This window comes from Cupriavidus sp. FW305-F7, assembly GCF_058782875.1.
Genome location: NZ_JBYSYC010000032.1, coordinates 1 through 56137 on the forward strand (window position 1 = coordinate 1; position 56137 = coordinate 56137).

Annotated in this window: 51 protein-coding genes and 6 pseudogenes (1 of these 57 cut by a window edge); 25 read left to right on the forward strand and 32 right to left on the reverse strand. The window is 65.0% G+C overall.

Annotated elements, in window-relative coordinates; genetic code table 11:
- Positions 1-93: 93 nt before the first annotated feature.
- The 4 genes from AC3WL8_RS26060 to AC3WL8_RS26075 form a co-directional block, all read right to left on the reverse strand.
- Complete coding sequence (locus AC3WL8_RS26060; RefSeq protein ID WP_013956673.1) at positions 94-345, reverse strand: hypothetical protein; 252 nt, start codon at positions 343-345, stop codon at positions 94-96.
- Positions 346-368: 23 nt separating this feature from the next.
- Positions 369-827 (reverse strand): MarR family winged helix-turn-helix transcriptional regulator, encoded by a 459-nt coding sequence (locus AC3WL8_RS26065; RefSeq protein ID WP_492379083.1) that lies wholly within the window; start codon positions 825-827, stop codon positions 369-371.
- Positions 828-1003: 176 nt separating this feature from the next.
- On the reverse strand, positions 1004-1249 hold the full coding sequence (locus tag AC3WL8_RS26070) for a hypothetical protein (protein ID WP_234788249.1): 246 nt from the start codon (positions 1247-1249) through the stop codon (positions 1004-1006).
- A 78-nt stretch (positions 1250-1327) separates the two neighbouring features.
- Positions 1328-1780, reverse strand: a complete 453-nt coding sequence (locus tag AC3WL8_RS26075) for an Ohr family peroxiredoxin (RefSeq protein ID WP_153955767.1) — start codon at positions 1778-1780, stop codon at positions 1328-1330.
- 200 nt (positions 1781-1980) lie between these two features.
- On the opposite strand from AC3WL8_RS26075, the gene AC3WL8_RS26080 reads away from it, so the two are divergent.
- Positions 1981-2610 carry a TetR/AcrR family transcriptional regulator gene (locus AC3WL8_RS26080; RefSeq protein ID WP_492379084.1) on the forward strand — a complete coding sequence of 210 codons (630 nt, stop codon included), beginning with the start codon at positions 1981-1983 and terminating at the stop codon, positions 2608-2610.
- Between the two features lie 23 nt (positions 2611-2633).
- On the forward strand, positions 2634-3743 hold the full coding sequence (locus AC3WL8_RS26085; RefSeq protein WP_492379085.1) for an alkene reductase: 1110 nt from the start codon (positions 2634-2636) through the stop codon (positions 3741-3743).
- 107 nt (positions 3744-3850) lie between these two features.
- On the opposite strand, the gene AC3WL8_RS26090 is transcribed toward AC3WL8_RS26085, so the two are convergent.
- Entirely contained in the window at positions 3851-4234 is a 384-nt protein-coding gene (locus AC3WL8_RS26090; RefSeq protein WP_153955769.1) for a hypothetical protein, read from the reverse strand.
- A 361-nt stretch (positions 4235-4595) separates the two neighbouring features.
- Between AC3WL8_RS26090 and AC3WL8_RS26095 the strand changes: the two genes are divergently transcribed.
- Together AC3WL8_RS26095 and AC3WL8_RS26100 are read left to right on the forward strand one after the other, a co-directional pair.
- The gene (locus AC3WL8_RS26095) at positions 4596-5801 is read left to right on the forward strand and encodes a M48 family metalloprotease (RefSeq protein WP_492379086.1); all 1206 of its coding nucleotides are present in this window, start codon (positions 4596-4598) and stop codon (positions 5799-5801) included.
- Entirely contained in the window at positions 5798-11320 is a 5523-nt protein-coding gene (locus AC3WL8_RS26100; RefSeq protein ID WP_492379087.1) for an AAA domain-containing protein, read from the forward strand. The genes AC3WL8_RS26095 and AC3WL8_RS26100 overlap by 4 nt, the downstream gene beginning before the upstream one ends.
- Before the next feature lie 25 nt (positions 11321-11345).
- On the opposite strand, the gene tolA is transcribed toward AC3WL8_RS26100, so the two are convergent.
- From tolA to AC3WL8_RS26130, 6 genes and pseudogenes are all read right to left on the reverse strand, one after another.
- Positions 11346-12098, reverse strand: a complete 753-nt coding sequence (gene tolA / locus AC3WL8_RS26105; RefSeq protein WP_153955772.1) for a cell envelope integrity protein TolA — start codon at positions 12096-12098, stop codon at positions 11346-11348.
- Between the two features lie 41 nt (positions 12099-12139).
- On the reverse strand, positions 12140-12664 hold the full coding sequence (locus tag AC3WL8_RS26110) for a hypothetical protein (protein WP_211979734.1): 525 nt from the start codon (positions 12662-12664) through the stop codon (positions 12140-12142).
- Positions 12665-12832: 168 nt separating this feature from the next.
- Entirely contained in the window at positions 12833-13201 is a 369-nt protein-coding gene (locus AC3WL8_RS26115) for a VOC family protein (protein ID WP_211979735.1), read from the reverse strand.
- A gap of 180 nt (positions 13202-13381) precedes the next feature.
- Complete coding sequence (locus AC3WL8_RS26120; RefSeq protein ID WP_153955775.1) at positions 13382-13702, reverse strand: high-potential iron-sulfur protein; 321 nt, start codon at positions 13700-13702, stop codon at positions 13382-13384.
- Positions 13703-13800: 98 nt separating this feature from the next.
- A pseudogene (locus AC3WL8_RS26125) lies at positions 13801-14055 on the reverse strand (ATP-binding cassette domain-containing protein); the annotation flags it as partial.
- Positions 14056-14184 (reverse strand): annotated as a pseudogene (locus AC3WL8_RS26130) (ABC transporter permease); the annotation flags it as partial.
- Between AC3WL8_RS26130 and AC3WL8_RS26135 the strand changes: the two are divergent.
- Positions 14159-14752 (forward strand): SDR family NAD(P)-dependent oxidoreductase, encoded by a 594-nt coding sequence (locus tag AC3WL8_RS26135; protein WP_492379088.1) that lies wholly within the window; start codon positions 14159-14161, stop codon positions 14750-14752. The pseudogene AC3WL8_RS26130 and the gene AC3WL8_RS26135 sit on opposite strands and share 26 nt — an antisense overlap.
- A gap of 83 nt (positions 14753-14835) precedes the next feature.
- Here the strand turns inward: AC3WL8_RS26135 and AC3WL8_RS26140 are convergent.
- From AC3WL8_RS26140 to AC3WL8_RS26155, 4 genes and pseudogenes are all read right to left on the reverse strand, one after another.
- Positions 14836-14962: pseudogene (locus AC3WL8_RS26140) on the reverse strand (tyrosine-type recombinase/integrase); the annotation flags it as partial.
- A gap of 267 nt (positions 14963-15229) precedes the next feature.
- Positions 15230-16882: a pyridoxal-dependent aspartate 1-decarboxylase PanP gene (panP, locus tag AC3WL8_RS26145; RefSeq protein WP_153955776.1), complete on the reverse strand. Its 1653-nt coding sequence runs from the start codon at positions 16880-16882 to the stop codon at positions 15230-15232.
- A gap of 520 nt (positions 16883-17402) precedes the next feature.
- Positions 17403-17621, reverse strand: coding sequence for a hypothetical protein (locus AC3WL8_RS26150; RefSeq protein ID WP_153955777.1), 219 nt, complete (start codon positions 17619-17621; stop codon positions 17403-17405).
- A gap of 317 nt (positions 17622-17938) precedes the next feature.
- Positions 17939-19156: pseudogene (locus tag AC3WL8_RS26155) on the reverse strand (tyrosine-type recombinase/integrase).
- 126 nt (positions 19157-19282) lie between these two features.
- Between AC3WL8_RS26155 and AC3WL8_RS26160 the strand changes: the two are divergent.
- From AC3WL8_RS26160 to AC3WL8_RS26185, 6 genes and pseudogenes are all read left to right on the forward strand, one after another.
- Positions 19283-20482, forward strand: a pseudogene (locus AC3WL8_RS26160) (DNA-binding protein).
- Positions 20466-20741: an H-NS family nucleoid-associated regulatory protein gene (locus tag AC3WL8_RS26165; RefSeq protein ID WP_013956787.1), complete on the forward strand. Its 276-nt coding sequence runs from the start codon at positions 20466-20468 to the stop codon at positions 20739-20741. Before AC3WL8_RS26160 ends, AC3WL8_RS26165 begins: the two are co-directional and overlap by 17 nt.
- An 882-nt stretch (positions 20742-21623) precedes the next feature.
- Positions 21624-22079: a dethiobiotin synthetase gene (locus AC3WL8_RS26170; RefSeq protein WP_249221173.1), complete on the forward strand. Its 456-nt coding sequence runs from the start codon at positions 21624-21626 to the stop codon at positions 22077-22079.
- 167 nt (positions 22080-22246) lie between these two features.
- Complete coding sequence (locus AC3WL8_RS26175; RefSeq protein ID WP_013956789.1) at positions 22247-22858, forward strand: RNA polymerase sigma factor; 612 nt, start codon at positions 22247-22249, stop codon at positions 22856-22858.
- The gene (locus AC3WL8_RS26180) at positions 22851-23528 is read left to right on the forward strand and encodes an anti-sigma factor family protein (protein ID WP_013956790.1); all 678 of its coding nucleotides are present in this window, start codon (positions 22851-22853) and stop codon (positions 23526-23528) included. The genes AC3WL8_RS26175 and AC3WL8_RS26180 overlap by 8 nt, the downstream gene beginning before the upstream one ends.
- 158 nt (positions 23529-23686) lie before the next feature.
- Positions 23687-23914: a hypothetical protein gene (locus AC3WL8_RS26185; RefSeq protein ID WP_013956791.1), complete on the forward strand. Its 228-nt coding sequence runs from the start codon at positions 23687-23689 to the stop codon at positions 23912-23914.
- A 313-nt stretch (positions 23915-24227) separates the two neighbouring features.
- On the opposite strand, the gene AC3WL8_RS26190 is transcribed toward AC3WL8_RS26185, so the two are convergent.
- Entirely contained in the window at positions 24228-24632 is a 405-nt protein-coding gene (locus tag AC3WL8_RS26190) for a VOC family protein (protein ID WP_153955780.1), read from the reverse strand.
- A gap of 78 nt (positions 24633-24710) precedes the next feature.
- Positions 24711-26408, reverse strand: coding sequence for an adenylate/guanylate cyclase domain-containing protein (locus AC3WL8_RS26195; protein WP_492379089.1), 1698 nt, complete (start codon positions 26406-26408; stop codon positions 24711-24713).
- Between the two features lie 360 nt (positions 26409-26768).
- Between AC3WL8_RS26195 and AC3WL8_RS26200 the strand changes: the two genes are divergently transcribed.
- Entirely contained in the window at positions 26769-27713 is a 945-nt protein-coding gene (locus AC3WL8_RS26200; protein ID WP_153955782.1) for a metallophosphoesterase family protein, read from the forward strand.
- Between the two features lie 36 nt (positions 27714-27749).
- A complete protein-coding gene (locus AC3WL8_RS26205) occupies positions 27750-28097 on the forward strand; it encodes a cupredoxin domain-containing protein (protein ID WP_153955783.1) in 348 nt (115 codons plus the stop codon).
- 238 nt (positions 28098-28335) lie between these two features.
- On the opposite strand, the gene AC3WL8_RS26210 is transcribed toward AC3WL8_RS26205, so the two are convergent.
- From AC3WL8_RS26210 to AC3WL8_RS26245, 8 genes are all read right to left on the reverse strand, one after another.
- Positions 28336-29754 carry an adenylate/guanylate cyclase domain-containing protein gene (locus tag AC3WL8_RS26210; protein WP_211979739.1) on the reverse strand — a complete coding sequence of 473 codons (1419 nt, stop codon included), beginning with the start codon at positions 29752-29754 and terminating at the stop codon, positions 28336-28338.
- A 22-nt stretch (positions 29755-29776) separates the two neighbouring features.
- The gene (locus AC3WL8_RS26215; RefSeq protein ID WP_153955785.1) at positions 29777-30064 is read right to left on the reverse strand and encodes a BufA1 family periplasmic bufferin-type metallophore; all 288 of its coding nucleotides are present in this window, start codon (positions 30062-30064) and stop codon (positions 29777-29779) included.
- Positions 30065-30119: 55 nt separating this feature from the next.
- Positions 30120-31136: a YeeE/YedE thiosulfate transporter family protein gene (locus tag AC3WL8_RS26220; protein ID WP_153955786.1), complete on the reverse strand. Its 1017-nt coding sequence runs from the start codon at positions 31134-31136 to the stop codon at positions 30120-30122.
- 55 nt (positions 31137-31191) lie between these two features.
- Positions 31192-32253, reverse strand: coding sequence for a patatin-like phospholipase family protein (locus AC3WL8_RS26225; RefSeq protein WP_249221174.1), 1062 nt, complete (start codon positions 32251-32253; stop codon positions 31192-31194).
- A 10-nt stretch (positions 32254-32263) separates the two neighbouring features.
- Positions 32264-33046 carry a 3-hydroxybutyrate dehydrogenase gene (locus AC3WL8_RS26230; protein WP_305852182.1) on the reverse strand — a complete coding sequence of 261 codons (783 nt, stop codon included), beginning with the start codon at positions 33044-33046 and terminating at the stop codon, positions 32264-32266.
- A complete protein-coding gene (locus AC3WL8_RS26235; protein ID WP_153955788.1) occupies positions 33039-34463 on the reverse strand; it encodes an NAD(P)/FAD-dependent oxidoreductase in 1425 nt (474 codons plus the stop codon). The genes AC3WL8_RS26230 and AC3WL8_RS26235 overlap by 8 nt, the downstream gene beginning before the upstream one ends.
- A 42-nt stretch (positions 34464-34505) precedes the next feature.
- On the reverse strand, positions 34506-35015 hold the full coding sequence (locus AC3WL8_RS26240) for a DoxX family protein (protein WP_211979740.1): 510 nt from the start codon (positions 35013-35015) through the stop codon (positions 34506-34508).
- Between the two features lie 94 nt (positions 35016-35109).
- On the reverse strand, positions 35110-35673 hold the full coding sequence (locus AC3WL8_RS26245) for a BufA1 family periplasmic bufferin-type metallophore (protein ID WP_249221175.1): 564 nt from the start codon (positions 35671-35673) through the stop codon (positions 35110-35112).
- Positions 35674-35709: 36 nt separating this feature from the next.
- Here AC3WL8_RS26245 and AC3WL8_RS26250 point away from each other — a divergent pair, with 36 nt between their 5' ends.
- Both AC3WL8_RS26250 and AC3WL8_RS26255 read left to right on the forward strand, forming a co-directional pair.
- Positions 35710-36408, forward strand: a complete 699-nt coding sequence (locus AC3WL8_RS26250; protein WP_153955789.1) for a response regulator transcription factor — start codon at positions 35710-35712, stop codon at positions 36406-36408.
- Between the two features lie 34 nt (positions 36409-36442).
- Positions 36443-37495 carry a sensor histidine kinase gene (locus AC3WL8_RS26255; protein WP_153955790.1) on the forward strand — a complete coding sequence of 351 codons (1053 nt, stop codon included), beginning with the start codon at positions 36443-36445 and terminating at the stop codon, positions 37493-37495.
- Here the strand turns inward: AC3WL8_RS26255 and AC3WL8_RS26260 are convergent.
- Both AC3WL8_RS26260 and bufB read right to left on the reverse strand, forming a co-directional pair.
- The gene (locus tag AC3WL8_RS26260) at positions 37470-38276 is read right to left on the reverse strand and encodes an HvfC/BufC N-terminal domain-containing protein (RefSeq protein WP_153955791.1); all 807 of its coding nucleotides are present in this window, start codon (positions 38274-38276) and stop codon (positions 37470-37472) included. The genes AC3WL8_RS26255 and AC3WL8_RS26260 overlap by 26 nt on opposite strands.
- Positions 38260-39120: an MNIO family bufferin maturase gene (gene bufB / locus AC3WL8_RS26265; protein ID WP_153955792.1), complete on the reverse strand. Its 861-nt coding sequence runs from the start codon at positions 39118-39120 to the stop codon at positions 38260-38262. The genes AC3WL8_RS26260 and bufB overlap by 17 nt, the downstream gene beginning before the upstream one ends.
- A gap of 304 nt (positions 39121-39424) precedes the next feature.
- Between bufB and AC3WL8_RS26270 the strand changes: the two genes are divergently transcribed.
- From AC3WL8_RS26270 to AC3WL8_RS26300, 7 genes are all read left to right on the forward strand, one after another.
- The gene (locus AC3WL8_RS26270; protein ID WP_211979742.1) at positions 39425-40684 is read left to right on the forward strand and encodes a PAS domain-containing protein; all 1260 of its coding nucleotides are present in this window, start codon (positions 39425-39427) and stop codon (positions 40682-40684) included.
- Between the two features lie 292 nt (positions 40685-40976).
- Positions 40977-41204 (forward strand): hypothetical protein, encoded by a 228-nt coding sequence (locus AC3WL8_RS26275; RefSeq protein WP_371827370.1) that lies wholly within the window; start codon positions 40977-40979, stop codon positions 41202-41204.
- A gap of 908 nt (positions 41205-42112) precedes the next feature.
- Positions 42113-43705: an aspartate:alanine exchanger family transporter gene (locus AC3WL8_RS26280; RefSeq protein ID WP_153955795.1), complete on the forward strand. Its 1593-nt coding sequence runs from the start codon at positions 42113-42115 to the stop codon at positions 43703-43705.
- Positions 43706-43757: 52 nt separating this feature from the next.
- Positions 43758-44753: a 2-hydroxyacid dehydrogenase gene (locus AC3WL8_RS26285; protein WP_153955796.1), complete on the forward strand. Its 996-nt coding sequence runs from the start codon at positions 43758-43760 to the stop codon at positions 44751-44753.
- A 964-nt stretch (positions 44754-45717) separates the two neighbouring features.
- The gene (locus AC3WL8_RS26290; protein WP_035816476.1) at positions 45718-46698 is read left to right on the forward strand and encodes a quinone oxidoreductase family protein; all 981 of its coding nucleotides are present in this window, start codon (positions 45718-45720) and stop codon (positions 46696-46698) included.
- 9 nt (positions 46699-46707) lie between these two features.
- Positions 46708-47556 carry a TauD/TfdA dioxygenase family protein gene (locus AC3WL8_RS26295; protein ID WP_153955797.1) on the forward strand — a complete coding sequence of 283 codons (849 nt, stop codon included), beginning with the start codon at positions 46708-46710 and terminating at the stop codon, positions 47554-47556.
- Between the two features lie 20 nt (positions 47557-47576).
- Positions 47577-49223 carry a fatty acid--CoA ligase gene (locus AC3WL8_RS26300; protein ID WP_013956804.1) on the forward strand — a complete coding sequence of 549 codons (1647 nt, stop codon included), beginning with the start codon at positions 47577-47579 and terminating at the stop codon, positions 49221-49223.
- Positions 49224-49310: 87 nt separating this feature from the next.
- On the opposite strand, the pseudogene AC3WL8_RS26305 reads toward AC3WL8_RS26300, so the two are convergent.
- The 5 genes and pseudogenes from AC3WL8_RS26305 to AC3WL8_RS26325 all read right to left on the reverse strand — a co-directional run.
- A pseudogene (locus tag AC3WL8_RS26305) lies at positions 49311-49520 on the reverse strand (VOC family protein); the annotation flags it as partial.
- A 126-nt stretch (positions 49521-49646) separates the two neighbouring features.
- On the reverse strand, positions 49647-50633 hold the full coding sequence (locus tag AC3WL8_RS26310) for a Bug family tripartite tricarboxylate transporter substrate binding protein (RefSeq protein WP_013956805.1): 987 nt from the start codon (positions 50631-50633) through the stop codon (positions 49647-49649).
- A gap of 123 nt (positions 50634-50756) precedes the next feature.
- Positions 50757-51467, reverse strand: coding sequence for a DsbA family oxidoreductase (locus AC3WL8_RS26315; protein ID WP_013956806.1), 711 nt, complete (start codon positions 51465-51467; stop codon positions 50757-50759).
- Positions 51468-51528: 61 nt separating this feature from the next.
- Entirely contained in the window at positions 51529-51732 is a 204-nt protein-coding gene (locus AC3WL8_RS26320; RefSeq protein WP_013956807.1) for a DUF1289 domain-containing protein, read from the reverse strand.
- A gap of 70 nt (positions 51733-51802) precedes the next feature.
- Positions 51803-52858 carry a beta-keto acid cleavage family enzyme gene (locus AC3WL8_RS26325; protein ID WP_013956808.1) on the reverse strand — a complete coding sequence of 352 codons (1056 nt, stop codon included), beginning with the start codon at positions 52856-52858 and terminating at the stop codon, positions 51803-51805.
- Between the two features lie 173 nt (positions 52859-53031).
- On the opposite strand from AC3WL8_RS26325, the gene AC3WL8_RS26330 reads away from it, so the two are divergent.
- The 3 genes from AC3WL8_RS26330 to AC3WL8_RS26340 all read left to right on the forward strand — a co-directional run.
- Positions 53032-54078, forward strand: a complete 1047-nt coding sequence (locus AC3WL8_RS26330) for an AraC family transcriptional regulator (protein ID WP_153955798.1) — start codon at positions 53032-53034, stop codon at positions 54076-54078.
- A gap of 84 nt (positions 54079-54162) precedes the next feature.
- Positions 54163-55161, forward strand: a complete 999-nt coding sequence (locus AC3WL8_RS26335; protein ID WP_013956810.1) for an AraC family transcriptional regulator — start codon at positions 54163-54165, stop codon at positions 55159-55161.
- Between the two features lie 244 nt (positions 55162-55405).
- Positions 55406-56137: the start of an acyl-CoA dehydrogenase gene (locus AC3WL8_RS26340; protein ID WP_013956811.1), read on the forward strand. 1071 nt of this gene lie beyond the right edge of the window; only the first 732 of its 1803 coding nucleotides appear in the window; its start codon is at positions 55406-55408; its stop codon lies beyond the right edge, outside the window.

Here is a 56137-nt window from a genome sequence, read left to right on the forward strand (position 1 = left end):
AAAGTAGGTCATCGCCAGGCTCTTATTCCCAAAACCCCTCGACAGCGTGTGCTGCGAGGGGTTTTGTCTTTTCCGGCTCGGAATCTTGCGGGCTCAGTAGTCCGCCAGCTTCTCGCCGTCGACTTCCAGGAGCTGGTCCAGGCGCAGGGTCTCGCCAGTCTTGAGCGTCAGATACTCGGCGCCGCCCCGGCTGTACACGTCGGCAATGGTCGCGGTGCGCTGCTGGAGCAAGCCATCGGCGTCGCGGTAGTGGATCTGCGTGGGCCTGCGCACGGTGGCGAGGTCTTCCAGGCGGTCGTGGAACTCGCAGCTGATCGGGCTGTACTGGGCGGCTGTGCTGGTCATGGCCATGTATCCGGTGTGCTGGTTCATTCGTTGTCTTTCACCGACTGGATCAGGTTGTTGCGCAGCGACGCAACCGCCTTCTGGATCCGGGCGAATTCGTCCGGGGCCAGGCCGGTCGCTCCGGCGAGGTTGGATTCCAGGCGCCGCTCGCGCAGCTTGCGGCCGGCCTTGGTCAGGCGCACGCGTACCTGGCGCTCGTCTTCGGGGTCGCGCTGCCGCTCCACATAGCCCATCGCCTCCAGCTTCTTCAGGATCGGCGTCAGGGTGTTCGATTCGAGAAACAGCTTCTCCCCCAGGCTGCCGACGGTCTGGTCGTCCTGCTCCCATAGCGCAACGATGGTGATGTATTGCGTATAGGTCAGCCCCAGTTGCTCAAGGATCGGTTTGTAGGCCTTGCCGAAGGCGAGGTTCGCGGAATAGACCGCGAAGCACAGGAAGTCTGAGAGCGTCGGGGTTGTGGCGGGCTTGTCGGTGGGTTTCATTTGCTGCCTCGTTGGCCAAAGACGGATGGATCGCAAGCGTCAATTATAGGTCGTGTGCGATTTGATCGCAGGTGCTATAACTTTCCGCGGCGGCGGTTCCTGGAGCCCGAGGAAAGGGCGCCAGGAACCGGCGGAGAATCGTGCGCACGATCTGGCCGCCGCGGCGCTACGCGGTCTCAGGCCCGTGCGCCGTCGAGGTAAGGGTCGACCTTGCCGCGGGCGCCGTCGTAGTACGGGCTGCGCGTGCCGTGTACCGAGCGTGCGCCGTCGGTGTACGGATCGGCTGCGCTGGTGACCGAGCGGGCGCCCTCGGTGAAAGGGTCGCGCGCCGAACCGGCGGCTTGCGCGGCGGCGGCGGTCAACAGGGCGGCGGCGACAACGGTGTAGCGGGCGATGGAGGTGAGCGTGGTCATGGTATGCATCCTTGTATCATGTGATTTATAGTCGTATGCGAGTATATCGCATGCGACTAATGTGAAATAACGAAAAGGTCAAGGGAGTTACGACGTAAACACGTTCAGCGCCACCTCGATATTGCCGCGGGTTGCCTTCGAGTAGGGGCAGATCGCATCGGCGGCGTGAGCGAGTTGCGTAGCGACATCCTGCGGCAGGCCCGGCGCGCGCAGGTTCAGGCGTGCCTGCAGGAAATATTCCGCGCCGGTCTGGCCCAGGTCGACTTCGATGTCCACGGCCAGGTCGGACGGCAGTTCCAGCTTCATCTCCTTGGCCACCAGGCCGACTGCGGCGATGTAACACGCCGACCAGGCGCCCGCGAATAGTTGTTCCGCGGTCGGGTGGGGCTGGACGGTCGTGAACACGTGCGCCGGGTTGGTGCTGTTGCCGGGCGACAGCGCGATGTCCAGCGTGCCATTGTGGCCACGCGAGGTAACGCCGGCGCTGCTGTGCATGGTGTGGGTCTTGCCGGTGGCGAGGACTTTTTCGATCTTGCTCATGGAATGGATCTCTGGTGGTTGTCAGCTGCATATAAATCGCATCCGCGTAGATCGCATGCGATTTAATGCATACTGGAGCATGGGTCTTCCCTTGTCAAGGAAAAATATCGTGTGCCCGGAAGAGGGCCGGAAATGCGTGCTTGCCTACGCTTGCGCAGGTCCGTTTGACATCGTAAGACGACTGGTCATATTATTCCGCCATGGCACGCACTGCAGACAAGACCGACATCCCCAACCGTTTGACGAAGGCGGGGCGCGAACTGTTTACGCGCCACGGCTACAACGCCACCGGCATCCAGCAGATCACCGACCACGCCGGCGTGCCGAAGGGCTCGTTCTACAACCATTTTGAGAGCAAGGAAGCGTTTGCCGCGGTCATCGTCGCGCAGTATGCGGACTACCTGCAGCGGTCGTGGGAAGCCATGATGGAAGCCGCGCCGCCAGAGCCGATGGCGGCAATCCGTTACGTCTTTACCCAGATGATTGCCTACCACCTCTCCAGGACGGTGCAGGCGGGGTGCCTGATCGGTAACTTTGCGGCGGAAATCGCCTTGTCGAGCGACACCTGCCGGTCAGCCCTGCAGGCAGCCCAGATGGCCTGGCGCGAACGCCTGGCCGGCATGATCAGCCAGGCCCAGGCGCAGGGCGCAATCCGTACGGACATTGCGCCTGCCGAGCTATCAGGGCTGGCGTGGGATGCCTGGGAGGGCGCCTTGCTGCGCATGAAGCTCGAATGCTCTGTCGAGCCGCTGCGCCGCAGCGTCGACCTGATGTTTGACCACCTGTTCCAGCCGGCCGCTAACGGCGGTTCTGGCCGCAACAAGCCATAGACCAACCACGGAGTAAGTGATTCATGGGTGTACAGAACGAAGCCTTCCTCGCCGACGCGCTGTTCCAGCCGATCAAGCTGGGCAAGCTCGAACTTGCCAACCGCATGGCCATGGCGCCGCTCACGCGTAGCCGGGCCGACGACAACCTGGTGCCGACCGACATGGTGGTCGAGTACTACAGCCAGCGCGCCAGCGTGGGCCTGATCATCGCTGAAGCCACGCAGGTCTCGACCACTGCCCAGGGCTACACCAATACGCCGGGCATCTACACCGCCGAGCAGATCGCTGCCTGGAAGAGGGTGACCGACGCGGTCCACGCGAAGGGCGGCAGGATCTTCCTGCAGATCTGGCACACCGGCCGCATGTCGCACACGTACTTCCAGCCGGATAATCAGCCCCCGGTCGCCCCGTCGGCCATCGCCGCCAATGCCAAGACCTACATCAACGGCAAAGGCTACGTCGAATGCTCGGTCCCGCGTGAGCTTGAGGCTGCAGAGATCGCTGGCATCGTGGACGACTTCCGCATTGCTGCGGCCAACGCCGTTCAGGCTGGGTTCGACGGCGTCGAAGTCCATGGTGCGCACGGCTACCTGCTTGACGCTTTCCTGCGCGACGGCACCAACAAGCGCATCGACGCGTATGGCGGCAGCATCGAAAACCGCGCGCGCTTCCTGCTCGAAGTCATGGCTGCCGTGGTCAAAGAGATCGGTGCCGACCGGGTCGGCGTTCGCCTGGCACCGGTATCGCCCGTCAACGACGCGTTGGAGAGCAATCCGCAGCCGCTATTCGAACATGTCGTGCGTGAACTGGAGAAGCTGCACCCGGTGTATATCCACGTCGTGGAAGGCCACACCGGCGGTCCGCGCGACAACGCGCCTTTCGACTATGAAGCGCTGCACCGCCTGTACACCGGCGTATGGATGGTCAACAACGGCTACTCCAAGGAGACGGCCGAAGAGGCGATTCGTCGTGGCAGTGCCGACATGGTCTCGTTCGGCCGCAAGATGATTACCAACCCCGACCTGCCGCGCCGCTTCCGCGAAAACAAGCCGCTGAACCGTCCCTTTGAAGACGCTTCGCTGTACGGCGGCAATGGTGCACACGGCTACGTCGACTACCCGGAACTGGGCTGACGCCGGCAAAAAAGCGCCCTTTGGAGCCGGGAGAAATACGTTCCAAAGGGCGCACAAGCGCATTTGAAGATGGCTGCCTGCCTGAGGCAGGCCCGCTGTGCACGGGCTTATGCCAGGGCGCCGTCGGTATAGACGTCGAACTTGCGCGCGGGATCGGCTGAAGGACCGCTGCGGTCCATGCCTGCCAGGGCGCCGTCGGTGTAGACGTCGAATTTGCGGGCAGGATCGGCCGACACGCTACCGCGGTCCAGGCCAGAAACGGACTGCTCGCTGACGGATGGAGCCTCAACGCGGGTACCGTCGATGAAGACGTCGAAGCGGCTGGTCCGCGCACCGTCGCTATAGACGTCGCGCATGTCGACGCGGAAGGTGTAGCCGGACCTGTCACCGGCAGGAGCGCTGTCGCGGGCGGCGGCATGGGCAATGCCGGCAGTGCAGGCGGCTGCAATCGCGGCGCTGGCGAAGATCGTGTTGGCGAGCTGGCGGATCATGGCGGTACTCCGATTTGCGGTAAGAAGGGCAGAACGCTGCGGGCGTCCTCTCGCTTATACGCAGAAGCTGTGCCACCGGATGCGGACCGGCAAAAATGGAGCCGCAGCCCCGTCATCAGCGAATTCCGCCCGGTTGGCGCAGCAAATGTTGGGCAGAAACAAACTAGCGGCGTATCAGCCGCCCGCCCAAACCAACAGCTTCAGCCGTCAGCCGCTTCCCGCGCCGGCATCCCCGCCCCCGACTAGTCCCGACAGCATCAGGCTGGCCATGCCAATGCGGGCATTGCCCGCGCTGATGGACGGCGCCTGCGGCATGTTCCCCCTGTAGAATCGGCCTCCACGCAACCCTGGAACGTCCCGCATGGACTCTCACGCCCCGGATCGCGGCGCGCTGGTGCCGCTGGCCTATCACGCAACGGTGGTCGATTACCTGCGCCGCCATGAGCCCGAGGTCTGGCGCTGGGCCGGCGCCCGCGCGACCGGCGCCGATCAACGCGAGGCACTGCGCTCGATGCTGTTGCGCGACACCTACCGCATCGAGGCGGACGCGCATACCGACGTGCACGCGGCGCTGGCCGAGGCGATGGCGCGGCTCGGCATCGACGCGCCCGCGACGCTCTACCAGTCCCCGGGCCAGGACATGAACGCCTCGCTGGTCTACGTGCCCGGCGAGGTCCACATCGTCCTGCAGGGGCCGCTGCTGGAACGGCTGTCGCCGCCGGAACTGCTGGCGGTGTTCGGCCATGAGCTGGCCCACTACCTGCTGTGGTCGCGCGACGACGGCCAGTTCCTGGTGGCCGACCGTATCCTGAACGACGCGCTGGCCGCGCCCGGCGCCAGCGCCAGCCATCGCGAGACCTGGCGCCGCTACGCGCTGCACACCGAACTGTTCGCCGACCGCGGCGGGGCCGTGGCCGCGGGCGCGGTGGCGCCTGCCGTGTCGACGCTGGTCAAGGTGCAGACCGGCATCGGCAGCGTGGACGCGGCCGCCTACCTGCGCCAGGCGGCCGAGATCGAATCCCACGAGGCGGGCGCAAGCGCCGCCCACAGCCATCCCGAGACCTTTATCCGGGCGCGCGCGCTGGCGCTGTGGTGGGAAGGCGCTGCCGATCTCGATCCATGGATCGAAACCCGGCTGCACGGCCCGCTGGCGCTGGAGAAGCTGGACCTGCCGGGACAGGTCCGGCTGCAGGCGCTGACGCGCGGCTTCCTGGCGCACTTCCTCGCCGGCACGGTGCTGGCGAGCGAGGCGGTGCTCGCGCAGGTTCGCATGATGTTTCCCGACTGGCGCGACGACGAACCGGTGATCGGCCCAGACGGGTTGGGGCCGGACGTGGCCGACGACAGCGTACGCGGCTACCTCAACGCACTGATGATGGACCTGGCGCTCGCCGACCCCGACCAGCAGGACGCGGCGCTGCTGCGCGCCGGCCAGGTGGCGCAGGCGCTGGGCAGCCTGGAAGCGCTGCAAGGCAACCTGCGCCGCGACGCCGGCTTCGGCAAGCGCGAGCTGGACCGCTTCCAGCGCCAACTCCACCGCGAACTGGCCAGGGAGGGCCGGGCATGACTGACAGCACGACCCACGGCACCAACACCATTCCGGACATGACCGGCAGCAGCGAGCCGCGCACGCTGCGCGCCCTGGTCGACGCGCAGGCGGGCGCGGCGCTGCCCACCGACGACGTCCTGGTGCTGGTGCTGCCGCTGTTCGCGCAGGTCGCCGCGCTGCACGCGCAGGGCAGGGTGGCCGCGCTCGATCCCGACAGCATCCTGGTGGACGAGGACGGCGCGCTGCGCCTGCGCCGGCCCGATGGCGAAGCGCCCGTCATGGACATCGGCGCGGTGCATCGCGTGCAGCCGCATCCGGCCTCGGGCCTGAATATCGTCGGGGCGCTGCAGCTCGGCCACGCCGATGACGGACAGCGCGACCAGGCCGACCTGGCGCTGCAGCTTGACGCTACGGCGCCGGTTGAACGCCCGGTCTATCTACGCGGTCCGGCCAGCTGGGAACGCCTGCTTGGCCACCACGACGAGATCGGCGACGTGTTCCTGCTCGGCATGGTGCTCGCGAGCCTCGCCTGCGGCCTGGACTTTGCCGATGAGGACGACCTGCGCAGTTTCGTCGCGCAGCGCCGCAACCTGTTCCTGTTGCACGAGCGCCTGCATCCGATCGTCGCGGCGGTGATCGTCGAGATGACCGAGATCAACCGCCACGACCGCGCCACCGATGTCGCCGCGCTGGCGACCCGGCTGCGCACGTGGCGCGAGCAGCCGCTGGGACTGGACGTTGAACGCGCACTGGCCGGCACGACCGGCGCCACGCCGCGCCGCGCCGCCGTGCTCACGCACCTGCGCGACCGCCTGTTCGATCTCTCGCGGCGCAACCGCCTGCTGCACTTCCGTCCGACCGCGGCCACCGTCAACGTCACCGTGGCCAGCGTGCCGCTGATGCTGCAGATCGAAAGCGTGCGGCCCGAGCATATCTGCACCTGGGGCGGACCGTTCGCGGCCGACCTGGTGGCGGGCAAGCCGGTGTCGTTGCAGCAATGGCTGCGCTTCGACGACCAGCCCTACCTGCCGGCGTCGCTCGACCGCCTGATCGCCGAGACCCGCCGCGACCGCGCCGAATACGGCTTCAGCAACCTGCGCCTGGTGGTGGCGTTCCTGCGCTGGCACAACCTGAAGGAGGCGCCGGACGAGCGCATCGTGACGCCGCTGCTGTGGCTGCCGGTGGAGCTGGTCAAACGCAAGGGCGTACGCGACCAGTACGTGATCCAGTGCGCGGGCGGCGAGGCCGAGTTCAACCCGGTGCTGCGCCACTACCTGCACCAGCTGTACGACATCCGGCTGGACGAGACCGTGGATCTCGACAAGACCTCGATCGAGGAGATCCATGCCGGCATCCTCGCGCAGATTCGCCGCTCCGAGCCCTCGGTCGAGTTGCGCCTGGTCGACAAGGCCGCAGTGCGGCTGGTGCGGCAGAAGGCGCTGCAGCGGATGCAGCAGTTCCAGCGGCGCAGGCCGGGCACGGCCGCCGCGCGCAGCGGCGGCTGGCTGCCGCCGTACAGTTATGCGCAGGACGACTACCGGCCGCTGGGGCGCGCGCTGTTCGAGCATTGGGTGCGGCCGAGCGAACTGCCGCAGCGCTTCGAAGCGGGCGCCGCGCCGGGCGCCGGCCCGCGGCAGCCGCACATGGGCGGCTCCGCCGCCGCGCAAAGCGAAGAGCGCCAGGGCTACATGCTGGAGGAGTCCGAGGGCCACCGTTATGCCTGGGACCTGGACCTGACGCAGGTGACGCTTGCCAACTTCAACTATCGCAAGATGTCGCTGGTGCGCGACTACGCGCAGTTGCTGGACGAGCCCGGCGCCAATCCGGCGTTCGACCGGGTATTCTCGATCGATCCGCGCGACGTGGAGACCCAGGCGCCCGCACCGCTCGCACCGGCCGAGCAGTGGAACGTGGTGGCGGCCGACGCGACCCAGAACGCAGCGGTTGGCCTGGCGCGCAGCCAGCGCAGCTTTATCATCCAGGGCCCGCCGGGCACGGGCAAGTCGCAGACCATCACCAACCTGATCGCCGACTACGCCGGCCGCGGCAAGCGCGTGCTGTTCGTCTGCGAAAAGCGCGCCGCGCTCGACGTGGTGTTCCATCGGCTCAAGCAAAGCGGGCTGGACTCGCTGTGCTGCCTGATCCACGACTCGCAGACCGACAAGAAGGCCTTCATCGCCGACCTGCGCGGCTGCTACGAGCAGTGGATCGCGCAGCCGCATGACGGCGACGCGCTGGCGGCACGCCGCACGCAGGTGGCCAAGGCACTGGCCGCGCACCAGCAGCGTATCGACGCGTTCGAGGTCGCGATGGCGGCAGTGCCCGAGGCACTCGGCGACAGCGTGCGTGCGCTGCTGCGCCGCGTCACCGCGCTGCCGGCCGTGCCGGACGCGGGGCCTGCGCTGCGCGAGCGCCTGCCGGCGCTGGCCGCTTGGGACCGTCAGCGCGATCTCGCGCACCGCGTGCACCGCGCGATGCGCGAGCGCTTCGGTCTCGACAGCCTTGCCGCGCATCCGTTCGCGCGCCTGTCCCCGCAACTGCTGGCCGACGAGCGCGCCTATGGCCGCGCCGAGCAGCTGTGCCATGACGCCGAGGCGCTATTCGATGTGCTCGACCCGCTGCTGGACAGCACCGCAAGCCTGACCAGCCAGGACACTGCGCTGGAACAGGCACGCGCGATTGCCGCCGACAGCCAGTGGCTGCTCGACACCGGCCTCGCCGCCCACCTGGACCTGCTCGATCCGGCCTCGCCGGCGCAAGGCGCGCTGCGCGAGGTTCGCGCAGATTTGGAGCGGTGCGCGCAGGCACTCGCCGACGCGCAAGCCGCAACCTCGAACTGGCAAGACAAGCTGAGCCCCGGCGATACCGAATCGGCACTGGCACTCACGCGGCGGCTGGAGCCGTCATTCGCGCGCTGGCTGCAGCCCGCATGGTGGCGCCTGCGCGGCGAACTGAAGCGCCGCTATGACTTCGGCAAGCACGCCGTCCACCCGGGCTACGGCAAGGTGCTGGAAGCGCTGGCCGCCGAGCACGCCGCAAGCGCCGCGCTGGCAGCGGCCGATGCCGACAGCCGCCGCCGCTACGGCGTGAGCGAGATGCAGGCCTTCCTGCGCGCGCTCGGCGAACTCGAGCAGCGCCTGCAGTCAGGCGCAGGCCCGCGCGAGCTGGTCGCACACCTGCGCCAGGCCGTCGATCCGGTCGCCGCGGCGCGCGCCGAAGCCGGTGCGCGCGAGGCGCTGGCGAAGCTCGCGCAGCGTGTGCGCGACGGGCTGGCGCTGGCCGCCGACGCACGCCTTGGCGACATCGCCGAACTGCTGCGCGACCTGCGCGAGGCACTCGATGACCTGCCAGACCTGTTGCCGCTGTTGCGCGCGGTGCATGCGGGCGACCCCGCTTGCGCCGCCACGCTGCAGTGGCTCGATCATGCACCGGCACAGCTCGAGGCGCTGGTGGCCGACGAGGCGCTGCGCCGTCTCGCGCGTGAGAACCCGGTGCTGGCGCGCTTTGGCGGCGCGGCGCTGGCGCAGGCCGCGCGCGCCGTGGCGCAAGGGCAGCGCGAACTGCTCGCGCTGAACGCGCAAGTGGTGCGCGCCACGCGGCACAGGCAGTTCGCCGAGAACGTACGCGTGTCCTCGCTGTCGGCCACGATGCTGGACGCCGACAGCAAGGCGTTCAAGAAGCAATACGCAACGGGCCGCCGTGAACTGGAGCACGAGTTCGGCAAGAGCATGCGCCACCGTTCGATCCGCGATCTCTCCGACGACGAGACCGGCATCGTCATCAACGACCTGAAGCCGATCTGGCTGATGAGCCCGCTGTCGGTATCCGACACACTGCCGCTGTCGCCGGACCTGTTCGACGTGGTGATCTTCGACGAGGCCAGCCAGATCCCGACCGAAGAGGCCGTGCCCGCGCTGAGCCGCGCGCGCCAGGTGGTGGTGGTCGGCGACGAGATGCAGCTGCCGCCGACAAGCTTCTTCACGGCCGGCGGCGCCGAAGGCGATGACGAGATCGTGGTGGAAGAGGAGGGCGACCGCATCGCCATCAACCTCGATTCGGACAGCCTGCTGAACCAGGCCGCGCGCAACCTGCCTGCCACGCTGCTGGCGTGGCACTACCGCAGCCGTCACGAATCGCTGATCAGCTTTTCCAACGCGGCGTTTTACGACGGGCGCCTCGTCACCATTCCCGACCGTTTGCTGGAGCAGGCCGAGGACGAGGCGCCTGCGCTGCGCTCGGACCAGGAGGATGCCGGCATCGCGGGCGCCGACGCGCTGCTGGCGCGGCCGGTCAGCTTCCACCGGCTGGCAGACGGCGTCTACGCCGACCGCCGCAATGCGCCCGAGGCGGGCTACATCGCCCGGACCGTGCGCGAACTGTTGCGCCGCGAGACCGGGCTGAGCCTGGGCATCGTGGCGTTTTCCGAGGCGCAGCAGGGCGCCATCGAGTCCGCGCTCGAGACGCTGGCCGCCGAGGACGCGGACTTCGCGATGCGCCTCGAACGCGAGTACGTGCGCGAGGACGACGACCAGTTCAACGGGCTGTTCGTCAAGAACCTGGAGAATGTCCAGGGCGACGAGCGCGACGTCATCATCCTGAGCATCTGCTACGCGCCCGGGCCGGACGGCAAGATGCTGATGAACTTTGGCCCGATCAACCAGCGCGGCGGCGAGAAGCGCCTGAACGTGATCTTCAGCCGCGCGCGCCATCGGATGGCGGTGGTATCGACGGTCCAGGCCGAGGCGATCACCAATGTGCACAACGACGGCGCGGCCGCACTGCGCGCGTTCCTGCAGTTCGCACAGGCCAGCGCGCGCGGCCAGTTCGAGCGCGCCCAGTCGGTGCTGGGCGCATTGAACCCCGGCGCGCGCGACGCCTTTACGCGCGAACCCACGCCGGACAGCATCCGCGACGCACTGGCCGAGGCGCTGCGTGCGCGCGGCCACCAGGTGCACGCCAACGTCGGCCGCTCGCAGTTTCGCTGCGACCTGGCCATCGCCGATCCGTCGGGACAAGGCTACGCGCTGGCGATCCTGCTCGATACGCCGTCCGAGGCGGTGTCGGACACCGCCGAGCGCTATGTATTCCGCCCCGGCATCCTGCGCAGCTTTGGCTGGCGGGTGCTGGACATTCCGGGCAAGGACTGGCTCGACGATGCGGAAGCGGTGCTGGCCCGCATCGAGGCCATGCTGGCCGATGGCGAGGATCGCGCGCTGGACGTCGAGGTCGAGATCCCGGTGCCGTTGACGAAGCCTGCCGCGGTGCAGGATGCGGCGTCAACGGGCGAGGCCCGGACGGACGCGGCGACGGCATCGGCTGCGCAAGCGGAGCTGGTGCGGACGCTGCGCTTCGAGCAGGGCACGTCGCGCAAGTTCTGGCGTGCCAGCGTGCGCGGGGCGGAGCTCTCCGTCACCTATGGCCGCATCGGCAGCACAGGGCAGACCAGCGTAAAGGCGTTCGACAGCGCCGAGCGGGCGCGGCGCGAGGCGGACAAGCTGGTGGCGGAGAAACTGCGCAAGGGCTACGTGGAGGTGTAGCGCCTGGACAGGACGGCCGGAGGTACTAGCCGCCCTCGTCCCTGGGCCAGAAGGTAATGAGGATATTGGAGGGCGCGACGCCGTTCTCGTCGCGCGGCAGCGGGTCGGACCGCTGCACCGCGCGCAGCACGGCGTTGTCCCAGGCCGCATTGCCGCTTGACTTGGCGAGCCGCGCCGACAGCACTGAGCCATCCGGCGCCATGGCCACGGCTACCACCGCCGCCGGATTGCCGCTGACCTCATCATTGAAGATGATATTCGGCTTGACCCGCTGCCGGACCCGCTCGGCATAGCCGGACGAAGGCTTCGCGCCGGAGCCGGAACCGGCCCGCGTGCCCGTATTGCCCGCCTGGGCCCGCAACCGCGCCAGTTCGCCCTGGCGCTGGGCATTGTCAGACTGGCGCTGCGCTTCCATTGCCTTGCGCTGCGCCTCCTTGCGCGCGGCTTCGGCACGGGCTTGGTTCTCGCGCTGCCGCGCTTGTGCTTCGTCGCGCGCAGCCTGCTGGGCCTTGCGCTGCTTTTCCTGCAGCGAGATGTCGGCCTCTTCCTCTTCGACCGGCTTCGGGCTTGGCACCGGCGTGATTGCAGGCGCTGGCGTTGCGGCTTCCGGGATCGCGTCCCACAGTTCGGCCGCGACACCCTCCGGCGCCGCGCTGCGCCAGCGCACGCCGTAATAGAGCAGGACACCCAGCAGCAGGTGCATGAACAAGGCCAGCAGGAAGCACGCCAAGGTGCCCCGTTCAGGCGCTGGCTGATAGGGATAGGCGACGGTCTGCATGGATCACGCGCCCTGTCGCTGCTCGTTTTGCGCTTGCTCTCCTAGGTACCGCCGGTTCCGCCGGCGGACGCATCCGCGTGCCTCTCCAGTTTCAGGTACGAGTCAGCCGCGACCAGGCCGAACACGATGTGGGCAATGGCGGTCACCCAGCCGCGCGCTTCAGCAAACCATGGGAAGGCGGCAGTCATGCCGTGGAAATTGACCAGGTACAGGACCAGGCCGAACAGCGCCCCCACCACCGAGGCCATGCCGACGCTCGAATCAAAGCGGAACGGCGCCATGATCGTTGCCAGGATTACCGCAAACACGACAGAGAGTACGAAGTGGACCACCACGGCCGCTACCAGCACGCTCATCTGGAAGGTGGCAGCTTGCGCCAGCACATCCGGGCCCAGCATGATGGCCGCGATCATGGTCAGCGGCCTCCAGACGCTGGCCCCCATCAACATGGCCGCCAGCAAGTCGAGCACCAGGAATACGACCCCGGCGACTAGACCCGCCAGCGCCGCTGCACGCCAGTCCGGCCACCGGTGCGTGTAGCGATGCGATTGCATATGAAGTTCCATGACATCCTCCTTTGATGCGGCAGAAACCAGAGCCGCTTTCCAAGGCGCAACTTCATTCTATGGGGTGCAACCGCATCAACCAAGCGCAGTCAACGCTGCAAAATTTCGGGCGGGCGTGGCAGGGCGCCAGTGTCTCTTCAAAGGCTCACGGCAGCGGGCGCTTGCGTCCTAGCCCTTCGTGAAGATCTCCAGAAAGTGCTTGCTCGGATCCTCGAAGTAGATCCGGCGGCCGCCATCGTCCGTGTTGACCTCGCCGGGGCGGCGGCGGTACGGGTCCGCCCAGTAGGTCAGGTTGCGCGCGCGGACGCGGGCAAAGCCCTGATCGAATTCGGCGTCGCTGACCAGGAAAGCATAGTGCTGCATCGCAATATCACCTTCCGCGTCCATGAAGTCCAGGGTCACGTCATTGTCCAGCCGGACGCCGAGAAACGGCCCGAACGGCTCGGCCGGGGGGCGTCCGAGGATTTCGCAGAGGAAGTCGGCTGAGACCTTCTTGTCATGAGAAAAGACGATGGTGTGGTTGAGCTGGATGGCCATGTCGCAATCTCCGGGAAGGACAGGATATACGCAAGGAACGGCGAGCAGCCGGCCGGGAACGGCCAACCGGCCGTTACGCAGAAGCGACACGAGTCTGCTGCCGCAACGCCGGCGGATGAGCCAGGACGGGCAGGGTGAGATGACGGACTGGCTACGGGCGAAAGCGTGCAAGGCACGATGTCAGCCCTGCTCCCAAGCGCTGCACCATCCCTTCGCCGCGACATCTTTGCCGCCGAACAGCGCACAACCGCCGCCAGTGCTGCCCTCGTCACCCTGGTAAAGCTGGCAGTTGGCGCAGGTCTGGGATGGCTTGTGGCTAGGGTATTTCTGTGGGTCAACCGTGGAGGAATCGGCCTTGTAGCCGACCTTGAGCGCTTGCGGCTCCTGCTCGCCCAGCATGGCCGCGGCGCGGGCCGGCCGACTCCCAAGGACCACTGCGGCAACCATCCCGGTAGTCAGCGCGAGCGGAAGGTAGCCAAGGATCTGTCGTCTGCGCGGCATGGCGGGGATTTCTCCGTGGGCGGTGGGCGGCATGTGCCTGCCGCATGGGGCAGAGGTTACTGCGGATTGAGGGGGAGAAGCAATGTCGTCAAACCGCCGCGCCCGCGCAGCCGGCGCTGGTCGCCGGGCGAGAGGTGCAATACGTCGGTGGTGCCGACCCGGATGCTGCCGGCGATCTCGCAGCCGTGGCGTGCAAAGCCCATCAGCGCCAGCGCGGTGGTGGTCTTGCCCGAGCCGGACTCGCCGATCAGTGCCAGCACCTTGCCGGGCTCGATCTCGAAGTCCACACCATCGACCAACGTCGCCTGGCCTGCGGTGATGCGCAGATTGCTGACCTTTACGGACGTGCCCATTTATTTGACTCCGTTACGTGCCGAGCGACCCGGCAGATTGTCGATGACGAGGTTGACGGCGAGGGTCAGGCTGGCGATCGCCAGCGCCGGCGCCGCCACGGCCATGCTGCCTTCAGACAGCGCGCCAAGGATCACCGACGCATCGCGTCGCGAAGACAATGAACAGCTCGTAGCGCTTATCGAATCCCGCTTCGGGCGATTGGACTTCGCCTTCAACAACGCCGGTGGCCATGCCGATTTCAAGCCCATCGACCAGACTTCGGTAGATGAATCGGAGTGGGTGATTGACCTGAACTTCAAGGGCGCATATTACGGCGTCAAGTACCAGGTCGAAGCAATGCTACGCCACGGCGGCGGCACCATCGTCAACAACGCTTCGATTTTTGGGCTACGCGGAATGAACGGAATCGCCCATTACGTGGCGAGCAAGCACGCGGTTGTCGGTCTCACAAAGGCTGTCGCAAAGGAGTATGCCGGCCAGGGTATCCGCATCAACGCGGTGTGCCCGGGTGCGACGCAGACGCCAAACTACATGCGCTCGACCAATGGCGATGTGCATCTGCTTGACGACATGATTCCGATGCAGCGGCTCGGTCAGCCGGAGGAAGTTGCCGAAGCCATTTTGTGGCTGCTCTCGGACAAGGCAGCCTATGTCACGGGTGCAACATTGTCGGTGGATGGCGGCATGACTAGCTGAGCTTGTCGCGTGCCGGATGCTACGAGACTTATCCTTGATCTCTTGTTGATGGCATGACATGTCGACTAGCAATGGAACCGGCGCGCGCTGGTCGGTCATGTGCGAGCCGGCGGTGTGACGCAGCCAGTGCGCCGAGGCACTGGCCAACACATCGGCCTGCGCCTCCTACTCGGGCCCGCGCGCCCGCAGCCGCTCAACGGTTAAAGTGAAGGTGAGCGTGGTCATGATGGTCGTGTTAACGGTCATTGGTACGGCAACACTCAACGGGTTCAACCCAGAAAGCTATTTCTGTTGCGAATCGCCGCCCACCCATCAACCGGATCAACGAACTCCTGCCTTGGCCGGTCGCTACAGAACTGCAGCCGCCCATTGACACTGCATTCGTCTAACTACCGAAGAGGCCCACCGAATCTACGAGTCTCGGACCGTTACCAGCGACACACGGTCGACGACTGGCGCCCGCCAGTTGCAAATGCCTCACGCGGCGTCCGGCGCCCCCATCAGCGCCATTAACGGCGCCATGCATGGGCTGGCCGCCGCCAGTGCGCGCTGTTCGTCGAGGATGTCCTGCAGGATGGCATGCGTCGTATCCGGGTTGGCCAGGACCACGCGGAAAACGGCAATCGGGCGGCCACCCCACTGAGTCGACATCAACTGCGTGCGCGATACGAACGAGCGGCCGACATCGCGCTGCATTTCCTGAATGCTGATGGTCAGCGCATCCAGCGCGTCCAGGATCTTCTCGCGCCTGTCGGCCGAAGCCGTTGCCAGCGCGGCGCGCACGGTCTCGGGCACATGGCGATAGGTCAGAATGCAAAGCTGCGGGTGGCTATCGAGCTCGAAATCCGGCTGCTGCGCAATCAGGGATGCAAAGTATTGAGCGTTATCGATGCTTCGATCGATCAACTGCGCCAACCCCTTGCGACCGAGCAGATGAAGGTTCGCATAGAGCATGACTGCCGCCGCGCCGCGCGATCCTTCGAGCGTATGGCGCCCCAAGTCCACCGAGCCCTTGCGCACGATGTAGTTCGCATGCTGGATGATTTCCTGCGTCCACGCCGGGCTCCGGAACAGCACCATGCCGGCACCCATCGGCACGTAGAACTGTTTGTGCGCATCGATGACGACGGAATCGGCACGCTCGATGCCCGCGAAGCGCCAGCGCTCGCGCTCCGACAGCAGTGTTGCGCCGCCCCATGCGGCATCCACGTGGAAATGGCAGCCGGCCTCATGAGCAACATCCGCAATCGCGTCGAGTGGATCGACCGCGCCCGTCTCCGTCGTCCCCGCTATGCCGACGATCGCCATCGGCCGGATGTTGCGCTGCTGCAGGTCACGCATGGTGTCGCGCAGCAAGTCGATGCGCATGCGACCGTCTGCATCGACCCCGACCGGCACGAGATTGTCGCGCCCGATGCCAAGGACGTCGGCTGCCTTTCGCAACGAGTAGTGCCCGCGCTCCGAGACGACGATTGCAAGCCCGTCATGGCCGTAATGGCGTAGCGCAGCTACCAGTCCGGCGCGATGGATGCCGGCGAAGCCATCACGCGCGCCCAGCAAGTTGTTGCGGCTCGCCCATAGCGCGGTGAGGTTGGCGACAGTGCCGCCAGAACAGATCGCGCCGAGCGCGTGGTCGGCATCGTGCAGCCATCTCGCATAGAACGCGCTGTCCTGCCCAAACACCAGCTTGTGCAGCATGCCGATGACCTGGCGCTCGAGCCCTGTCAGCGCGCCCGAAGTCTCGAGCTTCACGACGTTCTGGTTGAGCGCTGCCACCACCTTGGCCAGCGAGGGCATGAACGACGGCAGCGACGACGTCATGTGTCCGACGAAAGTAGGCGATGCCACGGGCATCACGTGCCGAAACACGTCGTTGAGGAGATGATCGGCGTGCGCTTGCGGCGATGTCGGAGTCTCGGGCAGCTCAACCGACGCGAACACCGCCTCGCGTGTGGCGCACGCGCCAACCGGATCAAAACGCTCGCCCGCAAAGAAATCCGCCGGATGCTCGGCGATCAATCGCTCGAGCGATTCGAATGCACCCAGATCCGCGTCGAACCAGCGCAAGGGGCAGTCGTCGCCCCCGTCCGTGCTTTGTGAGGTCTCTTCGCGAGAGATGTCCGGCTTCATTTTCATTACCCAGTTCAATCCAGTAGCGCCATGGTGCGCCGGGCATTATGCCGGATCGGACGGATGCGGATTGGCCGAGGGCCCCGACCGGCACCTTTGACGACGTCGCCGCTGCCCGTTGATGACCATCAATCGCCTTCTCTATTGGGCGCCCTGCGGAGCGGTCAGCACCAGCACCAAATACCAGAGGGTCTCTGGAGATGATCGCATGCCTCAAGGGGGTGAATATCCATTGATGGATCCAGGGCGCGCCTCGCTGTCACTCCGATTGCTCCAGCAGCCGGGACCTAGCTGCGCCAAGCGCGCTCGAGCATCTGGCGTCACGCGCATAAAAGCCACGTTCTTTATTACTTCTGGGAATATGTATCATTTCGGGGGCTTTCTCCCGGCACGCCCCCGTATCGGGCGTCTGAAAGTTCTGGTTCCCGAAAAGTAAAAGCCCCACACTCTGGGGAAGTGTGGGGTTCAGGAGAGCGGAACCGGGTTGGGGGAGGGTGTCCCCGACCGGGATTTGCAGGCCTTAGAGGGGGGCGCGGTCGGACGCAATGTAGTACCTGGCGCCGTCCGTATAAGTGTCGAATTTGCCGCTTTTTGCGCCGTCAGTATAAACATCGTACTTCCCAGACCGCGCGCCGTCAGTGTAAGTATCGAATTTGCCACTCTTGGCAAACGCCGGCGCAGCCGCCAGGGTGGCGGCGAGTGCGGCGACAGCGACTAGGGCACGGCGATTGGTATTCATGGCTCACCTCTTCCTTCAAAACTGGTGAATGCCATTCCTTTTGGTTCAGTGTTGTTGCACTGCGGCATTCGATGAGCGCAATGTTAGGGATTTCCCTTGTGGCGGTAAACCCTTACGCTCACAATGATCGGTTTCAAAACCCACAATAATCTGCCCTGAACCGGAAAAATTCTGGCAGCCACGACCGGCATGGATCGATCAACAATACGGCGAATTGACCACGCCATTGCATGTCGTTGTCCATCGAGCGCGCCCGACCCGAAGGACGAAGCCGGCGCGCGGCACGCGCAGGCACCCGAGCCAGCACAGGTCCTAGGTCAGTAGTTGCTGCCCCACCCGATCCGATGCCGCTCCTGCGTCGCCCGGTGCCGCGCATCCTCCTCGCTTTGCAGGTAGCCGCTCGTCGTCGACAGCGAGCTGTGCCCAAAGTTGTCGCGCACAAAGCGCAGGTCGACCTGCTGGTCGGTCATGTGCGAGCCGGCGGTGTGGCGCAGCCAGTGCGCCGAGGCGCTGGCCAGGACATCGGCCTGCGCTTCCCACTCGGGCCCGCGCGCCTGCAGGCGCTAGGCCGCCATGCCGAACACCTCTTTCAGAATCAGGTGCAGAGCCCCGCGTGACAGGGCCTTCTCGCGACCCGTCTCACGGCCGATCACCGACAGCACCAACGGGCGCGTTTTCCCAGGCTGCGGGTTAGGCGAGTCCGTGGGCGCGGCGGTAGCGCGCCAGCTCGGCGATGAACTCGTCGGAGGCCGGTACCAGGCGCACCTTGTTTGCCCTTGCCGGTCACCTCCAGCCACCAGCGCTCGATGCCTTGGGCATCGCGCCGGCAGAAGAACGCACCCATGGTCGTGGCTGTCAATTCGGACGCCCGCAAGCCACCCAGATAGAGCACGGTCAGTATCCATCGGCAGCGCGCCGCATGCAGGCGCGCGCGCGGTGGCGGTCGGCATCGCCGCGACGGTGTCTTTCACGGTCGCCCACCAGTCATGGCTCAGGTAGCGCGTGATGCGCGGCCTGGTGGGCGCGCGCCGGCGGCGGGCGAGCGCGAGCGGGTTGCCAGCCAGGTAGCCGGCCTCGGTCAGCCAGGCGAAGAGGGCGTTCAGGATCACCATCGCCTAGCGCACGCTGCCGGCCGACAACGACCCGGCAAAGGGGCGCCAGTCCGAATGGCTGCGCGCGAGCTTCATGCTGCCGCTCAGGACCCAGCGCGCGGCCGGTTGCGGATCGGCCAGGAAGCGCTCGTAGGCGAGCAGGTCTTCGTGCGTGAGCGAGGACAGCGGCTTGCCCAGTTGCAGGACCGCCCACAGGATCAGCCGCTCGACCTCGCGCCGGTAGGTGGGGAGTGTCGCCGCGCTATCGGCATAGCGCGTGAGCCAGGCGGTGACGGCGGCCAGGTCGTCGGCCGCGGCGATCCGCGTGGCCGTGGCTGGGGCGCGATTACTGCCGGCGGCACCAGACAACGGCGGGGTGAGGCGCAGGCTTTCTACCGGTTGAATGGGGAGCAGTTCCATAAGCGAGTGACGGCAGGGGCACATCGTTTTGCATCAAAACACCAGAATGATAGACATAAGCACAGTTATGTCTAAAGTATTCGCCTAGAAATTAGTTTTTATACGTATTACGTAATAATATTTTTATGTCACTCCACTCATTTTGCCCTGATGCTCGCTGCCGACATGGATCTGAACGACGCCACCCTGCAGGCCGCGATGGCCAACGACATTGCCGAGCTGCGCAGCCGTTTCCCCGAAACCCGCGCGCTGTACCGCGAGGTCTGCGGCCTGCTGTTCTTCCGCTATGGCGTTACGCCCACCGCGAACAAGCTCTATAGCCTGGTACGCAAGGGCAGCATGGGCACGCCCGCTGAGGTGCTGCAGGCGTTCTGGCAGGAGCTGCGCGGGCGCACGCGCGTCACCATCGACCATCCCGACTTGCCGGATGCGTTGAAGGACATCGCCGCCGGGGCGGTCCAGACCATCTGGCAGGCGGCCAACGAGGCCGCCACCGGCGAGCTGGTTACGCTGCGCGCCGAGGCCCGCCATGCGGCCAGCGTCGCCGAGGCCGAGCGCGACGCGGCGCGGACCGAGACCGCGGCAGCCCGGGAGGAGGTGGCCGCCACCTCTGCGCAGCTGGCCGAGGCGCGCCAGGCGCACGACGCCGTGCACGCGGAGCTGGCCGCGGAGCGGCAGGCGCACGCGGCGACCCAGGCCCGGCTGGAGGCGGGGCGGGCGGAACTGGACGCTGCCGGGCGGCAGCTGGCGGAGCTGCGCACCCAATTCTCGACCGAGCTGGAGCGCGCCCGCGAGCAGGTGACCCTCGCGCAGGAACGGGCCGAGGCCAGCGAGCGGCGGAGCCTGCGCGAGCTGGACGCCGAGCGTACCGCGCGCCAGAAGAGCGAGCGCACGGCCGAAGAGCTGCGCGGCGAACTGGTGGCGGCGCGCAGCGAGGCCCGCGACGCGGCCGTGGCGCAGGCCGAAGTCCGCGCCCGGCTCGAGGCCCAGGCCGCGGCGCTCACTGAGCGGCTCACCGAGCGGCTCGCGGCCGCCGAAGCGGCGCAGCGCCAGGCAGGCGTCGACCGGGACGCGGCGCAGGCGAAGTTGGGCGCGGCGCAGCGCCGGGCCGAACGGGCCGAGGTCGAAGCGGCGCTGGCGCGCCAGTTGTTGGCAGAATTCCGGGTGGCGCCACCCGGGCGGGAGAGCGGGCGGCGGCGCAAGGCCGGCGGCCCGGCGCCGACCGACAAGCAGGCGCAAGGCGAAAAGCTGGACGAATAGCAAGAAGACAAGCAGGGCGCGCCGACGGCCGCCTCCAACCCGGATGACAGTAGCGACAGCAGTGACGACAGCAATGACAGCAAAAACTGAGCGGGCGGCGGCGATCCGCTGGATCCAGGCGGAGATGGCCGACTACGGGCTGACCATGGAGGAGTTGGCAGCGGCGGGGTGCTTCGATCCGCCGCCCCCTCCGCCACCGCCGCCACCCGCCCCAGCGCCACCGCCACCACCAGTGGTCTGCTACCGCAACGCCGCGGGGCAAAGTTGGGACGGGCAGGGCGAGATGCCCGACTGGCTGCGGCGGGCGGTCAATGCGGGGCAGAGCGTGGAGTTTTTTCGGGTCGGATAGAACTGATCGAAAGGTTGCAGCCTTGCAGCGGGCCGAATCCGAGGGGGCGTTCGAACGCCCAACTGCTGGCCGGGTGGGGATGCGATGCTTCAGGTGTACGCCCGTCCGACAGCGGAGAGTATCGCTGCGAAGTTGGGCTTGACTGGTCCCTGAGCAAATGGATTGGGCGCGGTTCTCGAAAGGGGCCGCGCCTTTTTGTTTGCTGGTGGCGGTAGTAAGGGGAGACCGCGCCAAAGCGGATTGCTCCCGCGATAACGCCATGGGTGCTATCGCGAGCACGGGCGAGCGGGCAAATGGGGGGCTACATTCGCTGTACCTGTTGCGCTAAGGCGCATACGGGGTCGCCGCAGAACTCGGGGAATATTGCATCAAGGCCGAGTTCGCTCGAATAGCTTCCCGTGAGTTGCAGTCATACAGGTGCCGGCACGCAGGGGCGGACGCCACGGGCCAGAATCTCCATGACTGGATGGCAACGCCGCAGCGGGTGCGTCGCGGCGCGGGAAGACTCGGCCCGCGTGGCGTTGTTCCGCCATCGCTCCTGCGTTGCTGCGTGCCGTAGATCGCGGCCACATAGGAGACCATCATGCCACTTGCAAGAACCACACTCGTGCTTTGCGTCATGTACCTCGCCCTCGCAACGGGCGGATGCGCGCCAGTGGACCCGGCCACAGCCACAACCACATCGTGCATCACGCTGGCGCAATGCGACCTCTATTCAGGCTGAATCGCAAGGGAGGCCCTCGACGTCACGTCCCGGTGCTGCGCTCGTGCATCCCGGCTGGCAGCTCTCTCCATGATTCCTGACGGAGACCCATTATGATTCCCGTTCTTCCGATGAAGCCCGCCCGGCGGCCACCCCCGCGCCTTGCAAGCAGCCTCCTCATGCTGGCGGCAGTTGCCCTGGCTGCTGGTTGCGCGAGCCCGGCATGGCAATCTGTGGCGCCCGGCGCCAGCGAGGCAGAGCTTCAGGCCCGGCTGGGTGCGCCGCGCGAGATCTATCAATTTCCAGATGGCTCCCGGCGCTGGCTCTATCCCGCGCCAGGCGAGACCAGATGGGCCGCCGACATCGGTCCCGACCGGCGGGTCGTCAGCGTCCGGCAGGTGCTGAGCGCGGAGGAGTTTGGCTGGGCCAGAATCGGCGAATGGACCACGCGCGATGTCCTGACTCGCTTCGGGAAGCCCGCTGAGATAAGTCGCTTTCCGCGCATGCTCCGCGAGGTCTGGGGCTACCGGTTCGCACAAGATGGCCTGGAGTACGCGACGATGAACTTCTACTTTGATCCTGCTGGCGTCCTGCGCCTCACCCAAGTGATTCCGGATTTCCTGACGGAGTCATAGGCAATGCCACGTGCGCCATGGGCTCGTCCTGGCGTTGTACCCTGCCGTTCCGTATATCGCCTGGCGTCGCGACTCTATTCCCGGAACGACCTCCGAAAAAAAACGCGGCGCCGGGAATAAATCGCGGTCTCAGGCGGTTTTACATGGGCCAGGGACAGGAGAACACCGTGATCGCAACCGACAAGTCCAGCCGCTTCTCGGAAGTGGCGTTACCGCATCTGGACGCGGCCTATAACCTGGCGCGCTGGCTGAGCGGCAGCGCAAGCGATGCGGACGATATCGTGCAGGATGCCTACCTGCGTGCATTTCGGTTCTTTGAAGGCTTTCACGGCGACAATGCGCGCGCGTGGCTGCTGGCCATCGTCAGGAACACGTGGTTCAGCGAATGGCGCAGGCGCTCCGATGCCGCCGATGGCACACCGTACGACGAAACGCTGCATGGCGACGAGCGCTTGCCGGGTTGGATCGACGATATCGGCAGCAATCCCGAAACGCTTGCAGTGCGCCACGGCGATGTGGAACTGGTCCACCGCGCGCTCGAACGTTTGCCGGTCATCTATCGCGAAGTGCTTGTCCTGCGTGAGCTCGAAGAAATGAGCTATCGCGATATCGCCCTGGTTGCCGACATTCCAATCGGCACCGTGATGTCGCGCCTGGCGCGCGCACGTCACCTGCTCTGCGCGGCAGTGCGCGCCGAGCAGGCGAGGGTGCGCGGCGGCATTGGCGGCATCGCGCTCCGCCCGGTGCGGGGTCATTCAACGGGAGCGAATCATGAATGATGATGCGATGGAAAACTCGCTGCACGGCATGCTGCACGACGGATCGCTCTATCACCGCGCGCCGGCGCATCTGCCTGCGCGTGTGCTGGCCCGACTGCCGCGCCAACCGCGTTCTCGCATGGCCCGCTTCACCTGGCCCACGCTTTCCTCCGGCGGCGCGCTGGCGTGGGCAGGCGGCGGTCTTGCCGGGGTAGCGGCCTCGGCGCTGGTGTTGGGCGCGCTCACCCTGGTGCGGCCGCCGCAGGCCGATGCACTGGGGCAGGCGATCGTATCGAGCCACGTGCGCGCGCTGTTGTCGCAGCACCCGATCGATGTGGTATCGACCGACCAGCACACAGTCAAACCGTGGTTCAACGGCCGGCTCGACTATGCGCCGCCGGTCACCGACCTCGCGGCGCAGGGCTTTCCGCTGGCAGGCGGCCGGGTGGACTATATCGACCGCCGCACCGTTGGCGTACTGATCTACCGTTACCAGCAGCATCCGATCGATCTCTACATCCTGCCGGCGACGAACGGCGCATCGGCACCGGCAAGCTATTCCACTGACGGATACGCGATTGCCCGCTGGCACCAGCACGGCATGAACTTCTGGGCCATCACCGATGCCGAGCCCGCGCACCTGCATGCCTTTGTACAAGCGCTCCGGGCCACGCAAAACGAGCAGGAATAAACCGCGCTCAGCCAGCGTCTTACTAGTGCACGGCGCACTGGTTTCCGCGGGATCCTGGATCGCCACGGAGACAGAGCGTCGTGCAGCACCAGGGCGCAGCCCACGTGGTGACACGCTCTGTGCCTCGCGCCCTGGACTTACCGCATCTGGAGATTGTCATGAAAATCCTGATTCCGCTGGCTGCTGCCGCGCTGGCATCCTTCGCAGCCCAATCCTATGCCTTTGCTGGTCGCACCGACAGTACCTGCGCCGACTGCAATACCCACGTTGCCGGGCCTCGTGATCCGTTCACCAACGGCGCGAAGACAGGCAAATTCGATGTCTTCACGGACGGTGAGAAGGTCACGGACCCGCGCGATCCGTTCACCGACGGCGCTCACGCCTGAAATGCTGCCTTTGTGCCGCCGCCGCACGGTAACTGCTGTCGTGGGTTCCTGTGCGGCGTGCCGAACGGTCAGTTCCTCCAAAACGGCGGCCTGTACCTGGGCGGCGGATCGCGCATGAAGCGTACTGTGGCGGAGCGACTGAAGTCATCGGGGACGAAGCTGTGCGTGCCGAGACGTGCCCAGATTGCGGCGACCCTGAGGAGGCATCGGCCTGCTCCGTACTTTCCACCTTCCGATTGCGCACTTACACCCTTCGGCGGCAACCAAGTGCACCGGGTCTGCCGTTGCAGCAACGCATTGCATCGCCCAACCCTCAGAGACCATCTTTCCAGGCCCCATGCTGAAGTACCACCCTGTAGCCGTCCGGATCCTCGAAAGTGAGCCCCTCCCGGTCCCAGTAAGGGTTGCGCGACGGCACGGCCTCGAAGCCCGGTTGCGGCATGCGCTCGACTGCCGCCTGCCACACCGCGTGGTCTTGAATATAAAACACGACAAGGTTGTCCTGCGTCGGCGCCCGCCCTGCGCCGTGCCCCCGGTGGTGTGTGAACTCAAAGTGATTGGTGCCCTGAGGGACCCCAAGCATGAGTCCGTCAAAGCCTTCGTGATCTTCGAACTCCCCGAGGACCTGCAGACCCAGGCCGTCGCGATAGAACGGCAAGAGCGCCTTGATGTCGTCTGTTGGCCTGGCGACCCGCAGCTTGGAGGTGGGTATAGTCATGTTGCTCCTAATTTAGCTGGCAGCGTCTGCCCGGTCACGGTCAGCGGCGCCACGGGCGGCCGTGCCGGAGAGGCGCAGTCAGGCCCGAGGCATCTGTGCCGACTTGGACAGCACGCGGACAGTTACCGGCTCTTCGCGGCCTCGCAGGCGTGCGGAAAGTTGCGGCAGGTCGGCGGCCAAAACGCCAGCATGCTGGAAGACCTGTTCTGAGACGATCGCCTCGCAAGCGAGCTCTTTTGTCAACTGCTCAAGTCTCGAGGCCACGTTCAACGGGTCACCAATCGCAGTGAACGCGACATGCTCGCGAAAACCAATCTGTCCCATTACCGCCCGGCCGCAGTGCAATCCAATGCCAAACCGGATCCTGGTCTGCAGTTGCTGCTCGAGTGCAACGTTGAGTTCGTCGATGCTGGATGCCACCAGCGGCACCGCGCTTAGCGCCTGACGACAGGCGGCGGACGGCTCGCCGCTTAAGCCAAAGATCGCGAGCACTGCGTCCCCCAGGAACTGGTTTGGCACGCCGCCTGCCTGGACTACTGCGGAGCAGACTGCACTCAAGAAGCGACTGACCACGAATAGGCTGTCGAACGGTAGTTGTGCCGCCGCAAGCTTCGTGGAATCCCGCATATCCACGAACATGAACGCCGCGAATTGCTCATGCGGCATGACGTCCCACTGGCGCCGTTGCAAGAAGGCCGTGGATGCAGCCGGTGGCACCAGTGGCCACACGGAGAGGTCGTGGGTCGGCCGCAACTGGCAGGCGAGGCGCACTGTCTGCGAATCCGCTCCCAGCCGCTCTAGAACACGCCGCTCTGCCTCGGCCGGCGGGGACAGCGGCACATCGCTGAGCACGCGTACCCGGCACAAGGTGCATCGGGCGCGGCCGCCGCAGGTGCTGGCAAGGGGAACGCCGGCCATGCGGCTGGCCTCGAGAACCGAAAATCCGAGCGGCGCGAATACCTTTCGTCCGTCCGGATACAGCACGCAGACGCGCCCAACCCGGCGCTCCCGCACCGTGCGCACCAGCCGCGCTGCGAGCACCAGCAGCAGAGCACCACCAGCGAAGAGCAAAAAATCGTTGCGCAGCTCGATGAGCCAGAGATTTTGCAGCTCTGTTCCGATGACCGTCGGCCGGGTCGCCGCCGCGCGCCAGACGGGATCCTGTGCAAGCGCCATCACTTCCCGTCCGCCCTGCAAGAAGCCTAGCAGCGCGAGCACCGGGAGCAGCACGGCGATGCTCAGCAGCACGCTCCGCCACGCACCAAACCATGGTTTCAACCGCAACCAGAACCAGATGCCGTAACACCCGTGCAGCCAGGCGACCACCAACAGCATCAGCTGCACACGACCGAAGAACGGTGAGGTGATCCAGAACGAATACAGCAACTGTGCGTAACCCTTGTTCAGGCCGAACGCGGCAAAGGCGACCCGCGTATTGACAACATGGTTGGCTAGCAGCGGCGGTATGCACAAGCCGAGGACGAGTTGCGCGACCTCACCTGGCGTCCAGTTCAGCGAGCGCCGTTCGTATAGAGCCCACAGACCCAGGAAGAAATGCATCACCAGCGCGCTGTACAGCACGGCCGTTCCGAGCCATCCCTGCCAGATGAACTTCTGCACAAGCAGATCACGCTCCAGCCATGCGAGCGAGATATTCCCCAGCGAGTGATTCAGGAGGTGCGTCCCTACGTAAGTGAACAACACCAATCCGGTGGCCAGCCGGACCGTTCTGACCCCCGCGGGCCGCAATCGTTGAAGATAGGGAAAGCGCGACATGCTCGACTCTCCAAGCTCTCGATGCGCCAGTCTTGATTACCCATCGCAACAAGCCGCACCCGATCAACATCCATGTGACCGAGCCACGATGCGTGCGCCGTGCTTCACCTATACGGGCAGCGAGTTGTCACCTCGGCCACCAGATTGCCGCAGGAATGAACTACAGGGCGATTACCAATGCCGGCCAAGCTGAACGCTTCATAACGGACCTGCGTGCGCATCCTGCTTCCGGGCCGACGCAGTGCGGTGCTTACGGTGGAATAAAACGGATGGCTTGACAGTCTAGCACTTGAACCCAATCGAGAGGGCCCGTCGGATAGTCCGGCGATCTACCTCTCTAACCTTAATCGTGAGGGCATTATGTCGTCAGATCTTCCATCCGATTCGTCGCGCCGCGCCGCGTTGAAGTGTCTCGCCTTCGGTGGTGCGGGGACCGTCTTTGTCTTGGCCGGCGGTGTTTTCGCGCCGGTGGAGTTGGCCATTGCCGCCTCAGGGAAGGACCCTTCAGTTGCCGCGGGGGTCCCCCTTTTCCTGCAGATCAGCGACACCCATATTGGCTTCAATAAGGAAGCCAATCCCGACGTAGCGGGCACGCTCAAGAAGACGATCGACTACGTCAACGCCATGCCGATCAAGCCGGCGCTGACGATTCACACCGGCGACATTACGCATCTTTCCAAGGCGGAAGAGTTCGACCACGCGGCCCAATTGATGTCGGGCCTGAATATCACCGAGTTGCATACCGTACCTGGCGAGCATGATGTGACCGATGGGCCCGGGACGGAATACTTCAACCGTTTTGGTCAAGCCTCTGGCAATAGGGGCTACTACAGCTTCGACCACAGGGGCGTGCACTTCATCGCCCTAGTCAACGTGATGCATTTCAAGCCGAACGGTTTGGGGGGCTTGGGCGACGACCAACTCGCATGGCTGAAAGCGGATCTGAAGGAGCGCTCAACCAGCACACCGATCGTCGTCTTCGCTCACATGCCAATGTGGACGATCTACCAACCGTGGGGTTGGGGCACCGGCGATGCCGGTGAGGCAATGAGCAATCTGAAGCGCTTCGGCTCGGTCACTGTCTTGAACGGCCATATCCACCAGATTGTGTCGAAGGTGGAGGGCAATATCACCTTCCATACGGCGCGCTCGACGGCCTATCCGCAACCGACGGCCGGCAATGGTCCCGGACCCATGCCGCTGACGGTACCGCGCGATCAGCTTTCCAAGATGCTTGGCGTGACCAGCATCAAGATCTTGCGCCACCCGCTCACAGCGACGCTTGCCGACACAACGCTCGCCTGAATTGCCACGTACTGCTCACCAGCCAGGACCCGCATCATGTTAACGACTATCTTTCGCCGCGCCTATGTCGTCCCCCTCGGGGCCGGTATGCTCATGGCGGCATTGGTTTTCCAGTTCTCCGTCGCGCAAGCTCAGCAGACTAATGTCGTCGTTGTGAAGAACTTCACGTTCTCGCCGATGTCGCTCACGATCAAAGCCGGCTCGACCGTGACCTGGAAAAATCTCGATGGCGAACCGCACACGGTTGTCGACGACGCCGGTCTGTTCCACTCCAGCGCGCTCGATCAGAACGACACGTACAAGTTCAGGTTCGATAAACCAGGTGTCTACAAGGTCTTCTGCGGGATACACCCGCATATGAAGGCGACAATCAGCGTCCAGTAGGTGCGCTCTACAGGCTTTGGCGCCGCACATGACTTCCCCTCCTGTTCAGATTGATGGACGCGATCGTTATCGCGGGACGGGGAAGTCGTTAATATTTGATGAGCTCGCGTATTGCAGGTCCGCGGCTGCCCCCTGATCGGGCCGTAGAAAAATCGGGTCTCACACTGAGTTAATAATTTGTCATCCTGTCAACGCGATTGAGGCGTTCCTCGCCGCGCTCGCCGCCACGCTGACCCAATCAGGCATCCGATCCCAGTGCCAGGTCCACCAGATGGATCGTGCCGCTAACTCCGTCGACAGGCTGCTCAGGAAGGACGTGTTTCTCGCCAAGATAGCCCTGCCTGCGAGCCTGTTGATAGCTGGCTCGCGTGGTAAGGCCTCGCGTGCCCTGAGTCTTGTTCTGCTTCTCAAGCTTGGCCGCCAGATTGACCGTGTCGCCGATCACCGTGTACTCAAGTCGACTGCCGTGCCCAAGTATGCCGAACAGCACCGGACCACTTGCCATCCCGGCGCCGACGTCAGGTGCCGGCTGGCTTTTGGACTGGCGCTGGACCCGCCACTGGTCGACCGCTACTAGGATGGCATCGATGGCGTGCAAGGCATTGGCCGCATGGCGATCGTCGGCAGTGACCGCGCCAAAGCTGGCAAGGATGCCGTCACCCATGAACTTGTCTATGCTGCCGCCGTGCGCTTTGACAATCGGCACAACCAGGCTCTGGTATTCACCCAGCAACTGGATCAGTGCCGATGGCTGTAGCATGGCAGCCGCCTGAGTGAAGCCGCGCATATCGAGGAACACAATCGACGCGTCGCGCAGTTCGGCGTGGCCGGCCATGATGTTTGCTTCGAAGTCGGTGATTCGATTGGCCACGGAATCGTCAAAGAATAGCGACAGGTCCGCAACCGCCTGCTGGCCCCTGACGGCCCTGACCACAAAGCCGCGCGCCCTGGCCAAGGCCAACGCCAGCACCGCGCTGACGATCAGGATGGATAGGAGCTTGTCCAATTCCGCGCCGTAGTGAATCTGGGTCGAGCGCAATGCGGTGACATAGTCCCAGGTGATAGGGTTGCCGCTCGCGTGTGTCAGCGCGTAGTGCAGCAACAGCAGCCAGCCCAACGTCGCCGTGAGGCCCGACAGTGCCACCCAGAGCGGTTCGAAGCGCAAGGCACGCAAGGCGATCAGGCTGAAGATATAGGCGAATTCGGTGGTTTTCAGGTACATCTGGGCTGGTTGCTCGTACTGCAGGTGGTAGGCCCAGATGACGAAGATCAGGACCGCCATTTCGGCCACCACGCTCAGTCCCACCATCCAGTTGGCCAGTTGCCCGGTCATGGCAAGGTAGAGCCGGACCAACGCCAGCACCGCGAACAGCGAGATGCCGAGCGGTACCGCGCGTATGGGCGCGTCGGGTGAAAAGCCCGGGGGAGTTTCGAGATACAGGACCGCGAACAGGAGCAACACCAGCAGTTGCAATGACGTCACCAGCAACTCACTCAGGTACTGTTCGCGCTCCAACTCCCGCCGAACGCGTGGCGGCAATTGCATACCCTGGCCAAACGCGGAGAGCTTCGCTGCGAGTCTCGCCGCGATCCTTGCCGCGATGCGCTGCGATTGCTGCCGGTGCGGCGCTGGCACCATCTGTCCTTCCTCTTGCATCGCCCTGTCCCGCGGCCGCCGCTCAGGATGCGGCGGACTTGAGGCTGCCGCCCGCGATCCGCGTGCAGGTGCCGGCGGGCAGCATCAGCCATTCGTCGGCGGCGGCATCGTAGCGGGCGCGGCCAGCGCAAGCGTGCAGTGCGGTGCCGCAGTCGTTCTTGCCTGCCCTGGCCACGCCGAAGCACCGTTCACGGTCCAGGGCAAAATGTGCCGAGGAACTGGCCAGCAGATGCGTGTTCTGCCTGATCGCAAGCCCGACGGCAGCGAGCGCGCTCGCGATCACCAGGGCGTTTCCGATTCGGTGGGTCATGCTTTCTCCTTCAGGCAGTCGGCAGTTCAGCACGACTGGTCCGGGTTGTCCCTGCCTATGAATGCGGGGCGCCGGGAGTCGCAACGGCCTGGCCAAGCCGACGCTGGAGCCGTTGCGCGAACGCGATGGTGACGCACATCGTGCCGAAGGCTATCCACGCATACGGCCACAGCAGCGGCATGCCAACCAGCAGCAGCCCATCGTTCCCGCCGGGGATCAGCAGACTGCCCCAGCCCATGATGGCGCCGCCGATGAAGCAACGCAGACATTGCGCAAAGGAAATCCCGGTACCTTCCAGGCGGCCGGCGCTCATCCCGCCAAGGACAGCACCGGCGAGCAAGCCCAGCGACAGCAATGCCCGTGCCGGCAACATGCCGGCGCCGCCACGCGCCAGTTCGGCCAGCACCTCGGTGTATGACCAGGCCCCCGCCAGCAACAGGAGCAGCAGGAATGTGAGTCCGATCACCGTAGTGGCGTGGTGCGGCGACCAGATCCGCGCGCCAGCGCGTTCATGCCATCTTTGCCCCAGGGATGCAAAAGCGCATTTTCGTCTCACCCGGAGCCACGGACGGAGCAGCCGCCACCCGACGTAGAGAAGGAAAAGCACGGTCAGCAGCGGCGCAGCGCGCCACACCGGCGAAGTGGCGGCGAGCACCGGGCGCTCCGCCTGGGGCCACAGCGCAAGCAGCCCCACGCAGCCCACGTAGTATCCGACGGGCGTTGCAGCGTACGCCCATTGCCCGCTGCCCAGCCTGGCGACGGCGCCGAATACGCACGCGCCATTGATAAAGGCGCCCAGTCCGAGCAGGGCGCCTCCCAGGACGGTCAAGGCATCGACCGGATAGCCAGATGGCATAGCCGGAAGCAGATCCAAGCGCTGCGCGATCAGCAGCCCGCCACCTACGTACAGCGCGGCTTCCGCCATGGCAAGGAGGCGCTTGCAACTGCGCGATGACGTGATCTCGCGGACCGCGGCAACCGCACAGGTTGCGCCGCGCTGGATGGCGAATCCCATCACGGCGGCGCAAAGCAGGGCGCCGCCAAAGGAGGGGCTCAGCAGCATGAGTTTCATGGGCGTTTCCTCCTTGAGGAATCCGCGCTGACGGCCGCGTGTGCGCTGCGTTGGTTCAGAGAAATTCCTGGTCCAGGTCTACGCTGCACCGTTCACCGATTGCGGTGTAGTTCTGCTGCAACCAGCGCCCGGCTTCGTCCCTGCCCTGATCGCGCAGGTAGCAAAGAAAGTCCCAGTCGGCGTTGAGCTTGCTGGAGACGCCGAGCGCCATCATGGTCTGGTCCGAGCGGATCGAGTGGATCAGCATTTCCTTCATTTCCCCGTGTTTGACCTTGCCATCCTGGATGAGCTTGGTGACGAAGCTGATCGCGCGCAGTTCGCGGATCAACGAGGAGTTGAAGCTGACCTCGTTGATCCGATTGAGGATCTCCGCGGCGGTCTTCGGCACGCCCTTGCGCACGATGGGATTGATATGGACGATCACCACATCCCGTGCACCACAGTTGTAGATCAGCGGGAAGATGGCGGGGTTACCGACATAGCCGCCATCCCAGTAGTGTTCCCCGTCGATTTCCACCGCCCGAAACAGGAACGGCAGGCAGGCTGAAGCCAGCACCGCCTTCAGGCAGATGTCTTCGCGCGAGAACACGCGTACTTTTCCGGTCTCGACATTGGTCGCGCACAGATAAAGGTGGATCGGGCAGTGCTGGTTAAGCGCGTCAAAGTCGACATGGCGGGCGAGGACGTCGCGCAGCGGGTTGAAGTTGAGCGGGTTGAACTGGTAGGGCGACAGCACCCGCAGCATGATGTCCGTCAGCAGGTACATCGGCGAATAGTCGAGCCCGTAACCGTTGTGCAGCAAGTTTTCCCATGGCAGTTTGCGGAACGGGCTGCTGGCGCGCGCGGTGCTGGCAACGTCCCGCCAGAAGTCGTGCAGGGCGGTGCGGGCGCGTGGCGGCCCACCCTGAAGCAGGCCGTACGCGAGCACTGCGGCGTTCATCGCGCCGGCGCTGGTGGCGCTGACGCCCTCGATCGCAAGCCGGCCGTCTTCGAGCAGACGGTCCAGAACGCCCCAGGCAAAGGCACCATGGGCTCCCCCGCCTTGCAGCGCCAGCGTGACCGGCTTTACGGCTTGGCCAGCTTCGCCGGGATCTTGCATTCCAGGATCGGTCGACATGTCTTGTTCCTCAGTGCTGAGTCCAGCCACCATCCATTGCGAGTGCGGTGGCGGTCATCGAGGCTGAATTGTCCGAGGCCAGAAACACGGCCAGGGCGGCGAGTTCATCAATCCGCACGAACTCCTTGCGCGCCTGGTGCACCAGCATGACATCGCGCACGACGTCGGCGGCCGAGATCCGGTGCGCGCGCGCCTGGTCGGCAATCTGCTGTTCCACCAGCGGCGTCTTGACATAGCCGGGGCAGATCGTATTGCTGGTAACCCCATACTCGGCCGTCTCCAGCGCCACAGCCTTGGACAGCCCGATCAGCCCGTGCTTGGCGGCAACATACGGCGCCTTGAACGGCGAGGCCACCAGGCCGTGGGCGGAGGCGATATTGATGATGCGGCCCCAGCGCCTGGCCTTCATGCCGGGCAGGACGGCCTTGATCAGGTGGAACGCCGAGGACAGGTTGATGGCAACGATAGCATCCCACCTGTCGTCCGGCATCTCTTCGGTCGGGGCCACATGCTGGACGCCCGCGTTGTTCACGATGACGTCAACCTTGCCGAACTCAGATGCAGCGAATTCGGCCATTTCTCGAACCTGGCGAGGCTGGCTCATATCCGCCGGCGAATAGCGCACGCGCACGCCATGTTCGCGCTCCAGTCCCGCACGCGTGGCTTCAATATTGTCGGCATCGCCGAAGCCGTTCAGCAGGACGTCGGCGCCATGGGCGGCGAAGGCGCGCGCAATGCCGAGCCCGATACCGCTGCTGGATCCGGTGACGATGGCGGATTTTCCTTCAAGCATGATGATCTCCTGTCAGCGTGGGTGCGGGAGTCGCGTGGAGCGCCCGTGGTATCCCCGAAAGGTCAGGTGCTGCGATGGGGGTGGCCGACGCATCCGGCGCGTGTGGGCGGTGCGGTGGCAGTGTCTCGCGTGGCAACTCGTCTGCCTCGCTGGTGCGTGTAAAGCGCAGGTGAGTGATGTCGGTCGGGAAAAACATGGACCAGCTCCACTCGGCCCAAAGGCGCAGCTTGCGGCCGAGCGTCGGCATGCGCATCAGGTACACCGCACGCCAGGCCAGCCAGGCCGGCAACCCTGAGAAGCTGAAGCCATAGACCTGGGCAACGCCCTTCATATGCCCGATGCTGGCCATCGCGCCCTTGCTCTGGTACGAGAACGGCTTGCTCTCACGCTGTTCGAGGTGGCCGGCGAGGTTGTGGGCAAGCTGGCGCGCCTGGGCCACGGCGAACTGCGCGGTTGGCAGCGAATCCTCGTCGGTGGCAGCGTTGGCAACCCGCGCGCAATCGCCGATGGCCCACAGTCCGGGCATGCCGCGCACTGACATATCCGGGTTGGTCTCGATGCGTCCGCGCAGGGTGGCCAGCGCGAGATTGCGCTCCAGGGTGGTGACCAGCGGGTTTGGCCTGATGCCGACGGTGCAGATCACCGTTGCCCCCTCGATCGTTTCGCCGTCAGCCAGCACCACCGTGTCGGCTTCGAAGCGGGCGGCCCGGGTACCGAGCCTGAGTCGGATGCCGCGAGCGGTCATATGGCGTGCCGCGGCCAAGCCAAGCGAGGCGGGCAGCTCGGGAAGCAGTTGTCCGGTGTCATGGAGCAGCGTCACCGCCAGCTCTTCGCGCTTCACGCGCGGGTAGAAGCGCCGGATGCTGCAAAGATAATCGGCGAGTTCACCGGCAACCTCCACACCCGAGAAGCCCCCGCCCACCACGATGAAATGTCCCAGCCGCCGGCGCAGGACGAGGTCCGACTCCAGTTCCATGCGGGCCAGCTGGCGCAGGACGCGGTTGCGGATAAACAGGGCGTCACCCACAAGCTTCAGGGGCAGGGCGTGCTCGGCCATGCCTGGCACCAGGTCGAGATTCGCACGGGTGCCGAAGGCAAACACCAGATGGTCGAAGGGAATTTCGCGCAGGCCCGCCAGGGTCGTGCAGGACAGCTTGCCCTGTGCGTAGTTGACGTCCTGCACAGTGCCCATGATGAACTGGGTCCGCCTGAGCATCTGGCGGATCGGCACGATCACGTGTTCAGGGAAGACCGAGGCACCCACCACCTCGGCCAGCATCGGGTTGAAGGTGGTGTAGCTTTCGTCGCTGACGAGGATCAGCCGGTGAGTCATCGGCAGTAGCTTCTCCAGCGTCTGGGCCAGCGTGGTGCCGGCGAATCCACCACCGATGATGACGATGTTGTTCTCTGCAAGCATGACGGTTCCTTTCGCCCTGGCGCGGCGCCTGGGGCTTTCGAGCTAATGGCTGCCCTTGCCGCGCAGCAGGAAGCGGTCGATCAGGTGGTCCAGCGACAGGCGGCCGGGGCCGTGCAGCATCGTGACCAGCAGCAGGAGCCCCCAGTACTGGTGGTCTTTCAGGCCAACTTCGCCCAATCCCGGATACGAGATCACCGCGACCATGTTGAAGACGAACAAGGCAAGCGCGGCCGCCCGCGTACCGAGGCCGAGCACGAGCAGCACCGGCAGGCACAGCTCCGCGGCAGTGCCAAGATAGGCGGCCAGGGTCGGGCTCAGCAGTGGTACGGCGTACTCGCTTTCAAACAACGCAAGCGTGGTTGACCAGCTGGCGAGCTTGGTCAGCCCGGACTGGAAGAACACCAGGCCGATCAGTACCCGTATGCCGAGATCGAGCACGGGAGTGAGCATTTCCAGTAGACGGATCGCCGCCTGCCCGGCTGCGATGACGCGCGAAGTCTTTGCGCCGGCAACATGCAGTGGCGCGGACGACAAGGGGGTGGTGCATTTCATTTGGGCTACCTCACGAAGCGGTCAGGAATTTGGGGCGCGTCCGGGCAGCCGTGACCCACGTGTCACGGCGTTCCGCTGCGGGCTGGGGTGCCGCTCAGGCCGGGTGGGCCGCCTTGGCGGCCGGGCTGAGCTCGCCGCTCTTGCCACCTGGCTTGGCGAACTCGGACGTCTGCAAGCGGCCTCCTGAAATCTTTTCGCAAGTGCCCGTGGGAACCAGGATCCAGGCTTCCGCGTCGCGGTCCATTTTGGCCGTGGCGGCGCAGGAACTCTTGCTGGTGCCGCAGTCGTTCTTGCCAGCCTTGGCAATGCCCGCGCATTTTTCATTGCTGCCTGCCGCTGCCATGGCCTGGGAGGTGGCGCCGGCAATGCCAAGTGCCAGCATGCCTGCAATTGCGCCGCGGATGATTTGATCGCTGTTCATGATGCACACTCCGTATTCGGTTGGGTTCAGGACAGGAGGGATACCTGTCTCTGGACTGCAGTATGGAAAGGCGAGCTCACGCTTGTTTCGCTCAAATTTCAAATTTTCTTCACGACGGCGTGGGTGGTGACAGGCCGCAGCCATGGCCACGCCGGCGGAGGGCTTTCCATCCACGAAATGCGTTCTAGAATGGTTCAGTGGCTCCCACGCCGCAAACCGGGCGGCAAGGACGGTCATGCCGATATCCCGCAGGTTTCAAGATGAGGTAAAGCCATGTCGCGCCAGGTTCTGGTGATCGAGGACGACGCAGATATCGCCGAACTGGTACGGCTGCAGGTGAGCGGCCTGTCTTGCGACGTGAAAGTGATCAACCATGGCAGGGCGGGACTGGAAGAGGCACTGAGCCGTCCCTATGACCTGGTCATCCTGGACCTGATGCTGCCGGGTGCCGACGGGCTGGAAATCTGCCGGCGTCTGCGTGCAGAACCGCGCTATACCCCCATCCTCATGCTCACGGCACGCTCTACTGAACTGGACCGGGTGCTGGGACTGGAGATGGGCGCCGACGACTACCTGACCAAGCCCTTCAGCGTCCTGGAGCTGACCGCGCGGGTCAAGGCGATCTTCCGGCTGGTCGACACCCTGGCCAACCCGCCATCGGGTGGCCCCAGGGCAGTGCAGGTCAAGGCCCTGCACATCGATATCGACAAGCGTGAAGTGAGCGTGCGCGGCGCACCTATCTGCCTTACCGCCAAGGAATTCCAGCTGCTCCTCTACTTTGCCAGCAATCCGGGGCGCGTCTTCAGCCGCGCCCAATTGCTGGATCAGGTCTGGGGCTATAGCCATAGTGGCTACGAGCACACCGTAAGTTCGCACATCAACCGACTGCGCGCCAAAATCGAGCTCGACCCCAACGAGCCAGAGTACATCCAGACCGTATGGGGCGTGGGCTACAAGTTCAGCAACGCGTAGCGGGGGAAGAGAAAAGAAGGGGGAAGGGGGCTACATGTTCCAAACCCTGTACGGGAGACTGGCGGTGGTGCTGATGGCGGTGTTCATTACCATCGGTGCGCTGATGATCCTCGCCTCTCAGAAGATGATCGAGACGCAGCGCCTGATCGAACTGGCGACCGACCTCATCATCGGTACGGTGGCCTTCAGCCTGGTGGCGGCGCTGATCGTGTTTCGGCTGTTGACGGTGCGGCTACGCGTGCTGTCGGAAGCCATCGAGACATTCCGGGTGGGCGGTTTCTCCACGCCGGTGCGACTGGCGCAAGACGGCCGTGCGGACGACGAGATCCAGAAGCTCAGCACGGCCTTCGAGGAAATGTCCGAGCGTATCGTCACGCAGTTCGCCCAGCTGTCACAGGTGGACCAGCAACGGCGCGAGTTGCTTGCCAATGTCTCCCACGATCTGCGTACGCCGCTCGCATCAATGCAGGGTTACCTGGAAATGCTGCTGCTGAAGGCCGAAGAGCTGACGCCCGAAGACCGCAATCGCTACCTGCAGGTGGCCACCAGGCATTGCGAGCGGCTTGGCAAGCTGGTGCAGGACCTATTTGACCTGACCAAGCTGGAAGCGCGGGAGGTTCAGCCGCGCCTGGAGAGCTTCCCGTTGTCGGAACTGGCGCAGGACGTGGTCCAGAAGTTTGCTCTGGCGGCAAACAAGCGCGGACTGGCCCTGCTGGCGACATCGGGTCCCGGGTGCCCGCCAGTGAATGCCGATATCGGCATGATCGAGCGGGTGCTGGAAAACCTGATCGAGAACGCCATGCGCTATACGCCTGCTGGCGGAGAAATCAGCGTCGATGTCCAGGCCGCCGGGGAGCGCGTCGAACTGACCGTGCGCGATACCGGCCAGGGCATAGACGCGAGCCAGGTACAGGGTGTGTTCGACCGCTATTACCGGGTGGAGCGGACGGAGTCTGACAATGGCAGCAACGTCGGTCTCGGGCTGGCCATCAGCCGGCGCATAGTCCAGTTGCACGGCGGCGAGATCCGTGTGCGCAGCGCGCTCGGCAAGGGCACCGCCTTTACGATCGACCTGGCGCGGGGATAAGGCAGGCGGCGCACGCGTCGAAGTCAATGATGGTCGCGTCCAGGATGCGTCGCTGGATAAAGTCGGCCAGCGCGAAGCCGTGCGCAGCCTGCAGCGCCTGTTGATATGCCGGCTCGAGCGCGGCACCGCCATCCAGTGCCTCGAGCATGGTGTATTCGCCGACCGACAGGGACTGCACTTCAACCACAAAGCCGCTGCGCCTGACCAGCAGCCAGTCGCCGCCGATGTCGACGTCGATCTCGGTATCGTCGGCTGTATCCGGCTGGTTGGCCCGCCAGATATGCAGTACAGGAAACGGCGACGCGAGCAAGCGGCAGGCTGGGTTCAGCGTCAGGCGCAGGACTGCGGCATCGGCCTCGGCGAGCGCGCCCAGGCGGTTGAGCGCGAGCGGCTCGGCATCTGCCGCGTGGAACACCTCATGCATGAGCCATTCGAGCCTCGCCACATCGGGCAGGTAGCGCAAGCCCGCCGCCGGCCCGAATTGCGCGAGGAAGTTGGGAAAGCTCTTGCCGAAGCGCTGGATGTCGCCACTGGTAGATGGGCAGGCCCGGATATACCGGGCCGCCGTGGCATCGAAGAAAGATTCGCCCACCAGGCGCTCGATCACGGGGAATACGGCGCGCAGGGCCTCGCACAAGTTGTGGCGCACGTTGCTGGCATAGATGCCGAGGCACCGCTGCCCGTCAATGGCGCCGCCAACGATGTGGTCGGACAGTGCAGCCGTGTCCTGCTCGAGCACCGCCCGGGCAAAGCAACCCTGGATTTCATGCAATGAAGGCATCGTCGGTCTCCAGCATCTGGTCGGCCCTGCGGGCTTCTTCGAGCAGTACCTCGAGCGGGGGAATGTCGGTATCCCACTCGATCAGGGTGGGAACCGGGCCAAAGCGGGCGAGCGCATGCCGATAGAGGCTCCATACCGGCTCCGCCACACGCTGGCCATGGGTGTCGATCAGCATGCCGCCGCTGTGGTCAAAGCCGGCCAGGTGGATCTCGTTCACGGCGCCCACGGGAATCGCATCGATATAGCCCGATGCATCGGTGCCGTGGTTGACCGCGTTGACGTAGATGTTGTTGACGTCAAGGAGGATGCCACAACCGGTTCGCGCCACCAGCGCCGCGATGAATTCAGGCTCGGGAATCGTCGAGTGGGTGAACCGGAGATAGCTGGTGATGTTCTCCACCAGCAACTGCTGTTGCAGGTAGTCTTGTACTTCCGCCACGTGCCCGCACACGATGGCGAGCGACTCCTCGGTGTAGGGCAGGGGCAGCAGGTCGTTAAGGTAGCGGCCTCCGATGCGGCCCCAACTCAGGTGTTCGGATACCAGCCCTGGCTGGAAGCGCCGGATCAGTGCAGCCAGACGCTGCAGGTGTGCGCGATCCGGCCGGTCCGTAGCGCCCAGGCACAGGCCGACCCCGTGCAGGCTCAGCGGGTAGGTAGCCCGTACCTGCGCGAGGTAGTGAAGGGGCTGACCGCCATCACCGAAGTAGTTTTCACTATGGACTTCGAACCATCCTGTGGGCGGTGTTTCCGTCAGGACCTGCCGATAGTGTGGCGCGCGCAAGCCGATCCCGGCGCCGGACGGGACGGGGGCTCCCAGATTCGGGTGGAGGCTGGTGGTTGGCATCGGAGGTCCTGTCGGTGGCGATTTCACTCAGTGTCACTCTGGCCGACAAAGATCACGAAACTCTCACGCGGCGTTCAATTAAATCCGTCGATTAGCGCCAATGGGCAGGCGAGGGCGTGTTTCCGCGGCACTGGTTGGTGGCGGGATCGTGGGCTATGTTAGGAAGGGCTCGCGCCGGCATGTCACGCGTGGGTGGCACAGACGCGGCATTCCTCGACAGTGGCTGGGCAAGGTGTAAGGCAAAGGCCATTTTGTTGGGATACGAGTCTGCACGGACGGGGGCGGAACCGGAAAGGATATCAAGATGCGCCTGAGAGGAAAGCTGCTGCTGCCGCCGGCGTTGATCAGCGTAGTGCTGATTGGCTACCTCTTGCTTGGCTGGGTGCCTGGCGCCGGCCCACCCGGCACACGCACTGGCATCGCACTGGTTGCGGCAATCGGGCTGGCGCTGCTGCTCGGCGTCCTCGCACTTGCCATTCACGTCTACTTGGGACGTCCGCTCGGCGCGCTGCTGCGCAACTGTGCCGCGTCCGAGGCCACACGCGATGATGGCATCGGCCGCGGCACACCCAATGAATTTCATCAGATTCGCCAGCTCGTCATGGACCTGCGTGCCCGCGCAGAGTCCTCGCAAAGCGCGCTGGCGTTGTCGGTGGAACAGCGCCAACAGCAGGAAATCGCGCTGCGTTCCAGCGAAGAGCGCTATGCCTTGGCCATGCGCAGCGCCGATGACGGCCTGTGGGAATGGAATTTCCAGACCAACCAATTCCACCTGTCGCAACGCTGGAAGGCCATGCTCGGCTTTGAAGAAAACGAAATCCCGGACAGCCTGCAGGCCTGGAAGGAACGGGTGCATCCCGCCGATTTGCTGGCCGTCGAGCAAGCGTTGGCACGGCATATCGAAGGGGCCAGCCCGCGTTATCAACAACAGTGCCGATTACTGCACAAAGACGGACAGTATCGGTGGGTCAATTCCCTGGGCAGCGCCATTCGCCATGCCAACGGCAAGGCATTGCGGCTGGTCGGCCTGGATACCGATGTGACCCGGATCAAGCGCGTCGAGGACATTCTCAGGCACATCGTCGAAGGCACCGCCGGCACGTGTGGCGACGAATTCTTTCGCGCCCTGGTGCGCCACTTCGCCGCCGCGCTGGACGTCCCCTGCGCCTTCGTCACTGAATGTACGGGGTGGCCACCACGGCGGGTCCACACGCTGGCCTTCTGGTTCAAGGACGACTTTCGCGACAACGTCGAATATGACCTGGCCGGTACGCCTTGCGAAGCCGTTTTCGAGCACGGCGCGCCGGTGTTCTATCCGGAAGGGATTGGCAATCTGTTTCCGCGGGAGCAGGGCTTTGAATGCTATTACGGCTTGCCGATCCAAGACAGCCGGGGCAAGGTGATCGGGCATATGGCCTTCCTCAATATTCGAAAGATGAAAGAGGAAGAAGTCTTGATGGATTACGTGTACCGCATCTTTACCGCGCGCGCCGCCGCCGAGATCGAGCGTAAGGCCGTTCTCGAACACCTGACGCGAGCGCAGGCAGCGTCCGGCGCCGGGTAGTGCCGTGACCAGCGGCGTGATACACAGCGCCGGCACGCAGCTACTTAACATCTCCGCCCGATACGGCGTTCTTGCCCGCATGGGGCTGAGCGCGACCAAGCCACCAAAGGCATCACCGGTCGACTCTTGCCGGCGCGATGGTGCGCCGTGACGAAAATTTGAACTTTGGCGGATGGAAGCGTGAGTTCTGTTGCACACACTACGGACCAAGGACAGCGCGTCAGTCTGTCCGAGACGAAACCCGTGATGGCCCCGTCATGACCATGTCGAGGCGCGTGACAAGGAGATGGAAATGCTCAAGAAAGTCGTATTGCTCGTTGCGGCCGGTGCCGCGCTCAGTGCCGGTGTCGCCAATGCTGCCATCGGGATGCGGGATATTTATACCGATGGCGCTGTGATGGGGCCGCGAGACCCCTATACCGATGCTGGTAGAGCTATTACCGAAAGGCGGGATGTGTTTATGGATGGCGCGAGAATCACCAACCGCGATGGGTACATCGAAGAGAGCTCACAAAGGTAATTGCCGACTGACTTGAAGAAGTACCCCAAGTGATGGGCGCGCCCTCTTTGCGACCATTTGCGAGCCCCCCGAAGGATCCCTTTGCGGGGGTGTTCCATTTTGAAGGCCACGGTGCATCGGGTACAGGAAGGCGCGTTTGACGACGCCGTCGCGCACATGGCCAGTGTGTTGCTGTTGATGCCTGTCGAGGCCGTGAGCAGACGACGCCCTTGACGATGGCCAGCCCAAGCCCGAGGCTCTGCCGGGCTGTCGCTGCGCGCCCCGTCGGCACGGTAGAAGCGGTCAACCAGGCGGTTGGCACCTCTAAACACAAATCTTCTGCCAAGCCCTGTCTCCGCCTTACGGCAGCGCCGGCCTCGCTTTCGCCCACATGCTGCGGCCAACCGCGCGCTAACCAATCGAGCCTAGGAACGCATCCAGACCAACATTCCATAGAACAGCACCGCCAGGAAAAGGGTCTCCGGCACCATCAAAGCCACGGGCTTCCAGCCCACACCGCCACCAGCACGGCGGCCGCTTGTTCGCCCAGGTGGGACCCCACGCGATGCGGATCGGGATGATGCTGCCGGTCAGCCCGGCGGTGCCCGAAGCGACCCGCTCGCGCGTCCCGCCGCAGGCTGACGGAGGGCCGATTGCAGGTTTGGCAGAGTTGGGAAGTTTGGTAGCCCCGCTGCCGCGCCGCTTCAATTCTTGAATTCGTGCGGCGCATCGTATATTTTCGAGGGGCATTCCGGTGGTTGCCGGCCGTGCCGGCCGGTGCCTGTCACGATGATCGGGTTCATACAAGCCGCACTCGATAACGCATGCCCGGAACAAGGGCTGTCAACCCCGTCCGCGCAGTGCGCGCGTGACCCTGCGCAGTTGCTTATCGCTGCCGCCTTGCTCCTGCCCATCAGAAAGGAGCTGCCATGGATGCAGTCCGGACATTGCTCGAAACCCAGCCGCTGCTCACGCTGTTCCTCACGGTTGCACTTGGCTATGTCATCGGCGAGATCAATATCAAGGGCGTGTCGCTCGGTTCGGGCGCGGTGCTGTTCGTGGGGCTGGCGATCGGCGGGTTCGCGCCGAAGTCCGCGCCGCCTGCCATCCTTGGCACCCTAGGGCTGCTGCTCTTTCTCTATGGCATTGGGATCCAGTACGGGGAGCAGTTTTTTAAGGGTCTGACCAGCCCAGATGGCATCAAGGCCAACGCCGCTGCGGTCCTTGGCGTGGTTGGCTCCGGACTGGTCGCGGTTGCGTTGGTGCCGCTGGTCGGCGTAAAGCTCGACGAGTCGCTAGGCATGTTCGCCGGCGCGGGCACCAGTACGGCAAGCCTGCAGGCCGCGATGGCGGCGATGAAGAGCGACGGCGCCGCGGTGGGCTACAGCGTCGCGTACCCGGTCGGCGTGGCAGGGCCGATCCTGTTTCTGTATGCCCTCACCGCGCTGCTCAAGCCGAATATCGTGCGGCCGCCACCAAAGCTGATTGAGACCGCCGAGATTGCGCTGACAAACCCGGCGTTTATCGGCGTGCGGCTGTCGGAGGTGGTAGCGCGCCTACCGGACGGGGTGGCGATTGCCGCCGTGCGTCGCGCCCACCACAACCACCCGTCCGCCGACGACCTAGTCCTGCAGGCCAACGACGTGCTGCTCGCGACCGCCACCGACCCGGCCGTGCTGCGTGAAGCCACCTCGCTGTGCGGGGAACTGCAGCCGGGCCGCATGACGAGCCATCGCGAAGACCTGGACTATATGCGCGTGTTCGCCTCAAGCCGGCTCGTGGTCGGGCACACGCTGCGCGATATCCGTTTTCCCGAAGGCATGGTCTGCTCGATCGCCCATGTGCGGCGCGGCGATGCGGACCTGATGCCCCGCGATGACCTCACCCTCGAGTTCGGTGACCGCGTCGGCCTGCTGGTCAATCGCGCCCACATGAAGCCGATTCGCGCGCTGTTTGGCGACTCCATCAAGGGCACCGCCGAACTGAGCTTTATCTCGATCGGCATCGGCGCGGCCCTCGGGCTGCTGGTGGGGCTGATCCCGGTGCCGATTCCCGGCGTCGGCACGCTGGCGCTGGGGCTCGCCGCGCTGCTGCTGGTTGCGCTCGTGCTCGGCCGGGTGCGCCGTCTCGGGCCGTTCGTCTGGGCCATGCCGCTGTCGGCCAACCTGGTCCTGCGCAACTTCGGGCTGACCATCTTCCTCGCACAGGTAGGCATTGCATCCGGGCCGAAGTTCTTCGCCACCATCGGCGTGACCGGGGTGTCCTTCCTGATCTATGGCGTGGTGATTCTGCTTGCGCTGCTGCTGATTACTGCGATCTTCTGCCTCTGGGTCTTCAGGCTGCCGTTCGACCTGGCGGTGGGCGTGATCTGCGGCGCGACCGGCAATCCCGCCATCCTTGCCTTTGCCAACCGCGTCGCGCCCACCGACCGGCCCGACCTCGGCTACTCGATGATCTTCCCGTCAATGACCATCGTGAAAATCCTGTTCGTACAGGTCGCCGCCACACTGGCTGGCGGATAGTGCAGGGCAACCTGGGCGAAGCGCGCCATGCGATTCGCCGCGGAGACACATCATGGAAATCGCCGTTTTCAGCGCAAAGTCCTACGATCGTCAACATCTCGATGCCGCGAATGCGGCCGAAGGCCATCAGCTCAAGTACTTCGAAGTTCCCTTGGACAGTGAGACGGTGGGCCTCGCCGCGGGCCACGGCGCAGTGTGCATCTTCGTCAATGACCGGGCCGATGCGACCGTGCTGGAAGCGCTCGGACGCGGCGGCACCAAGCTGGTCGCGCTGCGCTGCACGGGGTTCAACAACGTCGACCTGAAAGCCGCGCAGGCGCTCGGGATCAAGGTAGTGCGCGTTGTCGACTACTCGCCCAACGCGGTCGCCGAGCACGCGGCGGCCCTGCTGATGGCGGTCAACCGCAAGATCCACCGAGCCTACAACCGCACGCGGGACTTCAATTTCTCGCTTGAAGGCCTGATGGGCTTCGACCTGTGCGGCAAGACCGTGGCCGTGATCGGCACCGGCAAGATCGGGCGCGTGTTTGCGAAAATCATGGTTGGGTTCGGTTGCAACGTGATCGGCTACGACAAGTACCCGTCCCCGGAATTCGAGGCCCTTGGTGGACGCTACGCGTACGAGGGAGAAATCGGCGCAAGCGCGGACTGCATCTCGCTGCACTGCCCGCTCACGCCCGAGACCTATCACATCATCAACGCCGAAACGCTGTCGCGCGCCAAGCCGGGAGCCTTGCTCATCAACACTAGCCGCGGCGGGCTGATCGACACGGAAGCAGTCATCGAAGCGCTCAGGAGCGGGCAACTCGGCGGGCTGGCGATCGACGTGTACGAGCAGGAGGCGGACCTGTTCTTCCGCGACCTGTCCGGCACCATCGTCGACGACTCCGTGCTGCAGCAGCTAATCACCTTTCCTAACGTGATCGTGACCGGGCACCAAGCCTTCCTCACGCGCGAGGCCGTGACGACCATTTGCGAAACAACCTTGCGCAGCGTGACGGAGTTCGAAAGCGGCAAGTCGCTCACGAACGAAGTCGGCGCCAGTTGAACACGGCTGTCGGCCTCATGTCGCGCCCCGCTAATGGCTTAAACCGCTCCCCGAAAAGCCCGCCGCCCAATCCACGATCGCGCGCACTCGAGACGCCAGATGCCGGGAGAACGAATACAGCACCACCGGCAAATCTGGCCACCGCCACGGCGCCAACAACTGCGACCAGCCGGCCAGCACGGATCGTGCAGCGTTCCGTGCGCGGCTAGCGAATCGGGACTGGCACACAGCACCTCCGGCACATCCGCCAACCGCTGACCACCAGAGACGAATCGCGCGGATGACCGCGCACACCTCGCGGTAGATCCTATCGCCCAGCAGGTCGACCAGCCGGGTCGCCGCTGGTGACGAGCAAGTCGAGCTGGGGATAACGGTCGCAGTACCAGGACGTGCTGCTCGAAGCGGCGCCCTGGCAGCGTGCGGCCGCTTGCTCCATCCCACGAATCGGTGCTGGCCTGTTCAGCATGACAGTGGCCGCGTGGGGTAAGGCGATGTCTAGAAATATTCTTGCCACTCCGGGGTCGGCTTGCCATCTTGTAGCGCTATTGCGGTTGCGAAACATCCACGGGGCAGATCACCGTCGAAAAGGACCCACAGCCTCGAAATGACTAGCATGTGCGGCGGCGGCAATGTCATTGTGCGCGGCAGGGCAGTTATCTCCGGAATGATTGCCGGCGACTTGCTGGTCGACGGGGGAACGGTAGAACTGCGCAGCATGGTGAAAGGCTCTGTGTACGAAGGCAGCGGCCAGTTCCACGGTGGGCCGACTGCGCAAATCATGGGAAAGCGCATCAGGCGATCCGTGGCAGCGTAAGACCCGGCCTCTGGCCACGGCTTCTGTAGCGCTTGGCATGAAATGCAAAGTCGATGGAATCTGTTGCAAAGCGCCGGCACGCGCCCGGTTCTACATTGGTCTCCATACGCGGCGCACCTCGCGCCGCCCTTGACCCAGGAGACTAAAGCTGTGGAAAAAATTGTCCGGATGTACGAGATCGGCGGGCCGGAAGTGCTGCGCTATGAAAGCACTGAAGTGGGCGACCCCGGCCCCGGCCAGGTACGCATCCGCCACGTGGCGGTTGGCCTGAACTATGCAGATACGTATTTCCGCAACGGGACTTACCGCGTGCCGCTGCCCTCGGGCATGGGCGTGGAAGCGGCTGGCGTGGTGCAGGCGATCGGCCCGGACGTCACCAATGTTGCCGTCGGCGATCGCGTGACCTATACCGGCTTCATCAATACCCTGGGCGCGTACAGCACCTCGCGCCTGGTGCCCGCCGCAGCGCTGATCCGCCTGCCTGAGACGATCAGCTTCGAGACCGCGGCGGCCATGACCATGCGCGGGCTGACCTCGGCTTACCTGATGCGCCGCATCCACGCCTTCAAGGCAGGCGACAGCATCCTGCTGCACGCCGCGGCCGGTGGCGTGGGTCTGATTGTTTCGCAGTGGGCCAAGCTGCTGGGCCTGACCGTGATCGGCACAGTTTCCTCCGAAGCCAAGGCCGAGGTGGCGCGGGCGCACGGCTGCGATCATGTCATCAACTACAGCCATGAAGACGTGGCGGAGCGGGTGCGCGCGCTGACCGATGGCGTCGGCGTGTCGGTGGTGTTCGACAGCGTGGGCAAGTCGACCTTCATGGCGTCGCTGGATTCGCTCAAGCGGCGCGGCACCATGGTATGCGTAGGCACCGCCTCGGGCCCGATTCCTCCGTTCGACCCGGTGCTGCTGGCAATGAAGGGCTCGTTGTTCCTGACACGTCCTGCGCTGGCGGACTACATCGCCGACCCGGCCGAAAAGGCCGAACTGGCCGGCGAACTGTTCGATCACGTCGGCGCGGGCCGTATCCGCATCGAGATCAACCAGCGCTATGCCCTGGAAGATGCGGTGCAGGCACACCAAGACCTGGAGTCGCGCAAGACCACAGGCTCTTCGATCTTCGTCATCTGAGGCAACGCCATGCAAGTCCAACAAACTACCTGCGCGCTTGGCGCCGAACTGAGTGGTGTCGACCTAGCCGATGCGATTCGCGACGACGGCCTGTTTGCCGAGATCCGCGCCTTGCTGCTGGAGCACCGCGTTCTGTTCCTGCGCAACCAGCAGTTCAGCCGCGCCGAACATGTCGCCTTTGCCCGGCGCTTTGGCGAGCTGGAAGACCATCCCGTCGCCGGCAGCGATCCCGAGCACCCGGGCCTGGTCCGCATCTACAAGACCCCGGACCAGCCCAACGACCGCTACGAGAACGCCTGGCACTCCGATGCCACCTGGCGCGAAGCCCCGCAGTTCGGCGCCGTGCTGCGCTGCGTGGAATGCCCGCCAGTTGGCGGCGACACTATGTGGGCCAATATGGCACTTGCCTATGAGCGCCTGCCTGCGTACATCAAGGAGCAGATCGCCGACCTGCGCGCGCGCCACAGCATCGAGGCCTCTTTTGGTGCGGCGATGCCGATCGAGAAGCGCCTGGCGCTGAAGGCCCAGTATCCCGACGCGGAACACCCGGTGGTGCGCACGCACCCGGATACCGGCGAGAAGATCCTCTATGTGAACGCCTTCACCACGCATTTCACCAACTACCACACGCCTGGGCGGGTGCGCTCCGGCCAGGACGCCAATCCGGGCGCGGGCGACCTGCTGCGCTACCTGGTCAGCCAGGCGTATATCCCCGAATACCAGGTGCGCTGGCGCTGGGAACCCAACTGCGTGGCGATCTGGGACAACACCGCCACCCAGCACTACGCCGTGATGGACTATCCGCCTTGCCACCGCAAGATGGAGCGCGCGGGCATTATCGGCAGCAAGCCGTACTGATGGACAAGGCAGGACAAGCAATGCAAGACAACCTGATTACGGCCGCACAGTCGGCCTACGCTTACCCGCTGCTGGTCAAGCAGCTCCTGATCAACTCGGTCAGTCTCTACGGCGACCAGGAGATCAGCTACCGCGGCCAGATGCGCTACACCTTCCGCGATTTCCGCGGCCGCATCGGCCAGCTGGCCTCGGCGCTCACCGCGCTCGGTGCCGGCCACGGGACCACCGTGGCGGTGATGGACTGGGACAGCCATCGCTACCTGGAGTGCTACTTCGGCGTACCCATGATGGGCGCGACGCTGTTCACGGTGAACGTGCGGCTGTCGCCCCAGCAGATCCTGTACACGCTGAACGACGCCGGCGCGGACGTCGTACTGTTCCATGCGGACTTCGCGCCGGTGCTCGAGCAGATCCGCGGCGAGCTGACCTGCAACCCGCGCTTCGTGCTGATGGCCGACGGCCAGGACGCACCGGCGCTAACCTTGCCGCTGGCGGGGGAGTATGAGGCGCTGCTCGACGACGCGTCGCCCGACTTCGAGTTCAGGGACTTCGACGAGAACACCAAGGCCGCGACCTTCTACACCACCGGCACCACCGGCGATCCCAAGGGCGTCTGCTACAGCCACCGCGAGATCGTGCTGCACACGCTGGCATCGGCAACCAGCCTGTGTTCGCCGCGCGAGGGCCAGCGCATGCATCGTGAAGACGTCTATATGCCGATCACGCCGATGTTCCACGTGCTGGCATGGGGCATCCCGTACATTGCCATGATGCTGGGCCTGCGTACCGTACTGCCGGGCCGCTACGCCCCGGATGCGCTGCTGAAGCTGCGCGAGACCGAGAAAGTCACCTTCTCGCACTGCGTGCCGACCATCCTGCAGATGCTGCTGCAGTCCGCGCAGGGCAGCGCGCAGGACCTGTCGGGTTGGAAGATCATCATCGGCGGCTCGGCGCTGCCGCCCGCGCTGTGCGAGGCGGCGCTGGCGCGGGGCATCGACATCTTTGCCGGCTACGGCATGTCCGAGACCGGCCCGATCGTGTCGCTGGCCCAGATTCCGCCGGGTTGTACGCCCAGGGACCGCGCCGAGGAAGTCCGCATGCGCTGCTCGACCGGCCGCCCGGTGACGCTGGTGGACTACCGCATTGTCAGCGAAGACATGCAGGACTTGCCGCGCGACGGCAAGAGCCGCGGCGAGATCGTGCTGCGCGCGCCGTTCCTGACCAAGGGCTATTTCGGCAAGCCGCAAGCGTCGGAAGACCTGTGGTCGGGCGGCTTCCTGCATACCCAGGATGTCGCGGTGATGGGCGAGGACGGCTTCGTGCAGATCGTCGACCGTATCAAGGACGTCATCAAGACTGGCGGCGAATGGGTGTCTTCCATTGAAGTGGAGAACCTGATCACGGAGGTGCCGGGGGTGCAGGAATGCGCCGTGATCGGCGTGCCAGATGCGAAGTGGGGCGAGCGGCCGATGGCCTTCGTGGTGCGCAAGGCGGGCGCCGAAGTCAAGGCCGAGCAGATCCGCGACCAGCTGATGGCGCACGCGGATTCGCGCCGGATCAGCAAGTATGCCGTACCGGAGGCCGAGCGCATCACCTTCATTGAAGCGATCCCGAAGACCAGTGTCGGCAAGATCAACAAGAAGCAGCTGCGCGAAGACGCAGCCTGAAAGGTAGTAAAGGGAATTCGCGGCAGTCCTCGGGCGGGGACTGCCGCTTTTTTTGCTTGATCGCCGATCGGCGTTTGACATGAGGGGCTAGGCCTCGGGTTGGTGGCAGACTACTTCGATGTTGTGCCCGTCCGGACCAATGACGACCGCTGCATAGTAGTTTGCGTGGTAGTGCGGTCGCAGGCCAGGCGCACCGTTGTCCTTGCCACCCGCCTCCAGAGCCGCGCGATAGAAAGCTTCGACTTGCTGCCGAGTCTCGGCCGCGAACGCCAGGTGAAGATGCGCCGGCTTTTCCTCGGGAGGGGTATAGCTTGCGCGATGGCTGGGAGAGAACCCGCAACGGTGGGTTCTTTCGCTCGCGTCACGGGCAAAAGCAAAGCGCCTCCCGAAGGAGGCGCACAGGCTGCCGGCGTGTGGCCGGGGTCAGGGCTGGATATTGAAGGTCTTTACGATCGCAGCATTGCGCTCAAACTCGGCATTCAGGGACTGGTTCAGTTCCGACAGCGTCTGCTCGCGCATCGGCTCATAGCTCAATGCCTGCATCCGTTCCTGCACCTTGGGCGTTGCCGCCGCCTTGTAAGTGGCGGCCTGGATCTTCTGCGCCAGCTCTGCGGGCACGCGCGCCGAGGCAATCACGCCGACCCAGTTGCTGAACTCCACATCCGGATAACCCAGCTCCGCGAAGGTCGGCACCTGGGGCAGCAGCGGCGAGCGGTTCTTTGAAGCCACTGCATAGGCTTGCAGCTTGCCGGCCTTGATCATCGGCAGCGAGGTCACCATGCCGTCGTACATCAGCGCGATCTGGCCGCCCATCACCTGGGCCAGCGCCGGCGAGGAGCCGGCAAAGGGAACGTGCGCAAGGTCGAGCCCGGCCTTCTGGTTCATGATCACGCCGGCATAGTGGGATGCGGTGCCGGCGCTATAGGAGGCAAAGCTCAGCTTGCCAGGGTTGGCATGCACGTAGTTCACTAGGCTCTTGAAGTCCTTGGCGGGCAGGGACGGCGCGCCCACCAGCAGCAGGCGCGAGCGTGCCACCGCGGCCACGGGCCGGATATCCTTCATCGTGTTGTACGGCGTCTTGAGCACGTGGGGGACTTCAGTCAGCACATTGGTGGCCGTCACCATGATGGTCTGGCCGTCAGGCGGTGCCTGCAGCATGGCGCTGATGGCGATGCCGCCGCCGGCGCCCGGCTTGTTGTCGACCACGACCGGCTGGCCGAGATCCTGCGACAGCTGGTCGGCCAGAAGGCGGGCAATCACGTCCATGGTGCCGCCGGCAGGGGCCGGCACCAGCATGCGTACAGGCTTGTTGGTCCACGCCATGGCCGAGGGCATGGACAGGGCCATGACGGCGCTGACGGCGGCTAAGGCGGCGTGGCGCAGGCGAAAAAGGGCAGGGCGTTGAGGCATCTGTGTCTCCGTTGAAAGTCTAGGGTATGGATACGCCCATGCCAGCCTTCTTGTCGGGGGCAGTTACACGGGATATTGCAGAAAAATCGAGGCGTGGGCGCAATGCCGCCGTCGCCAGGGTGTTCAGGCGGTGGCCCGGGTGGCGCGCTGCTTCGCGCGCGCCAGCGTGTGCAGCATGGCTTCCAGCAGCGCGGCGGGAGGCCGCGCGCCAGACACGCTGCGGGTGCCGTCGAAGATAAAGTGCGGCACGCCTAGTCCGGCACGCAAGACCGGTTCTTGCGGGCCGCCGAGTGACGGCAGCCAGTCCAGGTCACGGTGTGCATCCGCATCGGGTTGAGCCGGGACCTGATCCGGAATCGCGACGCCGCAGGTCGCGGCGGCCTGTCGCAGCACGCGCGGATCACCGATGTTCTCGGCGCGCAGGAAGTAGCGCGTGAACAGCTCGTCGATCAGCGCAGCGGCCGCGTCTGCCCCTGCCTGTTGCCGGGCAAGGCGTACCAGGCGATGGGCCAGCAGGGTGTTCGGGAAGGTCTCGATGCGATCCAGTGCCAGGGTGAGGCCGGCATCTTGTGCCGCGGCACAGACCTGTGCCTGGCGTGCCGCCACTGCCTGGGGGCTGCCCAGGCGTGCCACATAGAAGTCGCGGTAGGGCAGGCCGGCCGGCGGCATGGCCGGAATCAGCGGATAAGAACGCCATTCCACCTGCACGGCGACGTCGGGACGCTCCCGCCCGAGCAAGGCGATGGCGCTTTCCAGGTGCTTCTTGCCGATCAGGCACCAGGGACAGATCAGGTCGAAATAGGCCTCGACCGAAAGCGTGGACGGATGGTTCATGGCAGCAGCTTCAAGACGCCAGCCGGCGAGCCCGGCGCAGGCCGCAGCAGGCTGTGGAATATCAGGGGGTGGGCGCCGGGGCGCGGCTGCGCCACGACTGGCGCGCCGGCAGCGAAGCCATGACCTCGGCGCGCTCTGCGTCGGTCATCTGCGCCCAGCGGCCGATCTCGACCGCAGTCCTGCCGCAGCCCTGGCAATACTTGCCAGCGAGGTCCATGCGGCAGATGTTCAGGCATGGATTGATGACGGAGAGGGGCGGGTTCATGGCTTGCAAGGTAAGTTGGACGACGGTGCGGCGGCAGGCGCTTGCGCCCGCTGCCGCACCGGTGCGCGCGTCAGGCCGCGCGCAGGGGCAGGTTCTTCTGGCCGGCCTTGCGGTTCGGCGCCATGCCGTGCGCGGCCAGGGTTTCGTCGGCGCTGTCGTACCAGGTGCCGATGCGGTAGATCTCGCGGGCTTCCTTGCCCGAGGCGATCTCGCGGCCCAGTTCCTTGGCCACGCGCACGCACTGCTCGATCTGCTGCACGGAAGTCATGCGGTTGCCGTGCTGGTCGATGATGGTGTCCTCGATGCCGCAGCGCGGGTGCAGGCCCATTGACATCGCCATCATGTTGAACGGAAGCACGTTCTTCAGCAGCGATTCCGCGGTCAGCGTGCAACCGTCCGGCGCGCGGTGCACGAAGTTGAAGAAGTTGAACGGGTTGGGACCGTCAAAGCCGCCGCCGATGCCGATCCAGGTCAGGTTCAACGGACCCTTGTAGTGGCCTGCGCGCACCATGCGCTCCAGCGTTTCCATGGCATGGATGCCGGTGAGCTGGAAGTGCGGCTGGATGCCTGCGTTGCTCAGGCGGCGCAGGTGCTCTTCCACCCAGCCCGGGCCGGCCGGCACCGTCATTTCGCGGTAGGCAGCCTGGTAGGCGGGATGCTCCAGCGAGGTACCCTTCAGGTATTCGGGGTATAGCAGCTCCATGATGTTCATCTGCGTGGTGTTGATCGCCACGGTCACCTGGTCCGGCTTCGGGTCCAGTTCAGCCAGCATGTGGCGGGTATCGTCCGACAGCCACTTGGCCGCCTGGCCGTCGTCTTCCGGCGCGAAGGAGATGGAGCCGCCCACCTGGATGATCATGTCCGGCACCGCGGCGCGCACGCCGGCGATCAGTTCGTTGAACTTGGACAGGCGCTTGGAGCCCTTGCCGTCCAGTTCGCGCACGTGTAGGTGCAGCACGGTGGCGCCGGCGTTGTAGCAATCCACGGCCTTTTGGATTTGATCTTCCATCGTCACCGGAATATCTTCCGGGAAATCCGCGGGCATCCACTCGGGGCCGTACGGCGCCACGGTGATGACCACCTTGTCCTGGTTTTCGGGGTGCAGGGAATCGTCGAGGAATTGCACAGTTGCTCCTGGTATGTTGTGGGCGGACCGCCTGGATTTCCGCCTGCCTGGCGGCACCTGACGGTCGCGTTTGCGGTATCAAGTTCAGTGGCTGAAGTATCGTGTATCGACACGCGGCGATTTGACGATCCGGGACGAACGATTTACATTTCGGGACAGTCAGGGAAAACACGATGTCCTACTACCTTCGCAGCGCCAGCCTCACCAACTATGTGGAAGTCGCCCGCGCGGTAGGGCTCGACCCGCACCAGCAACTGCGCGCGGCCAGGATCGGCCGCGACGTCCTGCTGGACCCCGATATCCGCATCCCGGCGGGGCTGGTGGGCCGCTTGCTGGATGCGTCGGCGCGCGCTTCGCAGGCGGACGACTTCGGCCTGCGCATGGCGGAGTTGCGCCAGTTCTCCAACCTCGGGCCGCTGGCCTTCGTGGTGCGCGAGCAGCCCACGCTGCGCCGGGCGCTGGAGTCCATGGTGCTTTACATGGGCCTGCAGAATGAGGCGCTCGCGATGCGCCTGGAAGAGGCCGAAGGCCTGGTGATGATCCGGCTGCAGATCCTGAGCGAGCAGCCCGGCACGCTGCGCCAGGCCACTGACCTGGCCGTCGGGGTGATGTACCGCATGCTCAGCCTGTTTCTCGGGCCGAGCTGGCGGCCGCGCAGCATCTGCTTCACGCATGCCGCGCCCGCCAGCCTGGCTACCTTGGCGCGCGTGTTCGGCATGCCGGCGTTGTTCAACCAGGACTTTGACGGCATCGTCTGCGTGGCATCGGACCTGGACGCCCCGCTGCCTTCCTATGACCCGGTGATGGCGGGGCAGGTGCAGCGTTATCTCGGCACCTTGCTCGCGCAGGCAAACAGCACCATGGCGGACAAGGTGCGCAAGCTGGTCTACGTGCTGCTGCCGGGCGGCATGTGCTCGGTTGATCGCGTGGCGCAGCATCTTGGCGTGGACCGCCGCACGGTACACCGGCGCCTGTTGCAGGAGGGCACCACGTATTCGCAGATCCTCAATGAGGCGCGCGCGGGGCTGGTGATCGGCTATATCGAAAACACGGAGCGGCCGCTTTCGGAAGTGGCCACGCTGCTGGGATTTTCTTCGCTGAGTGCGTTTTCGCGCTGGTTCAGCGGGCAGTTCGGCTGCAGCGTGTCGAAGTGGCGCACGCAGCAGCAGGCGCAGGAGCGTGTGACGGACATCGCGGAGCCGGCGCAAGGACTGCTCTAGGCATCGATCCGCATTTCCATCGCGCACACGCTGTGACAGAATGCGCCGTCACCTTCTCTCCGGCATGCACTGCCTGCGCCCCGCGTGAACGGCCTGTCCGCTACCGTCCCAATCTCTGTCGTCAATGGCTTCCTGGCCGGCGCCGATCCCATGGCGATCGCGCGGCTGGCCGAGTGCTCAGGCATTGCCGGTGAGTTGCTGGCCGAGCCGGCCGCACGCGTCACGCAGGAACAGTTTTCTACGCTGTACCGCCTGCTCGCCAAGGAGGCCGACGATGAAATGCCGGGCATCTTCAGCCGGCCGCTGCGCAATGGCACGCTCAAGTACCTGTGCCTGAGCTTGCTGGATGCGCCAAGGCTGGAGGTGGCGCTGCATCGCTTCGGCCAGTTCTTCCACCTGATCCTCGATGACTTCCGCATCGAGTCGCGGCGCGATGGTGGGTCAGGCTATGTGGAGCTGGTAGACAACCCGGCCGGCCCCGCCGTCAGCGTGCTGGGGCGGGAACTGATGCTGAAGCTCGTGCATGGCGTGGCGTCGTGGCTGATCCGCCAAAAGATCCCGCTGCAGGCAGTGGAGTTCCAGTTTCATCACTCGCCGCTGGCCGGCGACCATCTCTACCTGTTTCCCGGCCCGGTGCATTTCGGTTGCCGCCAAAACCGCATCGGCTTCGATGCGGCTTACCTGGACATGCCGGTGCGCCAGCGCAAGCCGGATCTGGAGAAGTTCCTGTCGCGCGCGCCCGAGGACTGGATCTTCGTTTCCTTTGCCGAGCAGATGAGCTCCCACCGGGTCAGGCAATACGTGGCCGAGTGCCTGCCGGTGTCGCCCACCATCGAGGCGGTGGCCCATGCGTTGCACTGTTCGGTGCGCACGCTGTGCCGGCGCCTGTCGGCGGAAGGCACTTCCTTCCAGGCGATCAAGGACGACGTGCGGCGCGATATCGCCATCCAGCGCCTGACGCGCTCCGAGGATCCCATCGCGGCCATTGCCTTCGATGTGGGCTTCGACAATCCCACCGCGTTCCATCGCGCCTTCCGCCACTGGACCGGCAGCACCCCCAACGCCTACCGGCGCGCGCTATAGGCCCGCCTGCACGGCTGGCAAAGCTGGACGGCGACTGACAAATCTGGCCACATTACCTGGCTCTTGCGACGCACGGCGGGCGCGCAGGGCTGCTGCCGCGCAAAGCGGCAGGATTTGTCAGTGAATGGGCAGGTTTGGGTATCAGCCTTTGTGCGTGCCGCTACTACGATCGGCACATAACGTTGCAGTGCCACCGGTTAGTGAATCGGATGCCGGCGCTGTGAACATGGCACAGAGGCCGAGAATGAGCTACACCGCACCTACCAAAGACATCCTGTTCGTCATCCGTGAACTGGCCGGACTGACAAAGATTGCCAGCCTGCCTGGCTATGAAGACGCCACCCCCGACACCGTCGAAGCCGTGATCGGCGAAGCCGCAAAGTTCCACGGCGAGGTGATCGCCCCCCTCAACGTTGCCGGCGACAAGCAACCCAGCAGCTGGCATGACGGCGAAGTCAGGACCACCCCCGGCTTCGCGGAAGCGTTCCGCCAGTTTGGCGAGGGCGGCTGGCAGGGCATCGTGCACCCGGTCGAGTTTGGTGGCCAGGGCCTGCCCAAGCTGGTCGGCACGCCGTGCATGGAAATGATGAACGCGGCCAACCTGTCGTTCGCGCTGTGCGCCATGCTGACCGACGGCGCGATCGAAGCGCTGCTCACCGCTGGCTCCGACGAGCTGAAGCAGCGCTTCCTGCCGCGCCTGATCGCCGGCGAGTGGACCGGCACCATGAACCTGACCGAGCCCCAGGCCGGTTCCGACCTGGCGCTGCTGCGCACGCGCGCCGAGCCGCAGGCTGACGGCAGCTACAAGGTCTTTGGCACCAAGATCTTCATCACCTACGGCGAGCACGACATGGCGGACAACATCGTCCACCTGGTGCTGGCGCGCACGCCGGGCGCGCCCGAGGGCGTGAAGGGCATCTCGCTGTTCGTGGTGCCGAAGTTCCTGGTCAACGACGACGGCTCGCTGGGGGCGCGC

Excerpts from the sequence above, each read along its gene's own strand:
- AC3WL8_RS26060 (WP_013956673.1), bottom strand. The coding sequence starts at position 345 with ATGACCAGCACAGCCGCCCAGTACAGCCCGATCAGCTGCGAGTTCCAC.
- AC3WL8_RS26065 (WP_492379083.1), bottom strand. The coding sequence starts at position 827 with ATGAAACCCACCGACAAGCCCGCCACAACCCCGACGCTCTCAGACTTC.
- AC3WL8_RS26070 (WP_234788249.1), bottom strand. The coding sequence starts at position 1,249 with ATGCATACCATGACCACGCTCACCTCCATCGCCCGCTACACCGTTGTC.
- AC3WL8_RS26075 (WP_153955767.1), bottom strand. The coding sequence starts at position 1,780 with ATGAGCAAGATCGAAAAAGTCCTCGCCACCGGCAAGACCCACACCATG.
- AC3WL8_RS26080 (WP_492379084.1), top strand. The coding sequence starts at position 1,981 with ATGGCACGCACTGCAGACAAGACCGACATCCCCAACCGTTTGACGAAG.
- AC3WL8_RS26085 (WP_492379085.1), top strand. The coding sequence starts at position 2,634 with ATGGGTGTACAGAACGAAGCCTTCCTCGCCGACGCGCTGTTCCAGCCG.
- AC3WL8_RS26090 (WP_153955769.1), bottom strand. The coding sequence starts at position 4,234 with ATGATCCGCCAGCTCGCCAACACGATCTTCGCCAGCGCCGCGATTGCA.
- AC3WL8_RS26095 (WP_492379086.1), top strand. The coding sequence starts at position 4,596 with ATGGACTCTCACGCCCCGGATCGCGGCGCGCTGGTGCCGCTGGCCTAT.
- AC3WL8_RS26100 (WP_492379087.1), top strand. The coding sequence starts at position 5,798 with ATGACTGACAGCACGACCCACGGCACCAACACCATTCCGGACATGACC.
- tolA (WP_153955772.1), bottom strand. The coding sequence starts at position 12,098 with ATGCAGACCGTCGCCTATCCCTATCAGCCAGCGCCTGAACGGGGCACC.
- AC3WL8_RS26110 (WP_211979734.1), bottom strand. The coding sequence starts at position 12,664 with ATGGAACTTCATATGCAATCGCATCGCTACACGCACCGGTGGCCGGAC.
- AC3WL8_RS26115 (WP_211979735.1), bottom strand. The coding sequence starts at position 13,201 with ATGGCCATCCAGCTCAACCACACCATCGTCTTTTCTCATGACAAGAAG.
- AC3WL8_RS26120 (WP_153955775.1), bottom strand. The coding sequence starts at position 13,702 with ATGCCGCGCAGACGACAGATCCTTGGCTACCTTCCGCTCGCGCTGACT.
- AC3WL8_RS26135 (WP_492379088.1), top strand. The coding sequence starts at position 14,159 with ATGCTGCCTTCAGACAGCGCGCCAAGGATCACCGACGCATCGCGTCGC.
- panP (WP_153955776.1), bottom strand. The coding sequence starts at position 16,882 with ATGAAGCCGGACATCTCTCGCGAAGAGACCTCACAAAGCACGGACGGG.
- AC3WL8_RS26150 (WP_153955777.1), bottom strand. The coding sequence starts at position 17,621 with ATGAATACCAATCGCCGTGCCCTAGTCGCTGTCGCCGCACTCGCCGCC.
- AC3WL8_RS26165 (WP_013956787.1), top strand. The coding sequence starts at position 20,466 with ATGACAGCAAAAACTGAGCGGGCGGCGGCGATCCGCTGGATCCAGGCG.
- AC3WL8_RS26170 (WP_249221173.1), top strand. The coding sequence starts at position 21,624 with ATGCTGGCGGCAGTTGCCCTGGCTGCTGGTTGCGCGAGCCCGGCATGG.
- AC3WL8_RS26180 (WP_013956790.1), top strand. The coding sequence starts at position 22,851 with ATGAATGATGATGCGATGGAAAACTCGCTGCACGGCATGCTGCACGAC.
- AC3WL8_RS26185 (WP_013956791.1), top strand. The coding sequence starts at position 23,687 with ATGAAAATCCTGATTCCGCTGGCTGCTGCCGCGCTGGCATCCTTCGCA.
- AC3WL8_RS26190 (WP_153955780.1), bottom strand. The coding sequence starts at position 24,632 with ATGACTATACCCACCTCCAAGCTGCGGGTCGCCAGGCCAACAGACGAC.
- AC3WL8_RS26195 (WP_492379089.1), bottom strand. The coding sequence starts at position 26,408 with ATGTCGCGCTTTCCCTATCTTCAACGATTGCGGCCCGCGGGGGTCAGA.
- AC3WL8_RS26200 (WP_153955782.1), top strand. The coding sequence starts at position 26,769 with ATGTCGTCAGATCTTCCATCCGATTCGTCGCGCCGCGCCGCGTTGAAG.
- AC3WL8_RS26205 (WP_153955783.1), top strand. The coding sequence starts at position 27,750 with ATGTTAACGACTATCTTTCGCCGCGCCTATGTCGTCCCCCTCGGGGCC.
- AC3WL8_RS26210 (WP_211979739.1), bottom strand. The coding sequence starts at position 29,754 with ATGCAAGAGGAAGGACAGATGGTGCCAGCGCCGCACCGGCAGCAATCG.
- AC3WL8_RS26215 (WP_153955785.1), bottom strand. The coding sequence starts at position 30,064 with ATGACCCACCGAATCGGAAACGCCCTGGTGATCGCGAGCGCGCTCGCT.
- AC3WL8_RS26220 (WP_153955786.1), bottom strand. The coding sequence starts at position 31,136 with ATGAAACTCATGCTGCTGAGCCCCTCCTTTGGCGGCGCCCTGCTTTGC.
- AC3WL8_RS26225 (WP_249221174.1), bottom strand. The coding sequence starts at position 32,253 with ATGTCGACCGATCCTGGAATGCAAGATCCCGGCGAAGCTGGCCAAGCC.
- AC3WL8_RS26230 (WP_305852182.1), bottom strand. The coding sequence starts at position 33,046 with ATGCTTGAAGGAAAATCCGCCATCGTCACCGGATCCAGCAGCGGTATC.
- AC3WL8_RS26235 (WP_153955788.1), bottom strand. The coding sequence starts at position 34,463 with ATGCTTGCAGAGAACAACATCGTCATCATCGGTGGTGGATTCGCCGGC.
- AC3WL8_RS26240 (WP_211979740.1), bottom strand. The coding sequence starts at position 35,015 with ATGAAATGCACCACCCCCTTGTCGTCCGCGCCACTGCATGTTGCCGGC.
- AC3WL8_RS26245 (WP_249221175.1), bottom strand. The coding sequence starts at position 35,673 with ATGACCGTCCTTGCCGCCCGGTTTGCGGCGTGGGAGCCACTGAACCAT.
- AC3WL8_RS26250 (WP_153955789.1), top strand. The coding sequence starts at position 35,710 with ATGTCGCGCCAGGTTCTGGTGATCGAGGACGACGCAGATATCGCCGAA.
- AC3WL8_RS26255 (WP_153955790.1), top strand. The coding sequence starts at position 36,443 with ATGTTCCAAACCCTGTACGGGAGACTGGCGGTGGTGCTGATGGCGGTG.
- AC3WL8_RS26260 (WP_153955791.1), bottom strand. The coding sequence starts at position 38,276 with ATGCCTTCATTGCATGAAATCCAGGGTTGCTTTGCCCGGGCGGTGCTC.
- bufB (WP_153955792.1), bottom strand. The coding sequence starts at position 39,120 with ATGCCAACCACCAGCCTCCACCCGAATCTGGGAGCCCCCGTCCCGTCC.
- AC3WL8_RS26270 (WP_211979742.1), top strand. The coding sequence starts at position 39,425 with ATGCGCCTGAGAGGAAAGCTGCTGCTGCCGCCGGCGTTGATCAGCGTA.
- AC3WL8_RS26275 (WP_371827370.1), top strand. The coding sequence starts at position 40,977 with ATGCTCAAGAAAGTCGTATTGCTCGTTGCGGCCGGTGCCGCGCTCAGT.
- AC3WL8_RS26280 (WP_153955795.1), top strand. The coding sequence starts at position 42,113 with ATGGATGCAGTCCGGACATTGCTCGAAACCCAGCCGCTGCTCACGCTG.
- AC3WL8_RS26285 (WP_153955796.1), top strand. The coding sequence starts at position 43,758 with ATGGAAATCGCCGTTTTCAGCGCAAAGTCCTACGATCGTCAACATCTC.
- AC3WL8_RS26295 (WP_153955797.1), top strand. The coding sequence starts at position 46,708 with ATGCAAGTCCAACAAACTACCTGCGCGCTTGGCGCCGAACTGAGTGGT.
- AC3WL8_RS26300 (WP_013956804.1), top strand. The coding sequence starts at position 47,577 with ATGCAAGACAACCTGATTACGGCCGCACAGTCGGCCTACGCTTACCCG.
- AC3WL8_RS26310 (WP_013956805.1), bottom strand. The coding sequence starts at position 50,633 with ATGCCTCAACGCCCTGCCCTTTTTCGCCTGCGCCACGCCGCCTTAGCC.
- AC3WL8_RS26315 (WP_013956806.1), bottom strand. The coding sequence starts at position 51,467 with ATGAACCATCCGTCCACGCTTTCGGTCGAGGCCTATTTCGACCTGATC.
- AC3WL8_RS26320 (WP_013956807.1), bottom strand. The coding sequence starts at position 51,732 with ATGAACCCGCCCCTCTCCGTCATCAATCCATGCCTGAACATCTGCCGC.
- AC3WL8_RS26330 (WP_153955798.1), top strand. The coding sequence starts at position 53,032 with ATGTCCTACTACCTTCGCAGCGCCAGCCTCACCAACTATGTGGAAGTC.